Below are 57201 nucleotides of genomic sequence, written 5' to 3'. Positions count from 1 at the left end.
CAGCGCAATGGTGCTGTCGGACAACTGGCGCACGGCACTGATGTTGGCCTCGAAGCTGGCTTGCTGCGTGCGGCACACCTGCGACGACGTCGGCACGCGGACCACGCAATCGCTTTGCGCGCGCATCTGGCAGGTCAGGACAAAACCTTGCGCGGCTTCGTCCTCGCTGAGCGCGTCTTCGATGTACTCCTCGCCCAAATCATAACGGCCGGCCTCGGCGAAACATTTGCAGGTGCCGCAAGCGCCGTCGCGGCAATCCAGTGGAATATTGATGCCTTGGCGGTACGCGGCATCGGCCACGGTTTCGCCGACATTGGCGTCGATGAAACGGGTGACGCCGTCTTCGAAATTGAATGCAATGGAATGGGTCATGACGGCCACCTCACAAGTGATAAACGTCGATGACCTGGCGAACGTAGTCGTTCTTCAGGATGACTTTTTTCGCCGTGATCAGCGGGGTCTCGCCGCGCACATCGAGGGTGTAGAAACTGCTGCCGAAGTAGCTGTCGACGGTCTTGTAGCGAAAGCTCAGGGTGTGCCAGTTGAAGCGCACCTTGCACGCGCCGTCGGCCTGCTCCAGCAGCTCGATGTTGCTCAAATTGTGCGAAGTGCGGGTGTCCGGCACGCTGGCGCTGGAGCGCTCGGTTTTGATCCGGAAGATGCGGTCTTCAAGGCCGGTGCGGTTGCCGTACCAGATCAGCGAGATTTCCCGTTGCGGGTCTTCGGTGAGCTCGTCGTTGTCGTCCCACGATGGCATCCAGAACGTCGCGTTCGGGGCGTACAGTTCCAGCCATTGGTCCCACTGTTTGTCATCGAGGAAGCGCGCTTCGCGGTAGAGAAAATCGCGCACGGCGTCATAGGTAATGGTCATCACACGGCCTCCACGGCAATCAGCTCGGACTGCTCGGCGGCCAGCGCCTTGAGCATGGTCTGTTGCCAGTATTTGTGTTGCAGCACGAACAGACCTTCGTCCTCGGTGCGCACGCCGCTGAGCAGCGGATGCAGATCGATTTCCCGCGCCGCTTCATCGGCGCCCTCGACCCAGTGTTCGGCACCACGGGACATGTCGTTCCACGTCGTGACGCTGCCCTGATAGCTGGTCTGGCATGAACGAAACTCTTCGAGATCGTCCGGCGTCGCCATGCCGCTGACGTTGAAGAAGTCCTCGTACTGACGAATCCGGCTCGACCGCGCGTGGTCGCTTTCACCTTTGGGGGCGATGCAGTAAATGGTGATTTCGGTGCGGTTGACCGAGATCGGCCGGGCGATGCGGATTTGCGAGCTGAACTGGTCCATCAGGTACACGTTGGGGTACAGGCACAGGTTGCGCGAATTCTCGATCATCCAGTCGGCACGGGCTTGGCCGAAGTCGCGGGCCAACTCGTCGCGGCGCTCGTAGAGTGGCCGGTCCTCGGGGTTCGACCAGCGCGTCCAGAGCAGCATGTGGCCTTTGTCGAACGAGTAGAAACCGCCGCCCTGCCTGGCCCAGGTGCCGGCGCTCATGGTCGGGTTGCTGTCACCGGCCTCGCGTTGCTTGCGCTGGTTCTGGGTCGCGGCGTAGTTCCAGTGCACCGAGCTGACGTGGTAACCGTCGGCGCCATTTTCGGCGGTGAGTTTCCAGTTGCCTTCGTAGATGTAGCTGGAGGAGCCGCGCAACACTTCCAGGCCATCGGCGGACTGGTCGACGATCATGTCGATGATTTTTGCCGACTCGCCGAGGTGCTCAACCAGCGGCAGCACATCAGCCTTGAGGCTGCCGAACAGAAAGCCGCGATAGGACTCGAATCGCGCGACTTTGGTCAGGTCGTGGGAGCCGTCGCAATTGAAACTAGGCGGATAACCGGCTGCGGCGGGGTCTTTGACCTTGAGCAGCTTGCCGGAGTTGTTGAACGTCCAGCCGTGGAATGGGCAGGTGTAGGAGCTTTTGTTGCCGGTCTTGTGCCGACAGAGCATGGCGCCGCGATGACTGCAGGCATTGAGGAACGCGTTGAGTTCACCGGCCTTGTTGCGGGCGATGAAGATCGACTGGCGGCCCATGGTGGTGGTGTAGAAGTCGTTGATATTGGGGATCTGGCTTTCGTGGGCCAGGTACAGCCAGTTGCCTTCGAAGATGTGCTGCATCTCCAGGTCGAACAGGCGCGGGTCGGTGAACATCTCGCGTTTGCAGCGATAGATGCCGGTGTCTTTGTCGTCTTCGAGCAGGGAGTGAAGGTATTCGGGTCGCAGGGACATGGCCGCCGCCTCCATTGTTTTTATTCAGGCAGGGCCAATGTAGGACGGGGCTGTGTGGCGGACTATCCGCTGGCTGCAGACCTTTGTCCGTTTAGTGCAGCAGGTTATGCATGCAGCAGCCAGATTTGTAGCAGCCAGGTTTTGTAGCAGCTGCTACGGGGGTTGCTACGGGGCTGCGCAGGTTCAGTGTCGGCGCTTGAGGGTGTCCGACGGCAGTTCGCCGAACTGTTTGCGGTAGCTGTCGGAGAATCGCCCGAGGTGCAGGAAGCCATAATCCATCGCCACTTCGGTGACGTTGCGCACGTTGCAGGTCGGGTCGCTGAGGCAGGCGTAGACCCGTTCCAGGCGTTTGCGCCGGATGTAATGCTGCGGCGAGGCCCCGGCGTGGCGTTCGAACAGACCGTACAGCGAACGCAGGCTCATCCGCGCCTGACGCGCCAGTTCTTCGCTGTCGATGTCGTGCTTGAGGTGGCGCGCGATGTAATCGGCAATCACCTCGAACGTCGCCGCCGGCGCACTGAGGCTGCTGCGGCTGACGTTGGTCTGCATCAAGCCAAGCATCTTGCTGACGATAATCTGCGCGTAATGCTCGTGGACCTTGGGCATCGGCTCGGCGGCTTCCGCCTCCTGGCAAATCATCGCCAACAGGCTGACAAACCCTTCAAGTTGATTGAGCTGATAACGGTTTTGCAAAAACCGCACGCCCTGCCCCGGATAGCGCCAGCGCTGCTCGTCACACACCGACTCAAGCAAGCGGCTGGGGACTTTGAGGATGAATTTTTCGCAATCGTCGGAATATGTCAGGTCCACCGGATCGTCAGGATTGATCAGCAGCAGCTCGCCGGGCTCGAAGTAATGTTCATCGCCGTGCCCGCGCCACAGGCAATGGCCGCGCAGCAGCACTTGCAGGTGATAAACGCTTTCCAGCGCGCCGGAGGTCACGCGCACGCTGGCGCCGTAACTGATGCGGCACAGGTCGAGGCTGGCGAATTTGCGATGGTCGAGACTGGCCAGCGGCCGCCCGGCGCGCGGCATCAGCAGGCAATGATTGCCGACATGCTGATTGACGTAGCCCGACACCGCGTAAGGGTCGGCCTGCTCGAACACTCGGCTGCGCTGACTCAACAGTTGCGCTTGCATGGTCGCGTCACTCTCATTGTTTTTATGGGGTCGCATCATGGCAAAACCCTGACCCACCACAACCCCCTGTAGGAGTGAGCCTGCTCGCGATAGCGGACTGTCAGCCAACGGTGATGTTGAAGCTGAATACGCCATCGCGAGCAGGCTCACTCCTACAGGTTATTTGGGTCAGCCCTTGTGGGAGCGAGCTTGCTCGCGATAGCGGTGTGTCAGTCAGCGGTGATGTTGAAGCTGATTGCGCTATCGCGAGCAGGCTCACTCCTACAGGGTGATGTGGATCAGTCTTCGAGGGCGCGAACGCGCTCGGGGCGCTCTTGCTCTTGCGGTTGTGCGGAGGTTTGCAGGGTGAAATCGAAGTCGATTTCGGCAAACCGGCCGCTGATGCCGTGCGCCGCCGCGCGCTGCTGGTCGTCGCTGAAAGTGATGTGGGCGATCAGTTCGTCGCGAGTCGCGTAGGCGAAATCGTCGTGCAGGTATTGGTCGCCGTCGAGGTTGATCTGCGTGGTCAGGTGCCGATGATCCGCCGCCGAAATGAAGAAGTGAATATGCGCCGGGCGCTGACCGTGACGGCCGAGCTGATCGAGCAGTTGCTGAGTCGGACCGTCCGGCGGGCAACCGTAGCCCGACGGCACAATGCTGCGCAAACGGTAACGGCCAGCGGCATCGGTGACAATGCGCCGACGCAAGTTGAACTCCGATTGCGTGGTATCGAAATACGAATAAGTGCCGCCGGTATTGGCGTGCCAGACGTCCACCACCGCCCCGGCAAGTGGCTCGCCGGCGGTGTTGCGCACCTGGCCCTGCATGAACAGCACCACGCCCGGATCAACGCCATCATCGAGTCGCGCCTCGCCTTCAACCAGCGGCGCGCCCGCCACGTACAGCGGCCCTTCAATGGTCCGCGGCGTGCCGCCAGCCTTGCCGGCCTGCTCGTCTTCGGCGTCCATCAACAGGTCGAGATAATGTTCCAGGCCGATCCCGGCAACCAGCAATCCGGCTTCCTGACGCGCGCCGAGCACGTTCAGATAATTCACCGCTTTCCAGAACTCTTCCGGGGTTACCGCGAGGTCTTCGATGATGTTCACCGAATCACGCAGGATCCGGTAAACCAGCGACTTGACCCGTGGATCACCGGCCTCGTTGAGCAGGCCGCTGGCCTTTTCGAGAAACTTCTGGGCGCTGGCAGTGTGGGAAATTTTCACGTTCATCAGGTTTCCTCCTCTTGTCTTTATTATGGTGGCGAACTGGACAGGCTGGGTTCAGCGGTCATCCTCGCGAATCGAAGCCATAATTCACGCCTGTCGATACCCGTCAGGTTCTTGAGCTTCTGCAACCGATTCTCGTACGGCTTTTTCCGGGCGGCCAATATAGAATTGGTCTGGCTTGATACCTTAAAGGTATCTACCGAATCAGTATCTGGAGGTTTCATGGAACTGCGTCACCTGCGTTATTTTCAGGTAGTGGCCCGCACTCTCAACTTCACCCGTGCCGCTGAACAACTGCACATTGCGCAGCCGCCGCTGAGTCGGCAGATCCAGCAATTGGAAGACGAACTCGGCGTGCAGTTACTGGAACGCGGGCGGCCGCTGAAGTTGACCGAGGCCGGACGGTTTTTTCACGAGCATTCGAGCGCGCTGCTCGAGCAACTGGCCAAGGTCTGCGACAACACCCGCCGCATCGGCCTAGGCGAAAAGACCTGGCTCGGCATCGGTTTTGCGCCGTCGACGCTGTACGGCGTGCTGCCGGAACTGATCCGCCGTTTACGCAATCCCGAATACCTTGAGCTGGAACTGGGCTTGTCGGAAATGACCACGCTGCAACAAGTGCAAGCGTTGAAGGCCGGACGCATTGATATCGGTTTCGGGCGCATTCGCATCGACGACCCGGCGATCATCCAGACAGTTTTGACCGAAGACCGCCTGGTCGCCGCCCTGCCCGCCGGGCATCCGCTGCTGGCCGGGCCGATCAGCCTGCGCGAACTGGCGAAAGAGCCTTTTGTGCTGTACCCCGGCAACCCGCGCCCGAGCTACGCCGACCACGTCATCGCGCTGTTCGAATCCTGCGGCGTGAGCATCCATGTCGCGCAGTGGACCAACGAACTGCAAACCGCGATCGGTCTGGTCGGCCCCGGCATCGGCGTCACCCTGGTGCCAGCCTCGGTGCAACTGCTGCACCGCGACGACATCGGTTTCACCCCGCTGCTGGAAGAAAACGCTACCTCGCCGATCATCCTCAGCCGCCGAGTCGGCGATGTGTCGCCGGGGCTGAGCCATTGTTTGCGGATGATTGAAGAGTTGCTGCCTCACGAGTGATCACGCCGCGACCCTTGCAGGAGTGAGCCTGCTGGCGATTGCGCACTGTCAGCCAACGCTGATATTGGATGCTGAACAACCATCACGAGCAGGCTCGCTTCCACAGGTTTTGTGTTTCAGTCAGTGGGAATCGCCATCCCACAGCCAGTTCCAGATCCCCGGCAATTGCACCGGCTCCGCGCTTTCGCTGACGGTGCGGGCCAGCGCCGCTTCGAGCAATTGCTGCTGATCGTCGTAAAACGGTTTCGGCGCAGTTTTCACGCCGGTCTCGCGGGCGCTGTCGAGGAGGATTTGCAGGTATTCGCGGGTATGCCGAGCGGTGTAGCGATTGAGGTCGTGGAAGGTCACCACCACCGGAATCACGCCGTCGACCGTGGGCAATTCGCCGCGGGCGATGCGTTCGCGGACTTCCGACAATTGCAGCAACATGTTGGCCCGGCGTCGTGGACTGGCGTTGAACCCCCAGATCTTGCCGTCATTGGCGCTGACGTCGGTCAGCAGCACGTGCATGCCGTGGCGTTTATACGCGGCGAAAGTGCGCGCGTCGTAATTCCAGAACGGCGGCCGCAGCAGAGTCGGCGGCGTGCCACTGATCGCGGCGATAGCCGCCGCGCCTTGGCTCAAAGTCTGTTCGAGGTCTTGCGGGCTGAGCCAGCGATGGTTGGTGTGCCAATGGGTGGCGGTGTGAAAACCGAGGATGTGGCCCTCGGCATGCTCGCGCTGCATGACGCGCCGGCCAATGTCGCTGTCGCCGGCACGCGGCGCGCCGGTCTGGACGAAAAATACCGCTTTGATATTCGCTTGCAGCGGATTCTCGGCAAGGCCGTCCAGCACGGTCTCGGTCGGGTTCCAGAAACTTGAGGCACTGGGGCCGTCGTCGAATGTCAGCAGAAACCGAATCGGCGCCTGTGCCTGCAAGCGTTGCTGGGTCTGCGCGGTCATTTCGATCGGCGCCGAGATGCAACCGGTCAGTCCGATAGCCACCGCGAGCAGCGAGAGAATCCTGAACAGCTGTGTCATGTTTTGCCTTGGGCCCGACCATTGCGGTCATCACGTTAATGGCAAAACCCTCGCCCGGTGATCCTCCACTCGGCCCGCATGTCGTTGCGCGCGCAAAGTCGGGCAAGGTTACACAGTGTTGGCGTTGCGCGCTCCCGGATTAGTGTGTCAGCGCCTGTTCAAACGAGTGATCGATGATCGGCGCGGTGGCCAACGCGGCCGGCAGCGCCTTGACCTTGAACAGGAAATCCGCAGTGCTTTGCAGATCGGCGGCGGCTTGCTGATCCACCGGGCCGACGGTCATGTGCGCCTGGCGCAACCAGTGACGCGAAACGTTCTGATCGAGGTTGGCCTTCTTCGCCCAGAGGTCGGCGTATTCATCGGTGTGGTTATCGACCCAGGCCCGGGCCTTCTTCAGGCGCCCGAGAAAATCGGCGATGGCTTCACGTTTGCTGTCGATTGCTGGCGTTGAAGCAGCAATCGCGCTGAGACCAGGCATCAGGTTCTTCGCGGTAAGAATCGGCCGGGCGCCGGAAAAGAGGATTTGTTGCGAGATGTACGGTTCCCACACCGGGAACGCATCGATGCTGCCCTGCGGTAACGCCGCCGCAGCATCAATCGGCATCAACTTGATGAAGTCGACGTAGTTCTCCGGCAACCCGGCCTGCTCCAACGCGCGCAAGGTCAATTGCTGACTCCATGCACCGGGCCAGTAAGCGACTTTTTTACCCTTCAAATCGGCAATGGTTTTCACCGGTGAATCCTTGGGCACCAGCAACGCAATGGTGTCGGGGTTTTGCCGCGACACGCCGATCAGCTTCACCGGCGCCTGCTTGGCGGCGAGGAACAGAAAACCCGAATCGCCGAGAAAACCCAAATCCAGTGCGCCCGTATTCAGCGCTTCGGCCAATGGCGCGGCGGCCTGGAAGTGTTTCCAGTCGACGGTGTAAGGCGCGCCTTCGAGCACGCCCGACGCTTCCACCGAGGCGCGCACGTTGTAGTAATTCTGATCGCCAACGTGCAGGACTACCGATTCAGCCGCGTAGGCGAAGGGTGCAAGCAACGTCGCAGAAAACAAGGCGCAGCTCAGCAGACTGCGCAGGGATCGGGACAGGTTCATCGAAAGCTCCGGGGGTGTTATTTCGATAGACCATAACGCTCTTACTGAGCGGCTTTTAAATTCTTTTTATGCATAAGCTAATGATCGGCTGCGGTCTCTGTTTGCCTGGCAACAGCGGTTCAACAGACTGTTTGTCCGTGTTCACCGCCCTCCGTTCTCCAAAGGCCTGAAGTGTGGAAAACGCTGGATTCAGCGGACATGGCACAGAGCCTGCAATATTCCTTATATGCAGGACGCATCGCTAACAACCATTCATCAGGACATAAGAATTCAATCGCCTCGCCTGGAGCTGTGCCCATGAAATTCCTCTTCCGTTTTCCCAACGCCAGGCACTTGCTCAGCGCCGTCGCCATCGCTTTCAGCCTGCAACCCTTGGCCCATGCCGCCGACACCGCGCCGGCCGAAGTGCATCTGGATTACGCCTATTACTCGCCGGTGAGCCTGGTACTCAAGCATTTCGGCTTCCTCGAAAAAGCCCTGCCGCAGACGAAAGTCGGCTGGGTGTTAAGCCAGGGCAGCAACCGCTCGCTGGAATATCTGAACAGCGGCGGCGTCGATTTTGCCTCCTCCGCCAGCCTCGCCGCGGTGCTGAGCCGCGCCAATGGCAGCCCGATCAAGTCTGTTTACGTCTACAGCCGCGCCGAATGGACCGCGTTGGTCGTGCGCAAGGATTCACCGTACAAAACCGTGGCCGACCTGAAGGGCAAGAAAATCGCCGCGACCAAAGGCACCGATCCGTACCTGTTTACTTTGCGTAGTCTGCAACAGGCCGGCCTGAGCAAGGACGACGTCGAACTGGTGCACTTGCAGCACCCGGACGGCCGCACCGCGCTGGAAAAAGGTGATGTCGATGCCTGGGCCGGACTGGATCCGCACATGGCGGCGAGTCAGGTCCAGGCCGGTCCGCGTTTGCTTTACCGCAACACCGACTTCAATAGTTATGGCGTGGTCAGCGTCACCGACAGCTATGCCAAGGAGCATCCGAAAACCATCGAAACCGTGCTCAACGCCTACGAACAGGCGCGGGAATGGGCGGTGAAGAACCCGGAAGAACTGGCAAAACTGCTCGCCACCGAATCCGGCCTGCCGCTAGAAGTGGCCAAGCTGCAATTGTCGCGCACTGACCTCAGCACCCCGCAATTGAGCGCCAAGGACGTGCTCGCGTCCAAAGCTGCGGCGCCGATCCTGGTGTCCGAAGAACTGGTGCGGCGCGGGGTGAATGTCGATCAGGTGATCGATCAACTGATCGACACCGGCTTTAAACAAACCGTCGCCCGTCAATAACAAACACCACCCCCCCGTAGGAGCGAGGCTTGCCCGCATAGAAGTCAGATCGGTCTTGCTGAAAGACCACGTAATCGTTCTTCGCGGGCAAGCCTCGCTCCTACACAAAAGGGGCATTGATGTGGAGGACTCATGACCAGCAAAAGCAAATCCCTGCCCGCCCACCTCGCACTCTCCGCGCCGAAACGCCTGAGCAATGCCTGGAAATTGCGCCTCAAAGGCCTGGCCCTGCCGCTTGCGATCGTCTTCGTGCTGGAATTTGTCGTACGCATCGGCTGGCTTCCGTCCTACCAGATGCCCGCCCCCAGCGAAGTGGCGCTGACCCTCGGCGAACTGGCCGACGGCGCGCTGTGGAAACACATCAGCGCCAGTCTGTTGCGGGTTTTGCTCGGTTTTGCCATCGGCGCCAGCCTGGCGCTGGTATTCGCCGCGTGGGTCGGTTTGAGCCGCGAAGCCGAAGCCTATCTGGAACCGACATTCGCCGGCCTGCGCTCGATCCCGAGCCTGGCGTGGGTGCCGCTGTTGCTGCTGTGGGTGGGTATCGACGAAACCTCGAAAATCGTCCTGATTGCCATCGGCGCGTTTTTCCCGGTGTACCTCAACGGCGTCGCGGCGATTCGTGACATCGACCGCAAACTGGTGGAAGTCGGGCAAATGTACGGATTCAGCCGAGCGCGGCTGGTCCGCCGCATCCTCCTGCCCGCCGCCCTGCCCGGCCTGTTCACCGGGCTGCGCAGTGGCATGAGCCTAGCGTGGATGTTTCTGGTGGCTGCCGAACTGATCGCCGCCACCAAAGGCCTCGGCTATTTGCTCAGCGACGGCCGCGAGACTTCGCGCCCGGACATCGTGTTGGCGGCGATCATCGTGCTGGCGATTCTCGGCAAATTCAGCGACGGCATTCTCGCCAGCCTGGAAAGACGTTTCCTCGCCTGGCGCGACACTTTCAACGGCCAAAATGCAGGGGAATAAGCATGACCGCACACTTGCTGGACATCCGCGTGGAGCGCAAAAGCTTCGCTAGCGCCACCGACCTCAACAATAGTGCTCTCAACAACACTGCCCTCAACAACGTTGTTCTCAACAACATTCATCTGCAGCTCAAACCCCGCGAAACCGTGAGCCTGCTCCGCCCCAGCGGTTGTGGCAAAAGCACCTTGCTGCGAATTGTCGCCGGGCTGGAAAAGGACTTTCAGGGCGAACTGACTAACCATGCCGGAGAAGTCGCGTTTGTGTTTCAGGAACCGCGCCTGATGCCGTGGCTGACGGTCGAGCAAAACATCGGTTTCAGCGCCGACAAGCAGTACGACAAGGCCTGGGTCGCGCAATTGATCGACGAAGTCGGCCTCGGCGGGTTTGCCCAGGCGCTGCCCAAAGCCTTGTCCGGCGGCATGGCGCAACGGGTGGCGATTGCGCGCGGTTTATATTCGCGGCCGCAGGTGTTGCTGCTCGATGAACCGTTCAGCGCGGTGGACGCCTTCACACGGATGAAACTCCAGGACTTGTTGCTGCAACTGGCCGAGCGCCACGCAATCGCATTACTGCTGGTCACCCACGATGTCGATGAAGCGCTGTACCTCAGTGACCGCGTGCTGGTAATGGACAACCGGCCGAGCAGCATTCGCCAGGAATTGGCGGTGCAACTGGCGCATCCGCGCGATCGCCGCGATCCGTTGCTCGCACAACTCAAGGCTTTGTCGCTGACCGAGTTGCAACGCGCACATGTCATCTAAGCTGAAATCTCCTGTAGGAGATTTCGCCAATGTGTGGACGACTGACGCAGTACCGGGGTATTCACGATTTTGTCGCGGTGTTGAGCATTCCCGACGCGCTGATCAATCACGTTGGCGATCAGCCGTTGGCCCGGTACAACGCCGCGCCGACCACGCAACTGGCGCTGTTTCATCAGCAAAATGACGGCTTGCATGCCGACAACGTGCGTTGGGGCTGGCGACCACACTGGGCCAAGGATCGCGCGGCACCGATCAATGCGCGTGTCGAGAAAGTCGCGCAGGGGGCTTTTTTCCGCTCGATATGGCCGAACCGGGCGATCTGTCCTGTCGATAATTGGTTTGAATGGGTCGACGCCGGCGATTCGACGCGCCAGCCGTGGCTGATTCGGCACCGCGATCACACGCCGATTTATTGCGCGGCGATTGGGCAGTTTCCTGTGGCGGGTGGCGAACCACGGGACGGTGATGGTTTTGTGATCATTACCGCGGACGCTGCCGGAGGCTTGCTTGATGTGCATGATCGGCGGCCGGTGGTGCTGTCGGCGGAGTTGGCCCGCGAATGGCTCGACCCGGCGACGCCCAAGGAGCGCGCCGAGCAAATGGTCTTGTTTGAGGGCGAAAGCAGCGAATCTTTTGAGTGGTACAAAGTAGGCAAAGCTGTAGGAAATGTCCGAAACCAAGGTGCCAGTATTATTCAGCCCTTAGTTTGACGCGCGCGTCCTGATTTAACTATTACTCACACCAACAAGTTGCCTATACAACTTCGCCGCGCAAACGTTACATACAGTGTTTCAAGCGCGAGACACTTATTTTAGTGCGGCTGTTTGCCGCACAACCGCTTGTCTGACATTCCGATCGTCATACATACATTTCGCCCCGCTACAGCTAGCATGCGCGCCGCATTTCCATAAGCATTCCCAGTTGACCGATGAGTCAACAATCAAGGAAATTCCTACAACTTTTACACACCTGCAGAGAACTAAGTTGCGCGACGATTTTGCAAACAATCAAGTCGATGGGCTGGAGTGTGTCTATCTTTCAATGACAGAACACTTGCAACTCAATTGTTTTATCGGCAATTACATAAAAACCCGAAACCTGCACTCAGTCGCGGATATCGAGAATGTTCTGCGGGCCACGCTGAAAAACTATCCGGGCAAGGCGCCAGTGATGGTCAATGAAGTCAACGCGTGGATCGACAAGACCCTCGGCTACCGCACCGCGCACCCGGATTTCCCGCAGATGGAAGATGCCTGAAAGACCTGTTGTGGTGGTCACAACATCCGGGCACGCCCCCGAAACTGTAGGAGCTGAGCTTGCTCGCGAAGGGGCCGGCAGCCGCAACATCTTCAGCGCCTGAACGACCGCTATCGCGAGCAAGCTCGGCTCCCACAGGGGATTGTCGTGGTCACAAAATTCGGACACGACAGTTTTTGGGTGGTCACAAAACCCGGGCACGCCGCGGGAACTGTAGGAGCTGAGCTTGCTCGCGAAGGGGCCAGCAGCCGCGACATCTTCAGCGACTGGACGACCGCTATCGCGAGCAAGCTCGGCTCCCACAGGGGGTTGTGGTGTTCAGGGTTTCAGCGGGATTTCGATGTCGCGGTCGGACAGTTCTTTGCCGTCATCGGGGTGTTTCCAGTCTGGCCTCGAACGGCGCTGGCGCTCGATTTCTTCGTGGCTGGGTTGGTCGGTGTCTTCTTGCAGATCCGGTTGCCCGGGTTCATTGGCCATGCGCACCTCGCTTGTTCAAGGGATCAAATCTCCTCCAAGCGTAGATCACTGGCGCGCTTTCGGCTCACAGCCACCAGCGCAGCAAAAAGAAGAATCCCATGCTCAGCAACATGCTGATCAGCGTACTGCGGGTCCAGATCACTAGGCCCACGGCCACCAGCGAGCTGAGCAAATACGGGTTGTCCCACTGCAAGTTCAGCTGTTTCTCCGGCATAAACACAATCGGCCCGCAAATCGCCGTGAGCATGCCCGGCACCGCGAAGCCGAGAAACTGCCGCGCGTTGCTGCTCAAGCGCAGCGGCAAGCGCGGTTCGAGGAACACGTAGCGATTGAGAAACACCAACACGCCCATGCCGATAATCACCGCCCAGACCATCATGTGCGCTCCAAATACAGTTTGTTGCAGATAAACCCGGCGGTCATCCCGGCCAGCCCCGACAGCACCAGCGCCGAGCCCCATTGCCAATAACTGAACAACACCGAGCAGAACAGCGACACCGCCACGCAGACCACCGTTGGCACGTTGCGCACCACCGGCGTGATCAGCGCGATAAACGTCGCGGCAATCGAGAAATCCAGGCCCAGATGCTCAAGCCCCGGAATGCTGCTGCCGAGGACGATCCCGGCCAGGGTGAAGAGGTTCCAGGCGATATAAAACGTCAGGCCGACGCCCAGCGCATACCAGCGATTGAACTGCTGTTTGTCGTGCTGACTGGTCAACGCAAACAACTCATCAGTGAGCAAAAAGCCCAATCCCACGCGCCAGCGCCCCGGCAGCGGCGAAATCACTGAACGCATGCTCATGCCATAGAGCAAATGCTGCGAGGTCAGCAGCAACGTCGTCAGCAGAATCGAAAAGACCCCGGCGCCGCCCTTGAGCATGCCGATCGCGACCAATTGTGCGGCGCCGGCAAACACGATGCTCGACAAGCCCTGACCTTGCAGCGGCGTGAGGTTGGCCTCGATGGCCATCGAACCGGCGAGCAATCCCCACGGCGCGGTGGCCAGGGACAACGGCATGATCGCCGCCGCGCCACGCAAAAACGCGCTGCGCGGCAAATGTGAGTTGGACATAACACGCTTCACCGATGAATTGACCGCCAACTGTGCCAGCAGTCGGGCTCGAAGGCATGCACAATTTTGCCCATCTGGAGCGCGACGCCGCAGCCGAGTAACATGGCGCCATTCACTTGAAAAGTCAGGGAGCCGACATGCTTTACCGAATCGCCGCCGACGGGCTGGTGCTGTTTCACTTGTTGTTCATTTTGTTCGTGCTATTCGGCGGACTGCTGGTGCTCAAATGGCATCACCTGGTCTGGTGGCACCTGCCCGCTGCGACGTGGGGCGTGATCGTCGAGGTGTTTCACCTGACCTGCCCGCTGACCTATTGGGAAAACCTGATGCGCGAAGCGGCCGGGCAAACCGTGTATGGCGGCGGCTTCATCGAACATTACGTATTGCCGATCATCTACCCGGCCGGGCTGACCCCGACCATTCAACTCGGGCTCGGCAGCATCGTGCTGGCGGTCAACGTGCTGGTCTACGCGCGCCTGATCCGCCTCTGGAAACTCCGTCGCGCCACCTGAAGCGCAAACCACCCACCTACTGTGGCGAGCGAGCTTGCTGGCGCTGGACTGCGCAGCAGTCCGCAGATTTCAGCCGATCAATTGGCAATCACACTCATATTGCGCCCGCTCGCCTTGGCCACGTACATCGCCTTGTCCGCCGCGCCGATCAAGTCATCCGCCTTGGCTTGCGAGGCCGGATCATAAGCGCAAACCCCCACACTGACCGTCACCACGCCCTCAATCCCTTCGCTGTGGACGATGCCGGCCTGCTGCACCGCGCGGCGGATTTTTTCGGCGACCAGAAACGCGCCGACATAGTCGGTGCCGGGCAACACCACGGCAAATTCTTCGCCGCCATAACGCACCGCCAGATCGCCGGGGCGCTGGATGCTCTCGATGATGATCGCGCTGATCCTGCGCAAACATTCGTCGCCCGCCACATGTCCGTAGTGATCGTTGAACAGCTTGAAGTGATCGACGTCGATCATCAGCATCGCCAACATGCTCTGGCTGCGCCGCGCGCGGCCCATCTCGGCAATCATGAACAGATCGAACTGGCGTCGATTGGCCAGCCCGGTCAGCGCATCTTCCAGCGCCAGCAGTTCGAGGCTGTGATTGATCTCGAGAAGTTTTTCCTGGGCTTCGAGCAATTCGTTCTGCACGCGGTTTTGCTGCTTCATCACGCGGATCAGCCGATAACCGAGTGTGCCGAGGACCCCCAGCAGCAGCGCGACGATGGTCGCACTGTTCAACGATTCCTGGCGCCAGGCGGTCAGCACTTCTTGCTTGTTCAGCGCCGCCGAAACGACCAGCGGATAACCCTCGACCCGACGAAAACCGACAACACGTTCAACGCCATCGATCACCGATTTGATCGTCGCCGTGCCGGAACTGGCATACGGCAGCAACTGCGTAAACAACGGCCCATTGGCGACGCTGGTGCCGATATCATTTTCATTGAACGGGCGGCGCACCTGCAGATTGCCGTTGTCGGCGATCAGGCTGATCGCGCCGTTTTTGCCCATGTCGATGCCGTCGTACAGCGCCAGGAAATGGTTCAGGTACACGGTGGCCAGCGCCACGCCGGCGAAACGGCCGTCGGGATGATTGATCCTTCTGGAAACGGTCATGATCCATTCACCGGTCGAGCGACTTTTTATCGACGGGCCGATGTGCGGGCCGCGCTCGGGGTGATCGCGGTGGAAGACAAAATACTCGCGGTCAGAGTTGTTCGATTGCGGAACGGACGCGCCGTTGGAATTGACCAGCCAACGGCCGTTTTCGTCGTAGACAAACAAGCCGTGCAACTGCGGCAGCTCGCTGCGTTGCGCCACGAGCAGTTGCTGCACGCGGCTGAACGGTGCCAGGCCCGCGCCGTCCTTTTCCAGGCGATCGACCAGGGTGAACAGCATCGTATCGGCCTGTTTGATCGTCGATTGCGCCTGCGAGGCCAGCGTCTGCGCGAGGTTGGACATCGCCACTTCTTTGTCATGCAAGTGGTAGTGCCGCGAATTCCACGACTCCCAGACCGCCAGCGCGGTCATCGACAGACACACCGCGATCAGCAACACCACGGCGTAACGCACCTTGAGCCTGGCTTGCAGCTGTTCGGCGAGCAATGACGCCGTCGGCTGAAGGGTTTCGATACGAACTTTAACGGACGGCTGTCCCATGACATTCCCTGATTTTTCTGTAGAGGCGATGCTTCCTGACCGCCACTGGTCTGCTGAGACTAGCTGATGCCTTGCGCCGCAGGCGTTAGCGTGGGGTTTGCTTGACTGCTTCGAGCCAGGCCGGGTTCAAGTGCGTCTGTTCAGTGTCGATGCCCCGTGCTTGCATGCGTTCTTTGTGTTGCTCCATTTCGCGGTTCAATTGCCCGTGATCGCTGGAGTTACCGTCCAGTTCATGCATCTGGCTCAACCCGAGATGATAGAAGCGCAGCAGCTTCATCGCATCGGCATCGCCCGCCTCGACCGCGGCTGTTACCTGGTGCATGACGTTGGTCACGCTCATCAGGCTGCGCTTGAGCCGCCAGCCGTAGACCGCCGGCGCCATCCATGGCTGATGCCAGAACGTGCCGCGCATCAACGCGACCATCAGCAGCACCGCGACAAACACCCCGCCGACGTTGAAGCGCAGGTTGTCGCCGCCGGGTTCACCGAACAACGTCACCGCAGCGGTCGACAGCGCCATGGCCAGCGCGAGGAAAATCAGGGCAATGATCACCGTGCTGCGCCGGGTCTGGCGGCGGAAGGTTTCGGCATTCATCGGCTGGATTTCGAACATGGTGGCGAACGTCCTTGAATCAGTGAGCGAAAAGAGTGCCGGGCATTATCGCCTCTGCGAGGGATTTAGCTATGCTGGGGCTCCTTTTGATTTTTTCATCGTCAAACCGGGACGTGGCGAGAGTCCGCAGTTCGTGCCATCTTCTTTCCTGGATACATATTATTCGGATGCCAATCGCTACTCCTGTCTGAACGGCATCGTTTTAAGGATCATTGAATGTCCCAACGTCAAGTAATCAACGCTTCCGTCAGCCCTAAAGGCAGCCTCGAAACCCTGTCCCAACGTGAAGTGCAGCAACTGAGCGAAGCCGGTTCCGGCAGCACCTATACCCTTTTCCGCCAGTGCGCCCTGGCCATCCTCAACACCGGCGCCCACGTTGATAACGCCAAGACCATCCTCGAAGCCTACAAGGACTTCGAAATCCGCATTCACCAGCAGGACCGCGGCGTGCGCCTCGAACTGCTGAACGCGCCGGCCGACGCCTTTGTCGATGGCGAAATGATCGCCAGCACCCGGGAAATGCTTTTCAGCGCCCTGCGCGACATCGTCTACACCGAAAACGAACTCGACGCCCAGCGCATCGACCTCAGCACCTCGCAAGGCATCAGCGACTACGTGTTCCACCTGCTGCGCAACGCGCGCACCCTGCGCCCCGGCGTCGAGCCGAAGATTGTGGTGTGCTGGGGTGGCCACTCGATCAACACCGAAGAGTACAAATACACCAAGAAAGTCGGGCATGAACTGGGCTTGCGCAGCCTCGACATCTGCACCGGTTGCGGCCCCGGCGTGATGAAAGGCCCGATGAAAGGCGCGACCATCGCTCACGCCAAACAGCGTATTCAGGGCGGGCGTTACCTCGGTCTGACCGAACCTGGGATTATCGCGGCCGAAGCACCGAACCCGATCGTCAATGAGCTGGTGATCCTGCCGGACATCGAAAAGCGTCTCGAAGCGTTTGTCCGCGTCGGCCACGGCATCATCATCTTCCCGGGCGGCGCCGGCACCGCTGAAGAGTTCCTGTACCTGCTCGGCATTTTGATGCACCCGGACAACAAGGGCCTGCCCTTCCCGGTCATCCTCACCGGGCCGAAACACGCGGCGCCGTACCTTGAGCAACTGGATGCGTTTGTCGGCGCAACCCTCGGTGAAGCGGCCAAGCAGCATTATGAAATCATCATCGACGACCCGGCCGAAGTGGCGCGGCAGATGACTGCCGGGCTCAAGGAGGTCAAGCAGTTCCGCCGCGAACGCAACGACGCGTTCCATTTCAACTGGCTGCTGAAGATCGATGAAGGCTTCCAGCGCCCGTTCGACCCGACCCACGAAAACATGGCCAGCCTGCAACTGAGCCGCAGCCTGCCGGCCCACGAACTGGCGGCCAACCTGCGCCGCGCGTTCTCCGGGATCGTCGCCGGCAACGTCAAGGACAAGGGCATTCGCCTGATCGAGGAACATGGCCCGTATCAAATCCGCGGCGACGTGGCGGTGATGCAACCGCTCGATCAACTGCTCAAGGCGTTCGTCGCCCAGCACCGGATGAAATTGCCGGGCGGCGCGGCGTACGTGCCGTGTTATCGCGTGGTTGCCTGACAGTTAATTTGGACGTGGCGCAGATCCTGTAGGAGCTTAGCTTGCTCGCGAAAGCGGTCGGCCAGTTGGTGCATGTGCTGGCAGACAAGACGCCATCGCGAGCAGGCTCGCTCCCACAGGGGAATGGCTGCGGACGCCGGATTTGGGCTTGGCATCGATCCTGTAGGAGCTGAGCTTGCTCGCGAAAGCGGTCGGCCAGATAAAATTTTGGTGACTGATCCACCGCTTTCGCGAGCAAGCTCAGCTCCTACAAAGGTTTATCGTCGTACACAAAACTGCGTCCATCTCCAATCAATTGTAGGAGTGAGCCTGCTCGCGATAGGAGCCTGGCCGTTGGAAATGATGGTGGATGACATAACGCCATCGCGAGCAGGCTCACTCCTACAGCCATCACCGCAGCAATGGATATTTCCACAATCCACCTCACACAAAAAAGGCGCCCGAAGGCGCCTTTTTCACCAGCCCAAAAAACTCAAGCCAGGCTCTTGCTCACCACCTCAAACACATCACTGGACAACTCACCCGAGCCACGAATCCGCTCCAACTCCGCTTTCATCAGAGCCTGACGCGCATCGTCATATTTGCGCCAGCGGGTCAGCGGCGCCAACTGCCGAGAAGCGATCTGCGGATTGAACCCATTCAACTCAATCACCAAATCCGCCAGGAACCGATACCCGGAACCGTCCGCTGCATGGAAATTCACCAGATTCTGCCCGGCAAACGCCCCTACCAACGCGCGCACCTTGTTCGGATTCTTGATATTGAACGCCGGATGCTCCATCAGCGCCTTCACCCGTGCCAACCCACCCGGCAACGTGCTGCCCGCCTGAACACTGAACCACTGATCCATAACCAGCGGATTATCCTTGAAGTGCTCGGCGAAACTCGCCAGCGCCTTGGCCTTCTCATCGTCGAACGGCGAATTCACCAACACCGCCAACGCCGTCAGGCGCTCGGTCATATTGTCACTGGTCTCAAACTGCTCCAGCGTCGCCGCCAACACCTCCGGCTTACCGCTCAGCATCAAGTACGACAGCGCAATATTCTGCAGCGCGCGGCGGGCAAAATGTTCAGCCTCAGCCACATACGGCGTGTTCTTCGACAAATCACGATTGGCCTGGTAACGCAGCCACAACGCCTCGAACAAATTGTCCGCCAACTGCTTGCGCACAAACTCCCGCGCGGTGTGGATGGCATCGACATCAGCCACATCGCTGATCTCGGTCAGATACGCCTCGCCCGGCAACGACAGCATCTCCGCGACCATTGCCTGATCCAGCGTTTCATCGGAAAGCACCGAGCGCAGGGCCGAAATCAGCCGCTGATCCAGCACCAGCGTTTCGCCTTTCTGCTGCTGCGCGATCAACTCCTGCAGCACTTGCACCGACAGCTGCTGCCCGGCATCCCAACGATTAAAACCGTCGCTGTCGTGCTGCATCAGGAACATCAACTGATCGCGGTTGTACGGGAAGCTCAACTTCACCGGCGCCGAGAAACCACGCAACAGCGAAGGCAAAGGCTGTTCGGCGATATCAACGAAGGTGAACGTCTGCTCGGCTTCCGTCACCGAAATCACCCGCGAGGTGCCTTGAGCAGCATCTTCACCCGACAGGCGCAACGCTACAGGCGCGCCTTTGGAATCCAGCAGACCGAGTTCCACAGGAATCACAAACGGAAGTTTCTCAACCTTGTCCGGGGTTGCCGGGCAGCTCTGACGGAACGTCAGGCTGTAGGTTTTCGCCGCCGCATCGTAAGACTCGCTCACCGCCAGACGTGGCGTACCAGCCTGGCTGTACCAGCGTTTGAACTGCGTCAGGTCAACGCCATTCGCGTCTTCCATGGCTTTGATGAAGTCGTCGCAGGTCACGGCTTGACCGTCATGGCGGTCGAAATACAGGTCGCTGCCCTTACGGAAACCCTCAGCGCCGAGCAAGGTGTGGAGCATGCGGACCACTTCCGAACCCTTTTCATACACGGTCAGGGTGTAGAAGTTGGAAATCTCGATGAAGCTGTCCGGGCGCACGGCGTGGGCCATCGGGCCGGCGTCTTCGGCGAACTGGTGGGTGCGCAGATAAGCCACGTCCTGGATGCGCTTGACCGTAGCCGAGTTCATGTCGGCGGAGAAACCGGAATCGCGGAACACCGTGAAGCCTTCCTTGAGCGACAACTGGAACCAGTCGCGGCAGGTCACGCGGTTGCCCGACCAGTTGTGGAAGTATTCGTGGGCGACGATCGCTTCAACGCGCTGGTGCGCGGCGTCGGTGGCGGTTTCGGCGCGGGCCAGCACGGCGCTGGAGTTGAAGATGTTGAGGCCTTTGTTCTCCATCGCGCCCATGTTGAAGTCGTTGACCGCGACAATCATGAAGATGTCCAGATCGTATTCGCGACCGTAGACCTCTTCGTCCCAGCGCATCGACTTCTTCAAGCTGTTCATCGCGTGCTGGCACTTGTCGATGTTTTCCGGCTCGACGTAAATGCGCAGCGCCACCGAGCGCTCGGTCATGGTGGTGAAGGTGTCTTCGACGCACCAAAGGTCACCGGCCACCAGCGCAAACAGATACGCCGGTTTCATGAACGGGTCTTCCCAGGTCGCCCAGTGCCGGCCGTCTTCGCCAGGACCGCTGGCAATCGGGTTGCCGTTGGACAGCAGCACCGGGTAGCTGTGCTGCTCGGCGACGACCGTGGTGGTGAACTTGCTCATCACGTCCGGGCGGTCGAGGTAATAGGTGATCTTGCGAAAGCCTTCGGCCTCGCACTGGGTGCAGAACATGCCGCTGGATTTGTACAAACCTTCCAGCGCGGTGTTGGTTTCCGGGTGAATGCGCACGGTGGTGTCGACCGTGAAACGTTCGCTCTGCGGATGCAATGTCAGGTGGTTTTCAGTCAGCACATAGTCGTCGGCGCCAAGCTCGCGGTCGGCCAGGTTGACCGTCAGCAATTCCAGCTGCTGGCCATCGAGCACCAGCGGAGGCAGGCCCGGACCGCGCTCGGGATTACGGCGCATCACCAGTTGCGCATGGACCAGGCTGTGGTCCTCGAACAACTCGAAGGTCAGGTGCGTCTCGTCGATCAGGTAGTCGGGCGCCTGATAGTCCTTCAGGTAAATCATCTTCGGTTGTTCGGTGCGCATGCTGGAATCCTTAACTATGCACGGCGAGCTGATAGGCCGTGTACTTGCGAATATTGATGACGCCGGTGTCGAAAATCAGGTACTGGCCCTTGATCCCCAACAGCGTGCCTTCGGCAATCGGGTTCTTGTCCAGGTTGAAGCTGACGATCTTGGCCGGGTATTGCTCGACCGGATAGCGGATTTCGAGGACGTCGACATCGGCAATAGTCTGGATTGCCTGTAGGCCGAATCGTTCCTGCAAACCTTGCAAACCTTCGGCGCAGCTCTCGAACAACTGATCGCGAACTTCAGCCAGATCCACCGACAGCGCTTCGCCCTTGAGTAAAGCACGCCAATTGGTCTTGTCCGCCACTTGACTGCGGAACAGGTCTTCGACGAAGCCCGATTGCTGGCGAGTCGAGACGCGCATGATCGGCAACGCCTGGCGCGCGCCCTGATCGATCCAGCGGGTCGGCAACTGGTTGAGCCGGGTAATCCCGACTTTCACCCCCGACGAATTCGACAGGTAAACGATGTGGTCGGTCATGCAAAACGTCTGGCCCCACTCCGGATCACGGCAGGTGCCGGCGTCGAAGTGGCAGCGTTCCGGGCTCATGATGCACAGGTCGCACTGCGCCAATTTGGTCATGCACGGGTAGCAATAACCCTGGCTGAAACTGGTTTTGGTCTTGCGTCCGCAATGGGAACAGAAAATCGCCCCCAGGAATTCGAGGCGGACCGTGCTGCCGATCAATGGATTGACCGGCACCTCGGTGTCGCCCAGTCGAAAAGCGTATTGCACGTCCGGCCCATCAAGGCGCGCCGACATTTTGCTGATTGCACCGCGGCCAATCTCAATCAATGGATGGCATCCGACTTGAACAGGATATTCGGCACTTCAATCGACTTGGAGCTGCATTCCTGCGGGCCCATGTAACCGGTGCGCTGATCTTCGGGCAGATTCTGGATTTCCCAGGCGATCATCGCTTGCAGCGACAGTTCGCGTTGCTCGGCGGTGAGTTTGCCACCGTCCGACCATTTGCCGATTTCCACCGCCAGCTTCAAGCTCTGATAGATATCGGGGGTGATGTTTTTGATCATTTCGTTAAAAGAGGACATCAGGGTCTCCGCGCTCTTTATGCAATAACTGTTTTAGACGGCGAGTTTACGGCGGTTGTACAAACCGCCCAACAAACCGGTGAAGCATCCGATGAGCAGCCCGCTGACGTGCGCGGCGTTGGCGATTTCGCCAAAACCGATCATCGAGATCAGCCCGGACATGCATACCACCAGCCAGATCAGCATCATCACCAGCACGCCACGCGGCAGGCGATAAGCCGGGTTCGGCGACAGCAACTGGAAGATCCAGCAATGCCCGAGCAAGCCGTAGAGCACGCCGGACAAGCCACCAAACAGCGTTGCGCCGCTGTAATAAAACTGCGAATAGTTCGACACCAGGCTGTACAGCAACGTCAGGCCGATCAGGTTGATGCTGCCCTGCCGCGCCTCGATGCGCCGGCCCAGTTCCCAATACCACATGCCGTTCATGGCCAGGTGCAGGAAGCCAAAGTGCAGCAACATCGGCGTGACCAGGCGCCACCACTGCCCCGCCGCCAGGCTGTCGGCCAATGGCGTGAACTGGATGTATTCGCCGACCACGCGGAAATCAAGGAAGGTAAACCAGTGCATGGTCTCAAGGTTTTCCCCGAGCAACGTCACCGCGCCGACGATCAGGCTCAGCAGCAAAACCACCGCGGTCGCTTTGCTGTGGCGCAGTTGCTCGACCAAACCTGGACGTTTGCTGGTCTGTGCCACCGGGATGTCGAGCTGCTGCTCCGGATCACCGGCGGGAAAGCGTTCGTACAGCGAACGCACGTCTTCGCTGATGTTGTCCGGCACCCACAGCACCTGCTCGCCCGCCTCTTCGCTAACCCGATGCGGGACTTGCATGCGTTGCAGCAGTTTGACGAAACCACTCAAATCCACCGCCAGCGGCAGACGCAAAACCGCCACCGTACTCATTGCAAAGCCTCCGGGCGCTCGACATCGACCCAGACAAACTTGTGCGGATCGAGGCGGGTTTCCTGGTCCAGACGATAAGCGACCAATTTGCCGTAGAGCACGGCGCTGTAATCCAGGCAGGCGAGGTTCGGGCGGATCGGCGCCGGTTTGCCGCTGCGCCAGTAATGGCCGACAAACAACAACGGCTCATCGACGCCGTAGCGCAGCAAATTGCTCTTTTCAGAGGACGACAGTGGCGTCAGCGCCACCGGTTCAGGCAAGGCGTCGGGTTGAAACACAATGTCTCCGTAGGTTTGCGGGTCGTCTTCCCAGAATTTGGTGCGGAAGAACGAACGCGTCAGGCCGTCGCCGCTGGTCATGGTCTGGCCATCCGGCAGGCGCATGTCGGTGCCGCGCAACAGGCGATCGAACACCGTGCAGGCGAAACTGCCGGGCACGGCCGAGGCCTGGAGGAAATGCTCATCGACGCAGCCATCGGGGAACAACGCGCGCAACGGCTGGATCAGCCCGGCATCCCAACAGGCGTGGACCACGCGGAAACGCCCGGCATCGACGAACAATGGCAGTTCATAGAACCATTGCTGGAAGTCGTGCCAGTCACCCGGATGATCCTCGAATTGGGTCAGGGTTTCGCCCAGCAGGCGCGCGTGGCGTGGCGTGTGTTCGCGCACGAATTGCTTGCCGCTGCCCGGCGGCGCCGGAGTGCTCCAGCCGAGCGCGTTGAATTCATGGTTGCCCATGATGCACAGCGCCTGACCGGCCTCGACCATGTCGTGAACGATGTGCAGCGCCTCGCGAATCCGCGGGCCGCGGTCGATGATGTCGCCGACAAACACCGCCATGCGCGATGGATGTCGCCAGACGCCAGCGTGTTTGTGATAACCGAGACGGTCGAGCAAGTGCTCAAGGGTCAGAGCGCAACCGTGCACGTCACCGATCAGGTCGTAGCTACGCGCGGGATCGAGCATCAGTCGCCTCCACCACCCAAACGGCTGCCCCAGCCAAGCTTGGTCCGGCACACTTCGTAATAGTTGTGGTCGAGCGGGTGAATCAGCCGCAGCTTCTGCGCTTTTTTGCTGATGGTGATGGTGTCACCCGGCGCGCAGGTGAAGTGGTTCTGCCCATCACAGGAGACTTGCGGGTAAATCTGCATATCCTTGGACACGACGATTTTCAGCTCACTGTTGCCGTCGACCACAATTGGCCGGCCAGACAAGGTATGGGGGTACATCGGCACAATCACAATAGCGTCGAGCTTGGGGTGCATGATCGGGCCACCGGCCGACAAGGCATACGCGGTGGAGCCGGTCGGCGTCGCGACGATCAGGCCGTCAGCCTTCTGGCTGCAGACGAACTGGCCGTCGATGTACAGCTCGAACTCGATCATTCGCGTGGATTTGCCGGGGTGCAGCACCACGTCGTTCAGCGCGTCACCCTGGCCGATGGCTTCGGCGTGGCGGCGCACTTCGGCTTGCAGCAGGAAGCGGTTTTCCACCAGATAGTGGCCGTCGAGCACTTCGGCGACTTTGACTTCCAGCTCATCGGGGCGAATGTCGGTGAGGAACCCCAGGCTGCCACGGTTGATCCCCAGCACCGGAACGTTGTGTCGGGCCAGCGCACGCGCGGCGCCGAGCAGGCTGCCGTCACCGCCGACGACGATGACCATGTCGCAGACTTCGCCGAGCATCTTGCGCGATGAAGTCTGCAGGCCATGGCCCGGCAGGACTTCGGCAATGGTGTCCTCGAGGATCACGTGCAAGTGACGATCGAGCAGAAACCGTTTCAGTCGGCGGACGGTATCCAGCACCTGTGAACTGCCCAGGCGACCGATGATGCCGATATTGCGAAATTGCTCCATGAGGTTCCTGCGCGACGGTGAAAAAACCCGATTATGGGCGAAAGCCGCCCGTAGACAAAATCCTTTCAGCCGCGATCTGACCGGCTATGCTCGCAAGATGATCCTGTTTCCAGATTTGCTCCAGTTGCCCCACCAGTTGCGCCATCCGGAAGTGCGCGACTTGGCGTGGGTCATCCTCGCCCCGCCAATGCTCGGCGAACCGCCGTGGCCGCAGCGTCATCCGCTGACCGGAAGCGATTGGGTGCAGGCGCCGGACGGCCTCGAACGCTGGTTGCGCCAACTGGATCGCGACAGTTACGACTTGTTGCACTGGCTGGCGCAATCACGCACTCGACGGCTGGGCCTGTATTACGAACGCTTGTGGCAATACGCGGTGCGGCATGCGCCGGGCATCGAATTGATCGCCGCCAATCTGCCGATCCGCCGCGAGGGCCACACCCTCGGCGAGCTCGACATGCTGCTGCGCGACCGCGACGGCGTGCATCACCTGGAACTGGCGATCAAGCTTTATTTGGGTCCGCAAAACGGTGACGGCCATGACACCGCGCAGTGGCTCGGCCCCGGTTGCCATGACCGGCTGGACCGGAAACTGGCGCATTTGAGCCAGCATCAATTGCCGATTTCCGCCCGACCGGAAAGCCGCGAAGTGCTCGCTGTGCTGGATATCCAACAATTCAGCGCACATTTGTGGCTTGGCGGTTACCTGTTATATCCGTGGCCGGGGCACGCCGCCGCGCCGGTCGGCGCGCACCCGCAGCACTTGCGCGGGAGCTGGTTGCATCAGAAGGATTGGGCGGACTTTGTCGTGCAACGGCCGTTCGGCCGCTGGCAACCCCTGCCCCGCCACGCCTGGCTGGCGCCGGCGCATTACCCGGCGGAGCAGACGTGGCAGCGGGAGCAGTTGGATAGGTGGATTGCCGCGCTCGAACCGCTGGCACCGGCGCAGTTGATGGTGCGCCTGATCGAGAATGCGCAAGGCGAGTGGGAGGAAGCGGAGCGGCTGTTTCTGGTGGCGGATCTTTGGCCGAATGTGCCGGGTAATGGCTAAGGAGTTGTGGCGTCTGGTCGGGCCTCTTCGCGGGCAAGCCTCGCTCCTACAGGTTTGGGTCGTTTGGGAATGATATGAACGACACAACTCCTGTAGGAGCGAGGCTTGCCCGCGAATGCCCCAACTCGGTCTAGAAGGACAACCGCAGCGCCAACGCCGCCAATGTCACCAACAACACCGGCACCGTCAGCACAATCCCGACTTTGAAGTAATAACCCCAGCCAATCCGAATGCCTTTGCGCTCCAGCACATGCAGCCACAACAACGTCGCCAGACTGCCAATCGGGGTGATTTTCGGCCCGAGATCGCTGCCGATGACGTTGGCGTAAATCATCGCTTCCTTGATCACCCCGCTCGCCTGGCTGGCATCAATCGATAACAGCCCGATCAGCACCGTCGGCAGATTGTTCATGATTGACGACAGCAGCGCCGTCAGCACCCCGGTGCCCATCGCCGCGCCCCAGATGCCGTGGCCGGCGAAATAGTTGAGCCAGCCAGCGAGATAATCGGTGAGCCCGGCGTTGCGCAAACCGTAGACCACCAGGTACATGCCCAGCGAGAAAATCACGATGTGCCACGGCGCTTCTTTCATCACTTTGCGCGTGGAAATCTTGTGCCCGCGCGCCGCGATCGCCAGCAGCAACGCTGCGCACACCGCAGAAATCGCGCTGATCGGAATGCCCAGCGGTTCCAGGGCGAAGCAGCCCACCAGCAGAATCACCAACACGGCCCAACCGGCGTAAAACGTGGCTTTGTCGTGAATCGCCGTGCTCGGGTCTTCCAGTTGTTCGGGGTCGTAGGCCTTGGGAATGTCCTTGCGAAAGAACCACATCAGCATCGCCAACGTGGCGCCGACGCTGACGAAGTTGACCGGGACCATCACCGCCGCGTAGCGGTTGAAGCCGATGTGGAAGAAGTCGGCGGAAACGATGTTCACCAAGTTCGACACCACCAGCGGCAGGCTCGCGGTGTCGGCGATAAACCCGGCGCCCATGACGAATGCCAGGGTCGCGGCCGGCGAGAAACGCAGCGCCAGCAGCATGGAAATCACAATTGGTGTGAGGATCAGCGCTGCGCCGTCATTGGCAAACAATGCCGATACCAATGCGCCGAGCAGCACCATAAAGGCAAACAGCTTGCGCCCACTGCCCTTGCCCCAGCGCGCCACGTGCAACGCCGCCCAGGCAAAAAACCCGGCTTCGTCGAGCAACAGGCTGATGATGATCAGCGCCACAAAGGTGCCGGTGGCGTTCCAGATGATCTGCCACACCAGCGGAATGTCGCTGAGGTGCACCACGCCGAACAGCAGCGCCAGTGCCGCGCCGAGCACCGCGCTCCAGCCAACGCCGAGGCCTTTGGGCTGCCAAATCACCAGGGTTATGGTCAACAGAAAAATCAACGACGCAGTGAGCATGCGCAAGCAGCCTTGAACAGACAATCGGAAGGGAGGACATCCTACAGAGTGAATGGCCGAAGCGATAATTCCGTGGTGGCGAACAAATATCCTCAGCAACCACAAATAGTTGTGGGAGCAAAGCTTGCTCGCGATCGCGCTGTATCAGGCAACTTTGATGTTGGCTGTGCGGACGCTATCGCGAGCAAGCTTTGCTCCTACAGGGGTCTGTCAGACCTTTTTGTGTTGTTCGACCCATTGGCCGTAGGCATTGATGAATTTTTGCAGGAACGGCTTCACCGTTTCCGACAACTTGCCCGCTTCATCGAACGCCGTGCCCGCGCCGCCCAGGTACGCTTCCGGTTGCTGCATCAGCGGCACATCGAGAAACACCATCGACTGGCGCAGATGATGGTTGGCGCCGAAACCACCGATGGCGCCCGGCGACACGCTGATCACCGCGCCCGGCTTGCCGCTCCAGGCACTCTGGCCGTAAGGGCGCGATCCCACGTCAATCGCATTCTTCAATGGCGCCGGCACCGAACGGTTGTATTCCGGCGTGACGAACAGCACTGCGTCGGATGAGCTCACTTGTTGGCGGAAAGTGCTGTAGGCTGCCGGCGGTGAATCGCCATCGATGTCTTCGTTGTAGAGCGGCAAATCGCCTATTTCGACGATGTTCAGCTTCAGATTGGCCGGCGCCAGATCAGCCAGGGCCAGTGCGACCTTGCGATTGATCGACTCTTTTCTCAAGCTGCCGACCACAACGGCGATCGTATAGACGTTGCTCATGGAAGATTCTCGACTGTGCGATGGAAAGGACGTGTAGTTATAAATGACGATTCAAGCAGCGGGCGAGCGAAAAATGCCGCCGCTGACTATTTTTTTCCAGCAGGAAAACTTACCTCGCTTAACAGCGGTCTACAGAACCGCAAATTGAGTGATTTATCTCCAGAGGTTCTAAGCAGATGGCAGCAGTACTGGTCGGTCAGTTTCATGCGAGAGACGCGGAAGGTCGCGTTTATTCCGTGCATGAGTTCCAGGAATCCACCCCGTCGGCAGACGGTGTTGAAGGCTCAGCGCCGGTCACCACCTACAAACTGGCTATCGGCGATCGCATGAAACAGCTCGACGAAAACCGTTTCCAGTTGGTTCAGTCGGACATTACCTTGACGCGTGAACCGGATACCTACATCGGTAAACTGCCGGAACCTACCGTCGCTTCATAACCCAGTGTTATGAGCAGAAGTCATATGCACGCACTTGAGTTAGGATTCAGCCACTGACTCCCTCACCTGCTGAACATGGACTTCACGCATGCGTTTACGTCATATCGAAGTGATTCAGGCGCTGTTGCAGACCGGTCACCTGGGTACCGCCGCCGAATGGTTGCAGTTGCCGGTGGCCGAGGTCGAAAGCGTCTTGCGCGACGCCGAGGGTCAGTTGGGTTTCATGCTGTTTTCCAGTGTGCGCGGCCGATTGCAGGCCACGCGCGAAGCGCGGCAACTGCAGGTCGAAATTGCCCACGTCTACCAGGCGCTGGAGCCGGTGCAACGTCTGGCTGACAGCCTCAAGCAATACCTCGCACCGCCACTGCGCGTCATCGGCACCCCACCGCTGGCCCAACAATTATTGCCCCACAGCATCGCGGCCCTGCGCCGACGTTTCCCCGATGCGCCGTGCACCCTCCTCAGCCAACCCACCCGCGAGATCGTCCGTAGCCTGTTGCTGCGCGAGAGTGATCTGGGCCTGAGCCTGCACGATCCCGAGCACGCCGACGTCGATTGCCAAGTGATTGCCCAAGGCAAACTGCAATTGCTCGCGCCGCATGGCTGGCTGCAACCCAAACAGAAATACGTGTCGGTGCAGGATCTGGCCGGGCAGTCGATGGTCGGCCTCGACGGCCATGATCCGCTGAGCCCGGCGCTGGAAACCAAGTTGCAGGCATTGCGCCCGGCGCTAGTGATCCAGACGCGCGTGCAAACGCATCAAATGATGCGCAGCATGGTCGAGGCTGGCGAAGGCTTGGCCATTGTAGATCCGTTTACCGCACTCGGCGCCAAGTCGTCCGGGCTCGACGTGTGCCCGTTGGCGCCCGCCGTGCCGATCAGCCTCTATGCCTTGACCCTGAAGAACGCCGAGCCCTCGCCCGCCGTTCAGGCGTTGCTGGCGATCATCACGGAACAAGCCGTGGCGATGTTGTCGAGCTGAGCGGGTTTTCCAGCGGGTTATCAAACAAGCGATACCAGAACAACGCCACCTCGGCGGTGTTTGGATCGATGCCGCGATAGCGCAAATGATCGATGCCGCCAATCACGTAGCCACAGCGTTCATAGAGCCGGCAGGCGCCCAGGTTGTTGTTCTGGGTTTCGAGCATGATGCCCGGCAACTTCTTCTTGCGACTCCAGAATTGCGCGACGTCCAGCAACGCCTTGGCCACGCCGTGGCGCCGCGCCGGAGCGTGCACCGCCAATTCATCGATGTGCGCAAAGCCGTTCCAATTGGTGCTGATGACCAAGTGGCCGACCGGCTCGTCATCCAGATACGCCATGAAAATCGCGCTGTCGGCGGCATCGCGGAAACTGCTGAACTCTTCCGGGTCGATGCCGTAACACTTGCGATAAGGCGTGATCGGCGTCACCGGCCACTGCGCCACCGGGGTATCGATGGCGGCGGCACCGTAAGCGGCGACTTCGAAACTGAAATCGCTGCCCCAGATGTAAGGCGCAAAACCCTCGTCGGCAACGCGTACCGACAGCCCTGGATACTTTGGATTCATGACCGGTTGCATGCTGGGAAAGGTCCTCATTCCTTGATGCAATCGACGGTGTAGTGCCGTCCATTGCCCTCGTCTTCGTGTTGCAATCCGTGCACATCGGCGACAAATCCGGGGAAGCTGCTGTCGAAGGTACGGGCGAATGAAAGGTAATCGATGATCGAGCGGGTCGACTCGGTGAAGCGCTCACCGGGCATGATCAACGGAATGCCCGGCGGGTACGGCACCAGCATCACCGCCGCAATGCGCCCGTCCAGCGCATCGATCGACACCGCCTCGACCTCGCCGCGCACCAGTTGATCATAGGCGTCGGCGGGTTTCATGGCGATTTCCGGGAGCACGGTGTACATGCGTTTCAGGTGTTTGGCCGTGGCGTTGCTGCGGTAGCAGGTGTGCAGTTGATCACACAGATCGCGCAGGCCCATGCCTTGATACCGCGATGGGTTCTCATGAGCGACACACGGCAGGCACGCGCCGAGGCTGACGTTGGCGTCGTAGCTGCGCTTGAATTCGAGCAACTCGGTGAGCAGCGTGCTCCATTTGCCTTTGGTGATGCCCATCGAGAACAGCACCAGAAAGGAGTACAGGCCGGTCTTCTCGACCACCAACCCGCGTTCCCAGAGGAATTTGCTGACCACCGCCGCCGGAATCCCGCGCTCGCTGAGGGCACCGCCAGCGGTCAGGCCCGGCATGACCAAGGTGACTTTGATTGGATCAAGCAACACGTAATCATCGGTTACGCCGCCAAAACCATGCCAATCGGCGTCGGGTTGCAGCAGCCAGTCTTCAGTGCTGACGCGATTGATGCCTTCCACCGACGGCGGCTGCCAGATCGAAAACCACCAATCGTCCGCCGCAATGTGCTGGCGCAGATTGGCCAGCGCCCGGCGGAAACTCAGCGCCTCATCGAACATTTCCTGTAACAGCGAACGCCCGGCCGGGCCTTCCATCATCGCCGACGCGACGTCCAGCGAGGCGATGATGCTGTATTGCGGCGAGGTGGAGATGTGCATCATGAACGCTTCGTTGAAGCGATCGCGGTCCAGTTGCCGCGCGCCGCCGTCCTGCACGTGAATCATCGAGGCCTGGCTGAACGCGGCGAGCAATTTGTGCGTGGAATGGGTGGTGAACACCAGCGGGCTGTCTTCGCTGCGCGCGGTGCCCATTCCGTAGCGTCCGGCGAAGAATTCGTGAAACGCCGCGTAGGCATACCAGGCTTCGTCGAAATGCAGGACTTCGACGCTGTTGCCGAGTTGCTGTTTGATCAGCTCGGCGTTGTAGCAGAGGCCGTCGTAGGTCGAGTTGGTTACCACTGCCAGTTTGACTTTGGGCGCGCGGCCCTTGGTCAGCGGGCTGGCGTCGATTTTCGCCTGGATCGATTCGCGGCTGAATTCGCTTAACGGAATCGGGCCGATGATCCCAAGCTCATTGCGCTCGGGGCACAGGTACAGCGGAATGGCGCCGGTCATGATGATCGAGTGCAGCACCGATTTGTGGCAGTTGCGGTCGACCAGGACCAGGTCATCGCGAGCGACCATGGAATGCCAGACAATCTTGTTCGCGGTCGAGGTGCCGTTGATCACGAAGAAGGTGTGATCGGCGCCGAAATTGCGTGCGGCCCGCGCCTCAGCCTCGGCCAGCGGGCCCGTGTGATCAAGCAGCGAACCGAGCTCCGGGACTGACACCGACAGGTCCGAGCGCAGGGTGTTTTCACCGAAAAACTGGTGAAACGCCTGCCCCACCGGGCTCTTGTGATACGCCACGCCACCACCGTGGCCGGGCGTGTGCCAGGAATAATTGGAATCGGCGGTGTGCTGCACCAGCGCCTTGAAGAATGGCGGGAGCAGACCGTCGAGGTATTTGCGCGCGGCGCGGGCGACTTGGCGGGCGAGGAACGGCACGGTGTCTTCGAACAGGTAAAGGATGCCGCGCAGTTGATTAAGCTCAGCCATCGCATCGGCCGGGGCATTTTCCAGTGTGACCTGTTCGCCGAGCGCGAAGATCGGCAAGTCCGGCGCCCGAACACGCGCCAGACCGATCAATTCGGCCATATTGTGTAACAAATGCGAGTTGGAGCTGGCGTCCTCGGCGGCGATCAACATGCACGAGAGGCCGTGATGGGTCGACGCCACAAGGCGCCCTTCGGCGTAATCCACCGCACTCAAAATGCTGAAGCCTTCCTGCTCCAGCTCCCGCGCGATCCCGCGCACGCGGTCGCCGGCAACCGTGTCGGCCTTGATGTCGCGGTGCACGATCAGCACCGGAAATTTCAAATCTTTGTACATGAGGCTCAGTGTCCTGAGGCGGCAGACCGCAGCCTGCCAATTTCATCAGGGTAGAGGGTTGCGGCGAATGTGGCGAGTGCGGATGCCCTGAAGCGGGTCAGCGGATGCACCATCATGTGGCCAGCAGTGTTGGGCAAAAATGCTGAATTGGGATAGTTACATCCCGTGGGCAGCAGCCCTGAACAGAATTCAAATTATGAAGAAGAGTGAAATCCCGTGGCGAGGGGGCTCGCCCCCGTTGGGGCGCGAAGCGGCCCCCTGCATTTCTCCAATCACACTGCATGTGCAGGATTGGCGACTGCTGCGCAGCCGAACGGGGGCAAGCCCCCTCGCCACAGGTTCCCGCTAGCCTCAGAGCTGGCTTTGCCTCGGCGAGTCGCTGCCACGATAGCGATCAGAATCCCAAATTTGAGTAAGGGTGACACCCCGTGGCGAGGGGGCTCGCCCCCGTTGGGGCGCGAAGCGGCCCCCTGCATTTCCACAGCCACACCGCATGTGCAGGATTGGCGACTGCTGCGCAGCCGGACGGGGGCGAGCCCCCTCACCACAGGTTCGCGCTAGCCTCAGACCTGAGCCTTCCCTCGGCGATTTGCTGCCACGATAGCGATCAGAATCCCAAATTTGAGGAGAGTGACATCCCGTGGCGAGGGGGCTTGCCCCCGTTGGGGCGCGAAGCGGCCCCCTGCATTTCCCCAATCACACCGCATGCGCAGGATTGGCGACTGCTGCGCAGCCGAACGGGGGCGAGCCCCCTCGCCACAGGTTCGCGCTAGCCTCAGACCTGGCTCTGCCTCGGCGCGTCGCTGCCACGATAGCAATCAGAATCCCAAATTTGAGGAGGGTGACATCCCGTGGCGAGGGGGCTTGCCCCCGTTGGGGCGCGAAGCGGCCTCCTGCATTCCAACAGTCACACCGCATGTGCAGGATTGGCGACTGCTGCGCAGCCGGACGGGGGCAAGCCCCCTCGCCACAGGTTCGCGTCAGCCTCAGACCTGGGCTTTGCCTCGGCTAGTTGCTGCCACGATAGTGATCAGAATCCCAAATTTGAGGAAGGGTGACCCCCCGTGGCGAGGGGGCTTGCCCCCGTTGGGGCGCGAAGCGCCCCCCCTGCATTTCCCCAATCACACTGCATGTGCAGGATTGGCGACTGCTGCGCAGCCGAACGGGGGCAAGCCCCCTCACCACAGGTTCGCGTCAGGCTCTGACCTGGGCTTTGCCTCGGCTAGTTGCTGCCACGATAGCAATCAGAATCCCAATTTTGAGGAGAGTTACATCCCGTGGCGAGGGGGCTTGCCCCCCTTGGGGCGCGAAGCGGCCCCCTGCATTCCAACAGTCACACCGCATGTGCAGGATTGGCGACTGCTGCTCAGCCGAACGGGGGCAAGCCCCCTCGCCACAGGTTAGCGCTAGCCTCAGAGCTGGGCTTTGCCTCGGCGAGTTGCTGCCACAGCAGTGATCAGAATCCCAAATTTGAGGAGAGTGACATCCTGTGGCGAGGGGGCTTGCCCCCGTTGGGGCGCGAAGCGGCCCCCTGCATTTCCCCAATCACACTGCATGTGCAGGATTGGCGACTGCTGCGCAGCCGAACGGGGGCAAGCCACCTCGCCACAGGTTAGCGCTAGCCTCAGGCCTGGGCTTTTGCTTCGGCGAGTTGCTGCCACAGTGATGGTGCGCCGGCAGACTTGGCGATCGCTTCGAGTCGCGCTACGTGTTGCGCCAGGTCATCTTCGCTGGCCGGAATGATCCGCGTTGGTCGGCGATCCACCGGCAAGCGGCGGATTTCCGTGGCGGAGTTGTCTGCACCGTCGCCCGAGCCGTTGCCGTCCGAAGCATTGCCGGCCAGCGACAGGCTGGTCTGGCCGCCGGTCATGGTCAGGTAAACGTCAGCGAGAATCTCGGAGTCGAGCAAGGCGCCGTGCAACTCACGGCCGGAGTTGTCGACGCCGTAACGTTTGCACAAGGCATCGAGGCTGTTGCGCTGACCCGGGTGACGTTCCCGGGCCATCATCAAGGTGTCGAGGATCGAGCAATGCTGGGTGATGTCAGCACGATCGTGCTGGCCCATCAGCGCGAATTCGTTGTTGATGAAACCAACGTCGAACGCCGCGTTATGGATGATCAGCTGTGCGCCTTTGATGAATTCGAAAAACTCATCGGCGACTTCATTGAAACGCGGCTTGCCGACCAGGAATTCGTTGGTGATGCCGTGAACGCCGATGGCGCCTTCATCACTCTCGCGGTCCGGTTGCAGGTAAACGTGGAAATGCCGGCCAGTGAGGCGCCGACCGATCAACTCGACACAACCGATTTCGATAATCCGGTGGCCGTCGGTCACCGGCATGCCGGTGGTTTCGGTATCGAGTACAACGGATCTGGTGGCCATCAGTGCTCAGCTCTCAACGGGTCAATCGTGCAAAAGCGGCGATCTTAACATGCTCGCAGGCTCGCTCGTGAAGGCCGCGCCATGCTCGTTCCCATGCTCGGCGTGGGAATGCCTCAACGGACGCTCCGCGTTCAGCTCTGGATGGGGACGCGGAGCGTCCCCGGCTGCATTCCCACGCAGAGCGTTGGAACGATCAACGCTGGATCAATCCTGCTTGTAACCGCGTACTTCGTCGACGCCGCGGTTGGCCAGTTGGTCAGCGCGTTCGTTGCCATGGTGGCCGATGTGGCCGCGTACCCATTTCCAGGTCACGGTGTGGCGGTTGACCTGCTCGTCGAGCAACTTCCACAGGTCGGCATTCTTCACCGGCTCTTTCGCCGCCGTCTTCCAGCCGCGTTTTTTCCAGTTGGCCATCCATTCGTTGATGCCCTTCATCACGTACTGCGAATCCGTCACCAGCAGCACGTCGCAGGAACGCTTGAGTTCTTCCAGGCCTTTGATCGCGCCCATCAGCTCCATGCGGTTGTTGGTGGTGTTGGCTTCGCCGCCCCACAATTCCTTTTCGACGCCTTTGCACACCAGCAGAGCGCCCCAGCCGCCGGGGCCGGGGTTGCCTTTGCAGGCGCCATCAGTGAACAGTTCTACGCTATCGCTCATGCCAATCTATCCAGAAAAATGCGGGAAAAATGCGGGAAAAATGCGCTGGCTCACCGATCCGCGATCGACGATGCCCGAGGCCGGGGTCACCCGGCCGGGAAAATAAAGAAGGTTTACGGCTCGATATTGCGACGATTGACCTTGGCCATCGGCAACGGAATCAGCTTGCCCATCGGCTCACGCCGGGCCTGACGCACCGGCCGCAGCCCAACGGCAATCTTGCGCGCGACCAGTAAATAGAAGCCGCCGCCCGACAGTTGCCAGTCACCGGCCTTGCGCTCCCAGCCTGCCAGACGGGCCTGCCATTTGGGCGACGCAAGCGGCGGACGATAGCACCCGAAGCGGCGTTTCTCCAGCGCGAAGCCCAGCAGGTTCAGCCAGTCGCCGACCCGCGATGGCGAAATACAGCGGGCTTTGCGCATCGCGTCATTGGCGAACATATGGCGCAGGCCCCAGGTGCTCCAGGGATTGATGCCGACGATCACCAGATGCCCGCCGGGCCGCACGCTGCTGGCCGCTTCACGCAGCAAACCGTGGGGCGACAGGCAAAAATCCAGCCCATGCTGCAACACCACGACGTCGGCGGCGTGCTCGCTCAGCGGCCACGCCTGCTCTTCGCAGACAATCTCGACGCCGGGCAACGGCGCACCGAGGCGCACATTGCGCTGCACTTGCGGCGCTGCCGGCGGGGTTTCCGCCGATGGGCCGTAGTGCACAAGATAGCCGCCGAAGAACCGGCCCAGCTCTTCGTCGAGCATGCGTCGTTCTTCGTCCAGCAGAAATTGCCCGATCGGGCCGGCCAGCCATTCACGGGCGGCGCTGATCAATGCCAGCCACTCAGGATCGGCCTGAGCGAACGCTTTATCGGTCATTGCATTCTCCAAAGCGCCAGGAAGTTCTAAGATGCGCCAATGTTTTCCGCTTGGCGAATCCGACGATGATACAGATCAGTGCCCTGCCCGCCTTCACCGACAACTACATCTGGTTGTTACAGGACCACCGTACCCAGCGCTGCGCCGTGGTCGATCCGGGCGATGCCGCGCCGGTACAAGCCTGGCTCGCGGCGCATCCGGGCTGGGTGCTCAGCGATATTCTGATCACTCACCATCATCATGACCATGTCGGCGGCGTCCAGCAGCTGAAAAATGCGACCGACGCAAAAGTCTACGGCCCGGCCAGCGAGAATATCCCGGCGCGCGACGTTGCGCTCAAGGACAACGACCGCATCAACGTGCTCGATTGGGAATTCGAGGTGTACGCCGTGCCCGGCCACACCCTCGGCCACATCGCGTTTTATCACCACGGCCTGCTGTTCTGCGGCGACACCCTGTTTGCCGCCGGTTGCGGCCGCCTGTTCGAAGGCACGCCGCAGCAGATGCACACCTCGCTGACGCGTCTGGCGGCGTTGCCCGAAGATACGCTGGTGTATTGCACCCACGAGTACACCTTGAGCAATTTGAAGTTTGCCGTCGCCGTCGAACCGGGCAACCCGGACACCGCCGAACGGCTGGCAAAAGTCAGCGCTCAACGCGAGGCGGGGATCATGACGCTGCCCTCGACTTTGGCCCTGGAAAAGCTCACCAATCCGTTTTTGCGGGTTGAAGAAACATCCGTTAAAGAAAAAGTGGACGAACGGAATGGAACCCTGCACGAGGGTCCCACTGCGGTTTTTGCTGCCTTGCGCGCTTGGAAAGATAAGTTCTAAGCGGGCACCCGGCGGGTCCGATAAATCTGAATGGTTGACCGCAGGGGGTGCGCTTTCTAGAATCGCCCGACATTTTTGCCCGGAACTTACTTCCAGCCAATGTCGTCATCTATTCGTAAAGCCATCAATTCAGACGCATTGACCCGCCTGGCTCAAGCCATCGCGGTGGCTGTGTCCGCCACTCTGGCGGGCTGTTCAAGCCATGTCCCGCAAACCGAAATCACCCATACACCCAACGTTGCCGCTCGCGCCAAACAGAAGCCGATCTGGATCAACGAGAAGCCCACACCACAAATTCCACAGGACGTCTGGGAGCGCATGCGCCAAGGCTTCCAGTTGCAGGACAGCGTCAGCGTCAACCCGCGCATCGAGCAACAGCGCCTGTGGTTCGCCAGCAACCCGTCCTTCCTCGAAAATGCCGGCGAACGCGGCAGCCTCTACATTCACTACATCGTCGAGCGCCTCGAAGAACGCAACATGCCGCTGGAACTGGCGCTGCTGCCAGTGATTGAAAGCGCCTACAACCCGATGGCTTACTCGCGCGCCGACGCAGTGGGCTTGTGGCAGTTCATTCCGTCCACCGGGCGTTATTTCAATCTGCGGCAAACCCGTTTCTATGATGGCCGTCGCGATATCACCGCTTCGACCACGGCGGCGATGGATTACCTGACCCGCCTGCACGACATGTTCAACGGTGACTGGCTGCTGGCCCTCGCCGCGTATAACGCGGGCGAAGGCACGGTCAGCCGCGCCATCGAGCGCAACGAGAAGCTCGGCCTGCCGACCGACTACTGGAACCTGCCACTGCCGGCCGAAACCCAGGCCTATGTGCCGAAGTTGCTGGCGCTGTCGCAAGTGGTGCTGGCGCCGGAAGCCTACGGGGTCAACCTCAACCCGATCGCCAACGAACCGTATTTCCAAGTCGTCGAAATCAACCAGCGCATGGACCTGTCCAAGGTTGCGGCGGTCGCCAACATCGACGAAGACGAGCTGTTCCAGCTCAACCCGGCCTTCAAGCAGCGCACCACCATCGACGGCCCCCAGCATTTGCTGGTGCCGACGTCCAAGGCGCAACTGCTGACGGCCAGCCTGTCGACCATGCGCCCGGACGAGCTGATCAGTCAGCGTTCGCTCAAGCCTGTGTTCGAAGGCGCTGACAGTGCGGAAATCGCCCAGCTCAAACGCGCTTACCGAGTCAAACGTGGCGATAACCTCGGCACCATCGCCAAGGCCAACAAGGTCGATGTGCGGGATTTGCAGCGCTGGAACAAGTTGACCGGGAAAAACCTCAAGGTTGGCCAGACCCTGGTCATGCAGGACAAAACCCCGGCCAAGCGCAGTGGTCGCGTCAACACCGTTATCGCCGCGAACAGCAAAACCAAAGCCTCCTCCAAAACCACCAGCAAATCGCAGCAGACTCAGTACAAGGTCAAGCAAGGCGATTCGCTGTATATGGTTGCCAAACGTTTCAACGTTGAAATGCAACACCTCAAGCGCTGGAATCCGCGCGTTGGCCAGGCGCTGAAGCCAGGCCAGATGCTGACGGTGTCGTCGCCACGCTAATAAAGAGCCCCTGAATTCAGGGGCTTTTTTTTACCCAGAATCCGCATCCCCTGTAGCAGCTGCCGAGCCCCGCGAGGCTGCGATCGGCTGCGCAGCAGTCGTAAAACCTGAGTGCCAGATATTCCTGATACACCGCGTCATCTCAATTCACGACTGCTTCGCAGCCGAACGCAGCCTCGCACGCTCGGCAGCTGCTACAGGCCGTCTATCCCTGCAATTAACCACGCATTAAGCCCCTGTCTTTTTCCTGTCGATACAAGCTGTTACTGTACTGGCCACAAAGCCCCAGCCGCCTGGATCTGATTTGACTTGAAGCGTCCCCTCCTCCTGCTCCTGATCAGCCTGGCATTGAGCCCCTGTGCGCACGCGACGATCAGCGAAAGCCATGGTTATGCGCAGTTCGGCACGCTCAAGTACCCGGCCAGATTTACCCACTTCGACTGGGTCAACCCGCAAGCGCCCAAGGGCGGTACGTTGCGGGTGATGGCGTTTGGCACCTTCGATACGCTCAACCCCTACACCCTCAAGGGCTCCAGCCCGGTTTCCACACCCAACTTCCTCCAGTACGGCATCAACGAGCTCAACGAACCGTTGATGGTCGGCACCGGCCAGTACGCGCCGTCCGGCGATGAGCCGACGTCCAGCTATGGCCTGATCGCGCAATCGGTGGAATACAGCGAGGATCGCAGCTGGGTAATGTTCAACCTGCGGCCCGAAGCGCGCTTCCACGATGGCACGCCGATCACCGCTTATGACGTGGCGTTTTCCTACCGTCTGCTGCTCAAGGAAGGCCATCCGCAGTACCGCACCAACCTTCAGGAAGTGCTGCGAGTCGACATCCTTAATCCACGGCGGATTCGCTTCGTGTTCAAACGCGCAGGCAATCCGCTGCTGATTCTGCGCCTCGGCGAGTTGCCGGTGCTGCCGCAGCACTACTGGAAAAACCGCGACTTCAAAGCCACCACGTTCGAGCCGCCGCTGGGCAGCGGGCCGTATCGCATCACCGCGGTGCAACCGGGGCGGCAAGTGGTGTTCGAGCGGGTCAAGGATTACTGGGGCAAAGACCTGGCGGTCAATCGCGGCAAGTACAACGTCGACCGCATGCAAGTCGAGTTCTACCGCGACAGCGATGTGGCGTTCGAAGCCTTCAAGGCTGGCGAGTTCGACATCTACATCGAGCATCAGGCGAAAAACTGGGCCAACGGCTACAACTTCCCGGCCGTGCGCCGTGGCGATGTGATCAAGGCGCAAATCGCGCATCAGATCCCGACCCAGAGCCAAGGCTTGTTCATGAACACCCGGCGGCCGACGTTCGCCGAGACCAAAGTCCGCGAAGCGCTGGGGCTGATGTTCGACTTTGAATGGACCAACCGCACGCTGTTCAGCGGCGCCTACAAACGGGCGATCAGTTACTACCCCAACAGCGAATTCTCCGCCAGCGGCCTGCCGGTCGGGCACGAATGGCTGATGCTCAAGCCGTACCGCGAGCAATTGCCGGCCAAGCTGTTCACCGAACCCTTCAGCCTGTCGCAGACTGACGGGCGTGGCATTCCGCGAGAAACCATGCGCAAGGCCTTGGCCCTGCTCGGTGAAGCCGGTTGGAAGCTCAACGGCCAGCGCGTGCAGAACGCCGCCGGGCGTCCGTTACGGTTCGAGATTCTGCTGGTCAATCCGAACCTCGAACGCATCCTCCAGCCTTACGTCGAGAACCTGGCGAGCATCGGCATCGACGCGCGGCTGCGCACGGTTGATCGCGCGCAATACAAACAGCGCCTCGACCAGTTCGATTTCGACATGATTCTGCTCACGCTCAACCAGACCCTCAGCCCCGGTCTGGAGCAGTGGCAGTATTTCCATTCCAGTCAGGTCGGGGTCAAGGGCAGCAAAAACTACGCAGGCATCGCCAACCCGGTGGTCGATCACCTGCTCGAACAATTGCTCGCCGCGCAAACTCGCGACGAACAGGTCGCCGCCGGCAAAGCGCTCGACCGCGTACTGCTGTGGCAGCACTACAGCATTCCCAACTGGTACCTCAATTATCATCGCCTGGCCTACCGCAATCGGCTGGCTTTCGTCACTACGCCGCCCTACACCCTGGGCCTGTCCGCGTGGTGGCTGAAATCTTCGGAGAAAGATCAATGAAACCCGTACGCGCCCTGCTCTTGCAGGCCAGCGGTCTGTTGTTCGCCGGGCTGGCCTGTGCCGCCCCGCAATATGCCCTGACTCTGTACAACGAGCCGCCGAAATACCCGGCCAACTTCAAGCACTTCGACTTCGTCAACCCGGACGCGCCCAAGGGCGGGATCTTCCGTCAGGCCGGCCTCGGTGGTTTCGACAGCCTCAACCCGTTCATCAGCAAAGGCGTGCCGGCCAGCGACATCGACCTGATCTACGACACCCTGACCCGCCACAGCCTCGACGAACCGTTCACCGAATACGGGCTGATCGCAGGCAAAATCGAGAAAGACCCGGACAACAGCTGGGTGCGTTTTTACCTGCGCCCCGAAGCGCGGTTCAACGACGGCCATCCGGTGCGCGCCGAAGACGTCGTGTTCAGTTTCCAGACCCTGGTCAAGGACGGCGCGCCGCTCTATCGCGGCTACTACAACGACGTTGCCGACGTGGTCGCCGAAGACCCGTTGACCGTGGTGTTCAAGTTCAAGCACAGCAACAACCGCGAACTGCCGCTGATCCTCGGCCAGATCCCGGTGCTGCCGAAACACTGGTGGGCGACGCGCGACTTCAACAAGGGCAACCTCGAAATGCCGCTCGGCAGCGGCCCGTACAAGGTCAGCGAAGTGAAGGCCGGACGTTCGGTGCGCTACGAGCGGGTCAAGGATTACTGGGGCAAAGACCTGCCGGTCAATCGCGGTTTCTACAACTTTGACGTGATGACCACTGACTATTACCGCGACAACACCGTGGCCCTAGAAGCGCTCAAGGCCGGGCAGTTCGATTACTGGCTGGAGATGACCGCGAAGAATTGGGCCAACGCCTACAACATTCCGGCGGTGACCGAGGGCCGGTTGATCAAGGAACAGATCCCCAACGGCAACCCGACCGGCATGCAGGGCTTTGTCTTCAACCTGCGCCGTGCGGCGTTCCAGGACGTGCGCGTGCGTCAGGCACTGACACTGCTGCTGGATTTCGAGTGGACCAACAAGCAACTGTTCAACGGCGCCTACGCGCGTACACGCAGTTACTTCGAGAATTCCGAAATGGCCGCGACCGGCCTGCCGGATGCCGATCAATTGGCGATCCTCGATCCGTTTCGCGGCAAGATCCCCGAGCAAGTGTTCAGCGAAGCGTTCCAGAACCCGATGACCGACGCCAGCGGAATGATTCGCAACCAGCAACGCAAGGCCTATCAATTGCTGCAAGAAGCTGGCTGGCGCATCGTCGACGACAAAATGGTCGACACCCACGGCAAACCGGTGACCATCGAATTCCTGTTGGCGCAGACCGATTTTGAACGGGTGCTGCTGCCGTTCAAGCGCAACCTCAGCGACCTCGGCATCGACATGGTGATTCGCCGCGTTGACGTTTCGCAGTACATCAACCGCGTGCGCTCGCGCGACTTCGACATGATCGTCGGCAGTTTTCCGCAGTCCAGCTCGCCGGGCAACGAGCAGCGCGAATTCTGGATGTCCGCCGCCGCCGATAAGCCCGGCAGCCGCAATACCATGGGTTTGAAAGACCCGGCGGTTGACCAGTTGGTCGAACAACTGATCAACGCCGATTCACGCAAAAGCCTGGTGGCCCACGCCCGCGCGCTCGACCGTGTGCTGCAATGGGGTTATTACGTGATCCCCAACTGGCACATCAAGACCTGGCGCGTGGCTTACTGGAACCACATCGGTCACCCCACAACCTCGCCCAAGTACGACGTCGGCATCAGCACCTGGTGGATCAAGCCTGACGCGGCGCCGGCGGTAGAAGTCGAATCGAAACTGCAAGCCGACCCTGCGGGCACGGAGTAATCAGATGCTGGCGTATATTTTTCGGCGACTGCTGCTGATCATCCCAACCTTGTTCGGCATCTTGCTGATCAACTTCGTGATCATCCAGGCCGCCCCCGGTGGCCCGGTGGAACAGATGATCGCCAAGCTCGAAGGCTTCGACGGCGCCACCAGCCGCATTGCTGGCGGCGGCGCCGAAGTGTCGGTGGCCGGTTCCTCCTATCGCGGTGGCCAGGGCCTCGACCCGGCGCTGGTCAAGGAAATCGAGCACATGTACGGCTTCGACAAATCGGCGCCGGAACGCTTGTGGATCATGATCAAGAACTACGCGACCCTGGATTTCGGCGACAGCTTCTTCCGCGACGCCAAGGTTATCGACCTGATCAAGGAAAAGATGCCGGTGTCGATCTCGCTCGGGCTCTGGAGCACGCTGATCATGTACCTGGTGTCGATCCCGCTGGGGATCGCCAAAGCCACGCGCCACGGCAGCCATTTCGATGTCTGGACCAGTTCGCTGATCATCGTCGGCTACGCGATCCCGGCGTTCCTCTTCGCGATTCTGCTGATCGTGTTGTTCGCCGGTGGCAGTTATTTCGACTGGTTCCCGTTACGCGGCTTGACCTCGAACAACTTCGCCGAACTGAGCATGGGCGGCAAAGTCCTCGACTACTTCTGGCACCTGGCATTGCCAGTGACCGCGCTGGTGATCGGCAACTTCGCGACCATGACCCTGCTGACGAAAAACAGCTTCCTCGATGAAATCAACAAACAGTACGTGGTCACCGCCAAAGCCAAGGGTCTGACGCATCACAAAGTGCTGTACGGCCACGTGTTCCGCAACGCCATGCTGTTGGTGATTGCCGGTTTTCCTTCGGCGTTTATCGGGATTTTCTTTACCGGTTCGCTGCTGGTCGAAGTGATTTTCTCCCTCGATGGCCTGGGCCTGATGAGTTTTGAAGCGGCGATCAACCGCGATTACCCGGTGGTGTTCGGCACGCTGTTTATCTTCACGTTATTGGGGCTGGTGGTGAAACTGATCGGCGACCTCACCTACACCCTGGTCGATCCACGGATCGACTTCGAACACCGGGAGCATTGAGATGAACCTGTCCCCACTCAATCGCCGACGTTTCGAACTGTTCAAGGCCAACAAGCGCGGCTGGTGGTCGCTGTGGCTGTTTCTGATCCTGTTTGGCGCCAGCCTCGGCGCCGAGTTGATCGCCAACGACAAACCGCTGGTGGTGCATTACGACGACGGCTGGTATTTCCCGGCGCTCAAGCGCTACCCGGAAACCACCTTCGGCGGCGAATTTCCGCTCGAGGCCAATTACAAGAGCCCGTACATCCGCGAACTGCTCAAAGCCAAGGACGCGTGGGTGTTGTGGGCGCCGATTCCCTATAGCTACCAGAGCATCAACTACGACCTGAAAGTCCCGGCCCCGGCGCCGCCCTCGGCAGATAACCTGCTAGGCACCGACGATCAGGGCCGTGACGTGTTGGCGCGGGTGATTTACGGCTTCCGTGTGTCGGTGCTGTTTGCGCTGACGCTGACCATTCTCAGCTCGATCATCGGTGTGATTGCCGGCGCGTTGCAGGGCTTTTACGGCGGTTGGGTCGATCTGGCCGGGCAGCGCTTCCTCGAGATCTGGTCCGGGCTGCCGGTGTTGTATCTGCTGATCATTCTTGCCAGTTTCGTCCAGCCGAACTTCTGGTGGCTGCTGGGGATCATGCTGTTGTTCTCGTGGATGAGCCTGGTGGACGTGGTCCGCGCCGAGTTCCTGCGCGGGCGCAACCTCGAATACGTACGCGCCGCCCGGGCGCTCGGCATGCAGAATGGCGCGATCATGTTCCGCCACATCCTGCCCAACGCGATGGTCTCGACCATGACCTTCATGCCGTTCATCCTCACCGGCGCCATCGGCACGCTGACCGCGCTGGATTTCCTCGGTTTCGGTTTGCCGGCCGGCAGCCCGTCGCTGGGTGAACTGGTGGCCCAGGGCAAATCCAATCTGCAAGCGCCCTGGCTGGGCATGAGCGCGTTTGCGGTGCTCGCGCTGATGTTGAGTTTGCTGGTGTTTATCGGCGAGTCCGCTCGCGATGCCTTCGACCCGAGGAAGTGAAATGAATCAGGACAATCTGATCGAAGTGCGCGACCTCGCCGTCGAATTCGTCGTCGGCGAGCGCGTGCAGCGAGTGGTCGAAGGCGTCAGTTTCGATATCAAACGCGGCGAAACCCTGGCCCTGGTCGGCGAAAGCGGCTCCGGCAAATCGGTGACCGCGCACTCGATCCTGCGCCTGCTGCCCTACCCGCTCGCGCGCCACCCGTCCGGCACCATCGAATACGCCGGGCAGGATTTGCTGAGCCTGAAAGAGAAAACCATCCGGCATATTCGCGGCAACCGCATCGCGATGATTTTCCAGGAGCCGATGACTTCGCTGAATCCGCTGCACTCGATCGAGAAGCAGATCAACGAGGTGCTCGGCATTCACAAGGGTTTGACCGGCAAAGTGGCGACCCGGCGCACGCTGGAACTGCTGGAGATGGTCGGCATTCCCGAGCCACACAAGCGCCTCAAGGCATTGCCGCACGAATTGTCCGGCGGCCAACGGCAGCGGGTGATGATCGCCATGGCCCTGGCCAACGAGCCGGAATTGCTGATTGCCGATGAGCCGACCACCGCGCTGGACGTGACCGTTCAGCTGAAAATCCTCGAATTGCTCAAGGAATTGCAGTCGCGCCTGGGCATGGCGTTGTTACTGATCAGTCACGATTTGAACCTTGTGCGAAGAATTGCGCATCGCGTATGTGTCATGCAGCGCGGTTGCATCGTCGAACAGGCATCGTGCGCAGAGTTGTTCCGCGCGCCGCAGCATCCGTACACTCGGGAACTGCTGGCAGCGGAGCCCAGCGGCAAGCCGGCGACCAATGAAATCGGCCCGCCGTTGCTGCAGGTCGAGGACCTGAAGGTGTGGTTTCCGATCAAGAAAGGCTTCCTGAAAACCACGGTTGATCACATCAAAGCGGTGGACGGGATCAATTTCAGCCTGCCGCAGGGTCAGACGTTGGGGATTGTCGGGGAAAGCGGTTCCGGCAAATCGACGCTCGGTCTGGCGATTTTGCGTTTGATCGGCAGCAAGGGTGGCATCCGTTTTGAGGGCAAGCAGCTAGACTGCCTGACGCAGAACGAGATTCGGCCGTTGCGCCGGGAGATGCAGGTGGTCTTCCAGGACCCGTTCGGCAGCCTGAGCCCGCGCATGTGCGTGAGCCAGATCGTCGGCGAAGGCCTGCGGATTCACAAGATGGGCACCGAGGCGGAGCAGGAACAAGCGATTATTGCGGCATTGAAGGAGGTAGGCCTGGACCCGGAAACCCGGAACCGCTACCCCCACGAATTTTCCGGCGGGCAGCGGCAGAGAATCGCCATTGCCCGGGCATTAGTGCTAAAACCGGCGTTGATCCTGCTCGACGAGCCAACTTCGGCCCTCGACCGCACGGTACAACGCCAAGTGGTGGAGCTTTTGCGTTCACTGCAAACCAAGTACAACCTGACGTATCTGTTTATCAGCCATGACCTGGCTGTCGTCAAGGCGCTGAGCCACCAGCTGATGGTGGTCAAGCATGGCCAAGTGGTCGAACAGGGTGACGCGCAAAGTATCTTTGCCGCCCCCCAACATCCGTATACACAGCAGTTGCTGGAAGCCGCTTTCCTGGCACCAGCCACTGCGCAATAACCTGAAAGAGAGGAGCAACACATGGGTTTTCTCGCCGGTAAGCGCGTACTGATCGTCGGTGTCGCCAGCAAGCTGTCCATCGCATCCGGCATCGCTGCCGCCATGCATCGCGAGGGCGCTGAGCTTGCCTTCACTTATCAGAACGACAAACTGAAAGGTCGTGTTGAAGAATTCGCACAAGGCTGGGGCTCGAGCCCTGAGCTGTGCTTCCCGTGCGACGTGGCCAGCGATGAAGAAATCGCCAAGGTCTTCGAAGAGTTGAGCAAGAAGTGGGATGGCCTGGACGTGATCGTTCACTCCGTCGGCTTCGCCCCGGGCGACCAACTGGACGGCGACTTCACCGAAGCCACCACCCGTGAAGGTTTCCGCATCGCTCACGACATCAGCGCCTACAGCTTCGTGGCCCTGGCCAAGGCTGGCCGCGAAATGATGAAGGGCCGCAACGGCAGCCTGCTGACCCTGTCGTACCTGGGCGCCGAGCGCACCATGCCGAACTACAACGTAATGGGCATGGCCAAGGCTTCGCTGGAAGCTGGCGTACGTTACCTGGCCGGCTCCCTGGGCCCGGACGGCACCCGCGTCAACGCCGTATCGGCTGGCCCGATCCGCACCCTCGCGGCGTCCGGCATCAAGAACTTCCGCAAGATGCTGGCCGCCAACGAAGCGCAAACCCCGCTGCGTCGCAACGTCACCATTGACGAAGTCGGCAACGCCGGCGCCTTCCTGTGCTCGGACCTGGCGTCCGGCATCAGCGGCGAAATCATGTACGTAGACGGCGGCTTCAACACCACCGCCATGGGCAACCTCGAAGAGTAATCTTCGGTTACGCCCGAAAAAACCCGCCGCGATGGCGGGTTTTTTTATGCCCGGGATTTGGGTTGTACACAGATGTTGTGAACACCAGAAACCCCTGTAGGAGCCGAGCTTGCTCGCGATGGCGGTGGGTCAGGTGATGTCATGTGGCCTGACACACCGCGATCGCGAGCAGGCTCACTCCCACAGGGGATTTGCGCGTGGACACAGATCTTCCGAGCGCCAGAAATCCCTGTAGGAGTGAGCCTGCTCGCGATGGCGGTGGGTCAGGTGATGCGATGTGGGCTGATAGGCCGCCATCGCGAGCAGGCTCACTCCCACAGGGGGATTTGCGCGTGGACACAGATCTTCCGAGCGCCAGAAATCCCTGTGGAAGCCGAGCTTGCTCGCGATGGCGGTGGGTCAGGTAATGCGATGTGGCCTGATAGATCGCGATCGCGAGCAAGCTCGCTCCCACAGGGGATGTGCGGGTGGACACAGATTTTCTGAACACCAGAAATCCCTGTGGGAGCCGAGCTTGCTCGCGATGGCGGACGGTCAGGTGATGCGATGTGGGCTGATAGGCCGCAATCGCGAGCAGGCTCGCTCCCACAGGGGATGTGCGCGTGGACACAGATCTTCCGAGCGCCAGAAATCCCTGTGGGAGCCGAGCTTGCTCGCGATGGCGGTGGGTCAGGTGATGTCATGTGGCCTGACACACCGCCATCGCGAGCAAGGGGATTTGCGGGCGGACACAGATTTTCTAAACAGCAGAAATCCCTGTAGGAGTGAGCCTGCTCGCGATGGCGATCCATCGGCCAACCCATTCCAATCGCTTCAAACCCCGCTTTCGAGGCACTGGGCAAACAATCTCTGGATCGGTTGCGTCCTCTGGTTGTACCGCTGCAACAACACAATTTCCCGGTAGAACGTCAATTCCCCCAACGCAATCACCCGCACTCTGGCCCCGTGCTCTACCCATAACCCGGCTTCGGGCAGCAATGAAACACCCAACCCGCACTCAACCATTTTCACAATCGCCTCCAGCTCGTCCAGCTCCAGCGCGACGTGAACGTCAACCTGTTGTTCCCTTAAAAACCGCGTCACCAGCCGCCCACCGAACGAATTTCGGTCATAACGCACATGCGGATGCTCGGCGAGGAGGCTCAGCGGATCGTCACCCGGCAGGTCCTGCGGCACGATCAATACAAACGGCTCTTTGCGAATGACCTGCGCCGACAGTTCCTTGGGCAGCTCGAACGGTGGCTTGATCAGAATCGCCAGATCCACCTCCCCGGTATCCACCTGACTGAGCAAACTCAGCGACACCCCCGGCACCAGTTTCGCCTCCAGCAACGGTGCCTGCTGCCGCAAACGCAGCAAGGCGTGCGGCAGCAACCCGGTTTGCACAGTCGCCACCGCGCCGATTTTCAATTCGCCGCGATACTCGCTGACGTCATCGCTGACCGCCATCCGCGCGAAGGTTTCGAGCATCTCCCGCGCCATCGGCAAAGCACGCTGCCCCGCCGCGTTGAGCAACGCCTGGCGTCCGGTGCGATCAAACAGGCGAATACCCAACGCCTGCTCCAGATTGCGAATCTGCGCACTGACCGCTGATTGCGTCAGGCCGATGTGCATGCCCGCCGCGGCAAACGTGCCGTAGCGCGTTACCGCAATAAAGGTTTTCAGTTCCCGCAGCATGCGCACCTCGCCATCACCGTCGCCCATTGATCGAAATAATTGCAGCTCGGCGCAAAAATTATCGTCTTTCAATCAAAAAGCACAGGACTAAACTCAGCTGCAACTTCTGACCGTTGAGGATTACCCGATGCAGCTCTCCCCTTTTCACTTGGCGATTCCGGTGTACGACCTGGCGGCGGCGCGCAGTTTTTATGGCGAGGTATTCGGTTTGGAGGAAGGCCGCTCCAGTGTGCATTGGGTGGATTTCAATTTCTTCGGCCATCAACTGGTGATTCACCTGGCGCCGAAAAACGCCACACAGGAAGCCGCGCACACCAACGCCGTCGATGGCCATAACGTGCCGGTGCCGCACTTCGGCGTGGTATTGGGGATGCCGGACTGGGAGGCACTGGCCGAACGGTTGCAGGCGCGCGGCACGCCGTTCGTGATTGAACCGGGGATTCGTTTTCAGGGCCTGGTCGGCGAACAAGCGACGATGTTCCTGCTTGATCCGTGCGGCAATGCCTTGGAGTTCAAGGCGTTCAAGGACATCAGCCAGTTGTTCGCCAAATGATCCGCCGCGACGCCACGGCCCTGAGCGAAGCGGTGCGCAGTGGCGAAATCAGTGCCGCGGCGATTGCCGAGTCCTGCCTCGAACGCATCCAGGCCCAGGAGCCAGACGTTCACGCCTTCGTCTCTTTTGATCCGCAACTGGTCCGCGAGCAAGCCGCACAGATCAATCGCCAAGGCCTGCTGGCCGGGGTGCCGGTGGGCGTCAAAGACATCTTCGACAGCGCCGACCATCCGACGCAGTTTTTCTCGCCGATCTATGCCGGTCATCAACCGTCGCGCGACGCCCACGCCGTGACCCTGTTGCGCCAGGCCGGCGCGCTGATCATGGGCAAAACCCACACCACCGAGTTCGCCTATATGCAAACCGGGCCGACGCGCAATCCGCATGACTTGCTGCGCACGCCGGGCAGCTCCAGCGCCGGTTCGACGGCGGGCATGGCGGCGGATTTCTTTGCCGTCGCGCTGGGCACGCAAACCGCCGGTTCGCTGCTGAAACCGGCGGCGTATTGCGGACTGTTCGCCTTCAAGCCATCGCTGGGCCTGGTCTCGCTGGAAGGGGTGAAACCGTTGGCGCCGAGCTTCGACACGGTCGGCTGGTACGGTCGCTCGGTGCGCGATTTGAGCCGGGTGGCGCAGGTATTGATTCCAGGTTTTGCAGTCACCGAAGCTCAGCAGCGGCCGTTGCGCTTGGGGTTCTATCGCACCACACGCTGGGACCGGATCGAGCCGGAAGTCACCACGGCGCTGGAACACGCCATCGAACAGCTTCGCGAAATCGGTCACCAGATCAGCGAAATACAACTACCGGAAGCGTTTGCCAGCGTCTTCGACGATCACCTGTTGATCAACGACTGCGAAGGCGCCCGCTCGCTGGCCAAAGAATTCCAGCAACACCGAGACCTGCTGAGCCCCTCGATTCTGGCGATGTTTGATCGAGCAGCGGCTACCACCTGGGAGCAGGAATCGGCGGCCAAGGCGCGACTGGCGGCGCTCGCGCCGCGCCTGACAGAACTCTGCCAGCCGTTCGACGCCATGCTCGGCCCATGCTGCGCCAGCGTTGCACCACTGGCGTCGGGGAGCGCCGACAACACCGGGCCGTCCGACTACATCAAGTTCTGGGGCGCGTTTGGCTGGCCGCAAGTGAATGTGCCACTGGCACGCGTCGCAGGCTTGTTGCCGATCGGCCTACAGATGATCGGCCGGTTCCGCGACGACGCCGGGCTGTTGCACGCCGCCGAGCGGCTCGCAGCCGACCTGGCGGCTGATCGCTCGCAATAGTCCGCCGACCGTGCGGTGCAGCGCCGGGTGAAATTCAATCTGGCGAATGCTGAAGCGAATGTCATAGGCGCGGTGCACCGTGGCATTGCGCTCGTCGAGCATTTCTTCGAGGCGCGCGCGGATGGCGCGGACGTCCACCGCGCTGGCACCGGTCAGCAGCGCGGCGAATTCATCGCCGCCCATGCGCCCGATCACGTCACTTTCGCGAAACGCGATGCGCAACACGTCAGCAAACGTCTTCAACGCGTCATCACCTTCCGCGCGGCCATACAACTGGTTGATGTGTTGGAAATGATCGAGATCGAAAGACAGCAAAGTCGCCGGTTTGCCCAAGTCCAGACAGGCATCCAGGCCCATTTGCGCCAAGGCCTCGAAGCCATGGCAATTGGGCAAAAGGGTCAATTCGTCGAGGCTGGCGACCTGCACCGCCGTCAGCTCCTGCTCGGCTTTTCGCGCTAGTTCGCGCAGTAATTCACGCTCCTGCAAAGCAGTATCCGGCCCGTGCACGGCATCTGCGAAAGTGCCCGGTTTGATCGGTTTGCCTGGAAGCAGCATGTGTCACTCCTGTGGAGGGTATGTGCGTTAGAGGCACACATACCCGATTTGACTCCTTTTTAGCTCGCCGTTGGTCAGATGCCCGCTACAGGGCACGGTCCTCCAGCGTCCGCCCACAGCTTGAACTGCGTGACAAAAATGTCGTGCGGCACCGGCACTGGCGCCCGATTGCCGCCGGGATTCCAGCCCCAGAGCACCAGTTTGTCGTCGCTGACGTGCTTGATCAGCGCCGCGAAATCGCGGTCACCGTTGCTCGACCGGTCCTTGATCATCGCGCAGAGTTTGTCCGCAGGCAGGCCGATCCAGGCCATTTTGTGCGCGGCGGGCGGCAGGCTCCAGTGCGGCGCACCCGGCGGCGCGTGCGGGCCGTAACTGGCCGGCGGATTGCTCTCTGCGTGGCAGGTCGCACATGGCAAACCGGCGGCGCCCTTGCCGTCCATGCCGCGCACCACGTTCATCGCGTGAGGAATACCGGCGTCGAATTGCAACGGCGAATCGCCGGGGATATGGCAGTTCTGGCAGCGCGGACTCTGGAAGACCTTTTGCACCGTTTCGAAGGCCTTCAATGCCGCCGGGTCTTCAGCAAACAGATCGGAGGCGTAGCCCGCCAGACCGACCATCACCACCGCGCCCAGCATCAAATGTCGTTTCATCTCACACCCCCGACAACTGCAGTGGCAGTTCGCGCAGGCGTTGCCCGGTCAAGGCAAACAACGCGTTGGCCACTGCTGGCGCCATCGGTGGCACGCCGGCCTCGCCAATGCCACCGGGTTTTTCGCTGCTGGGCACGATGTGCACCTCGACCACCGGCATTTCGTTGAGCCGCAGCACCTGATAATCGTGATAGTTGGACTGCACCACCGCGCCATCCTTGAGCGTGAGTTTGCTGTGCAACGCAAAACTGAGGCCGAACGCGACGCAGGATTCCATCTGCGCGGCGATGCTCTGCGGGTTGACCGCGATGCCGCAATCCACCGCACAGACCACGCGATGCACGCGAATTTTCAGGTTGTCCTGCGACACCTCGGCCACATGCGCGACGTAGCTGCCGAACGATTCGTGCACCGCCACGCCCAACGCGTGACCATCCGGCAACGGCGCGTTCCAGTTGGCTTTCTCCACCGCCAGATTCAACACACCGAGGTGGCGCGGATGCTCCTTGAGCAGGGTTCGTCGGTACTCCACCGGGTCCTTGCCGGCGGCTTCGGCCATTTCGTCGATCAGCGATTCCATGACAAAACCGGTATGCGTGTGCCCGACCGAACGCAGCCACAGCACGTTGATGCCGGTTTTCGGTGAATGCAGCTCGACGTGGTGGTTGGCCAGTTTCGCCAGGTAAGGACTGTCGGCCACGCCCTCGACCGAGGTCTTGTCGACGCCGTCCTTGACCATGGTCGCGGCGAACGCCGTGCCGTCCATGATCGACTGCCCGACCAGCACATGTTTCCACGCCAGCGGCAGGCCGTCGGCGTCGAGGCCGATGTTGGCCTGATGCAGAAACATCGAGCGGTAATAGCCGCCGCGAATGTCATCCTCACGCGACCACACGGTCTTAACCGGCATGCCCGCAGCCTTGGCCACTTGCACCGCTTCGGCGACAAAGTCCGAGGTCGGATTGGCCCGCCGACCGAAACCGCCGCCGAGGAATTCGGTGTGAATTTCCACTTGTTCGGGTTTCAGCCCGGTAATCTGCCCGGCAATCATTTGATCCAGCGTCTGAAACTGCGTGCCGGTCCAGATCTCGCATTTGTCGGCGCTGATCTTCACCGTGCAGTTGAGCGGTTCCATCGGCGCATGGGCGAGGTACGGCACGCTGTATTCGACGTCGATGGTTTTCGCTGCCGTCTTCAACGTCGCCACGGCGTCCCCGGCCTGGCTGGCAGACATGCCGGCGGTGGTGGCGAGTTGGCGGAAACTTTCGAGCAGTTTGAGGCTGTCGAGCCCGGCATTCGGCCCCAAGTCCCAATCGATTTTCAGCGCATCGCGGCCCAGTTTCGCCGCCCAATAATGCTCGGCGACCACCGCCACGCCGCTCGGTACTTGCAGCACTTTATGCACGCCCGGTATGGCCAGGGCCTCGGCGCCCTCGAAGGATTTGACGCTGCCGCCGAACACTGGCGAACGCGCGACCATTGCAGTCATCAGGCCTTCGAATTGCACGTCCATGCCGAACTTGGCGCGGCCGGTGATTTTCTCCGGGGTGTCGAGGCGCGGGGTCGGTTTGCCGATGATTTTCCAATCCTTGGCGTCCTTGAATTTGATCGAGGCCGGGTCCGGCACTGGCAACTTGCCGGCGTCATCCGCCAGCTCGCCGTAGGTCGCGCGGTGCTCGCCGGCAATCACCACGCCGGGCTCGGTGCGGATCTGCGACGGCGCAACATTGAAGCGTTTGGCGGCGGCGTCGATCAACATCAAACGCGCAGCGGCGCCGGCCTGGCGGTAGCGGTCGAACTCCATCCAGGTCGAGGTCGAGCCGCCGGTGATCTGCATGCCGCCAAACCCGGCCAAACCGTAATCCTTGGCCGAAGCTGGCGAGTGTTCGACACGAATTTTCGACCAGTCGGCGTCCAGTTCTTCGGCGATCAGCATGGTCAGGCCGGTCCAGATGCCCTGGCCCATTTCCGAGTGGCCGAGCAATATGGTCACGCTGTTGTCGCTGGCGATGCGCAGGAAGGCGTTGGGCGCGAAAACATTGCCCTGATTCTCCGCGCCGATAGCAAAACGGTGGGCGCCGGGGATGACAAACGCCACCACCAGACCGCCGCCGAGCATGGCGCTGCCCTTGAGAAAGTTGCGCCGTGAAACCGGGTTGAGGCTGTTCATGGTCATTGCGATGACTCCCCTCGACGTGGCATCAACCGATGTCGGCTGCGCGTTTGACCGCGGCGCGAATCCTTGGGTAGGTGCCGCAGCGGCAGATATTGCCGGACAACGCCTGATCGATGTCGCTGTCGGTGGGCTTGGGGATTTTCGCCAGCAACGCGGCGGCGGACATGATCTGCCCCGACTGGCAATAACCGCATTGCACCACGTCGAGTTCGGCCCAGGCCTGCTGCACCGGGTGCGAACCGTCGGTGGACAAGCCTTCGATGGTGAGGATTTTTTGCCCGTGGGCGACCGCGGTTGCGGGGGTGATGCACGAGCGCAGCGGCGCGCCATCGACGTGCACGGTGCAGGCGCCGCACTGGGCCATGCCGCAACCGAACTTGGTCCCGGTCAGGTGCGCGACATCGCGCAGAACCCAGAGCAGCGGCATGTCGGCGGGGACATTCAGCTCCTGGTCCTTGCCATTGATATTCAGGGTCAGCATTACGGATATCCTCAGACTCACGGTGTTCTGAAGGGCTCGCTGTGACCGCGTCGTTGCAGGGTCGGCGGGTCCGCGCGCCTCGGGTTTATCCATACAGCTAAGCGCAGATTGACCGCGCAGCCAGCTTCAGCGACCGCCGGTCACCTGCGAACCCGCAAATGCCCATGTAGGAGCGAGGCTTGCCCGCGAAGGCGTTCTGCCAGTTGAAAAAGATATCGACTGACACGACGCCTTCGCGGGCAAGCCTTGCTCCCACAGGGTTGAGGTTGGTTCAGAGTCTGGGTTTGAGCAGGATGGCGCTGTAGTGCCAAAAACCCCAGATCGCCACGGCTAGCAGCGCGAACCCGGCGCCTGCAAGAAAGAATGGCCGAAACCCCAGACTGAACACCGCCGCTGTACCTGCAGGAGCGAGCCTGCTCGCGATTGCGTTCGTCCAGTTTCCATAAATTCTGGATGAAAAACCGCTATCGCGAGCAGTCTCATTCCTACAGGGGGGTTGCGTTGTTGCTTTGAGATTGCGCATCAGGCAGCCACGGCGATCGGGTGAGTGCTCAGCCGATGTTGCGCGAGCAGGCGCATCACGTAGCCGATTTTCAGCAGCGTCGGGCCGACGATGGTCATCGCGTGCAGCGTCACCAACAGCACAATCGGCAGATAACCGCTGTGCAGGTAAGCACCGTAGATGCCGACGAGCAACAGCATCAGGCCAACACCCAGCACTTTGCTGGACAGGTGCAGAACGTTATGAGGATTGCTGAAGAAATCGAACATTTTCCGTACTCCTGATGCGGTTGAGATTTACGTCCAGTAACTCAAAAGCCGTGCCAGGTAGAAAACGATATTAAATCAATGACTTGCTTACTTAGAAGTCAATATGACTCTTGTGCAGAGTAGTCGTTATGACCCTATCTAAAGTCATAACGACTACATGTTGTAAATCCCCATCAGTCACGGGTTTTGTTTGACGAAGACCGAACTGAACTCGTAGATATCGCCGTAAGCCTGGAACTGAATCGCACCATTGAGCAGTTGCAGGCGATAGCTGAAGTCGTCTTTGTCGTCCATGCCGATCACCAGGTTGCCGGCCTGCAACGGCAGTTTTTTGTTGAGCTCCCAGACCCGGTCCTTGCTGATGCGAATGCTCATGCGGATGTCGGCCAATTCGACACCGCTGGCATCGGTGGACGGCAGTATTTTCAGGATCAATTCGCCGGTTCTCGGCTCCTCGGCGTCGTTCACCAGATAGCGCCCTTCGCGCTGACTGGCGACCACCGGCAGCAGCGCCGTGGCCGCGACTTTGAACACCGTCGGCCGGCCAGTGCCGCTGAGGATTTTTTCCGCCGGACCGTGCCAACTGACATCTTGGACGCCATGCAGGTTGGGCTCGCCCTGCACATACCAGTCGCCGGTGGTTTCGCCCGCCTCGTTCAACTCATGCAGCAGCACGGCGCCATCCTCATATGGCCCGCCGATCAGCCGAATCGGCTGGCCGTTGCCGCTTTTCGGGTAGCGCACTTCACCGACGTACGCGGCGCCCTGCACTTGCCACCACAGTTCGAAGGCAATCTTGCCGTTCAACGTGCCGCGCACCATCACCGGCGCCGTCGCCTCGGGACCTTCGAGATGGTTGCGCTCAGTCCACTGACCGTTGACCAAGTCGCGCTGGGTGATGTCGGTGTAACCCCGCGGCATCAGTGGCGTTGCCTCCAATGGTCGCTGCGCAACTTTGATGGTTTCGGCAATCATCAGCGGCTGGTTGTCCTGAATCTGCCACGTCCCGGTTTGGCGCCAGCAGCAGCCGCTTTTCGATTGGGTGATCAGCCGTTTGCTCGCCGCATCCACGCCAAACAGCCCCAGATTCGGTTCGCGGGTCAGCGCCGAAAAAGCCTTGTTCAGTACCAGCGTCGGGCTCTCGGGGTCGGACAGATAAATATCGTAGGAAGGCTCGGCATAACCGCCGTCATTGCCGTTGCGCACAGCCAAGTCTTGCTCGCCGTCGAAATTGAAATCACCGAACAGCAGCAGGTTCTGATCGGCCGCCAGTTCGTTGCTGCCGGGCTTGAACAAGGCAAACGCCTCGGCCGACTCGATGCGTTGCAGCACGGCGCCGCTGGCCTTGTCGCGCAGGGTGATGGTCGCCGGAGCGTCATCGAAGGTTTGCGTTGGCGCCTGCGGGTAGACCACGTCGATTGCGTATTTCTGCGCCGGGTCGGCGAGGTGCAGGGTCAGGGGTTCAGCCGCCGCAACAGCACTGGCGCTGGTGAACAGGCTGGCAAGCAGGCAGCTGACGGCGGATAAACGAGGGGCAACCATGATGCTGAGCGTCCTTGCGGCAAATTCGGGGCGGCAAGTCTAGCGACTAACGGTGCATACCGATATCTCTGCGAGCTTGCCCCTCGCGCCTTTCGCGCTCAGAACCCATACACTGCGCCACTGGCCTGCCGAGGACGCCAACGATGACGCGCACCGTTGCTCAACACGCTGACAAAGCCCCACGCTTCTGGCGCGACGACGCCCTTCCCTTCATC

Annotated in this window: 54 protein-coding genes (1 of these 54 only partly in view); 22 read left to right on the top strand and 32 right to left on the bottom strand. The window is 60.5% G+C overall.

What is annotated here, in order from left to right; all coding sequences use genetic code 11:
* From benC to catA, 5 genes are all read right to left on the bottom strand, one after another.
* Nucleotides 1-372: the beginning of a benzoate 1,2-dioxygenase electron transfer component BenC gene (gene benC / locus BI292_RS11620; RefSeq protein ID WP_101207960.1), read on the bottom strand. 642 nt of this gene lie to the left of the window's left edge; 372 of the gene's 1014 nt are visible here — the first part of the coding sequence; it begins with the start codon at nt 370-372; the stop codon falls past the left edge of the window.
* A 10-nt stretch (nt 373-382) separates the two neighbouring features.
* On the bottom strand, nt 383-871 hold the full coding sequence (benB, locus tag BI292_RS11615; RefSeq protein ID WP_101207959.1) for a benzoate 1,2-dioxygenase small subunit: 489 nt from the start codon (nt 869-871) through the stop codon (nt 383-385).
* Nucleotides 871-2232: a benzoate 1,2-dioxygenase large subunit gene (benA, locus tag BI292_RS11610; protein ID WP_101207958.1), complete on the bottom strand. Its 1362-nt coding sequence runs from the start codon at nt 2230-2232 to the stop codon at nt 871-873. The genes benB and benA overlap by 1 nt, the downstream gene beginning before the upstream one ends.
* Before the next feature lie 183 nt (nt 2233-2415).
* Nucleotides 2416-3372, bottom strand: coding sequence for an AraC family transcriptional regulator (locus BI292_RS11605; protein WP_101207957.1), 957 nt, complete (start codon nt 3370-3372; stop codon nt 2416-2418).
* A gap of 278 nt (nt 3373-3650) precedes the next feature.
* The gene (gene catA / locus BI292_RS11595; RefSeq protein WP_101207956.1) at nt 3651-4580 is read right to left on the bottom strand and encodes a catechol 1,2-dioxygenase; all 930 of its coding nucleotides are present in this window, start codon (nt 4578-4580) and stop codon (nt 3651-3653) included.
* Nucleotides 4581-4799: 219 nt separating this feature from the next.
* Here catA and BI292_RS11585 point away from each other — a divergent pair, with 219 nt between their 5' ends.
* The gene (locus BI292_RS11585) at nt 4800-5684 is read left to right on the top strand and encodes a LysR family transcriptional regulator (RefSeq protein ID WP_101207955.1); all 885 of its coding nucleotides are present in this window, start codon (nt 4800-4802) and stop codon (nt 5682-5684) included.
* Between the two features lie 120 nt (nt 5685-5804).
* Here BI292_RS11585 and BI292_RS11580 read toward each other — a convergent pair whose 3' ends face one another.
* Together BI292_RS11580 and BI292_RS11575 are read right to left on the bottom strand one after the other, a co-directional pair.
* On the bottom strand, nt 5805-6704 hold the full coding sequence (locus BI292_RS11580) for a polysaccharide deacetylase family protein (RefSeq protein ID WP_101207954.1): 900 nt from the start codon (nt 6702-6704) through the stop codon (nt 5805-5807).
* Nucleotides 6705-6843: 139 nt separating this feature from the next.
* The gene (locus BI292_RS11575; RefSeq protein WP_101207953.1) at nt 6844-7803 is read right to left on the bottom strand and encodes an ABC transporter substrate-binding protein; all 960 of its coding nucleotides are present in this window, start codon (nt 7801-7803) and stop codon (nt 6844-6846) included.
* A 297-nt stretch (nt 7804-8100) separates the two neighbouring features.
* Here BI292_RS11575 and BI292_RS11570 point away from each other — a divergent pair, with 297 nt between their 5' ends.
* The 5 genes from BI292_RS11570 (at nt 8101) to BI292_RS11545 (ending at nt 12074) form a co-directional block, all read left to right on the top strand.
* Nucleotides 8101-9087: an aliphatic sulfonate ABC transporter substrate-binding protein gene (locus BI292_RS11570; protein WP_101207952.1), complete on the top strand. Its 987-nt coding sequence runs from the start codon at nt 8101-8103 to the stop codon at nt 9085-9087.
* 132 nt (nt 9088-9219) lie between these two features.
* Nucleotides 9220-10056: an ABC transporter permease gene (locus BI292_RS11560; RefSeq protein WP_101207951.1), complete on the top strand. Its 837-nt coding sequence runs from the start codon at nt 9220-9222 to the stop codon at nt 10054-10056.
* A 2-nt stretch (nt 10057-10058) separates the two neighbouring features.
* Entirely contained in the window at nt 10059-10817 is a 759-nt protein-coding gene (locus BI292_RS11555; protein WP_101207950.1) for an ABC transporter ATP-binding protein, read from the top strand.
* A 29-nt stretch (nt 10818-10846) separates the two neighbouring features.
* Nucleotides 10847-11527: an SOS response-associated peptidase family protein gene (locus BI292_RS11550; protein WP_101207949.1), complete on the top strand. Its 681-nt coding sequence runs from the start codon at nt 10847-10849 to the stop codon at nt 11525-11527.
* A gap of 274 nt (nt 11528-11801) precedes the next feature.
* Nucleotides 11802-12074, top strand: coding sequence for a hypothetical protein (locus BI292_RS11545; RefSeq protein ID WP_092269478.1), 273 nt, complete (start codon nt 11802-11804; stop codon nt 12072-12074).
* Nucleotides 12075-12392: 318 nt separating this feature from the next.
* Here the strand turns inward: BI292_RS11545 and BI292_RS28930 are convergent, their stop codons facing one another.
* The 3 genes from BI292_RS28930 to BI292_RS11535 form a co-directional block, all read right to left on the bottom strand.
* Nucleotides 12393-12551, bottom strand: a complete 159-nt coding sequence (locus tag BI292_RS28930; protein WP_167370413.1) for a hypothetical protein — start codon at nt 12549-12551, stop codon at nt 12393-12395.
* A 64-nt stretch (nt 12552-12615) separates the two neighbouring features.
* The gene (locus tag BI292_RS11540; RefSeq protein ID WP_092269481.1) at nt 12616-12930 is read right to left on the bottom strand and encodes an AzlD domain-containing protein; all 315 of its coding nucleotides are present in this window, start codon (nt 12928-12930) and stop codon (nt 12616-12618) included.
* Nucleotides 12927-13625: an AzlC family ABC transporter permease gene (locus BI292_RS11535; protein WP_092269484.1), complete on the bottom strand. Its 699-nt coding sequence runs from the start codon at nt 13623-13625 to the stop codon at nt 12927-12929. Before BI292_RS11535 ends, BI292_RS11540 begins: the two co-directional genes overlap by 4 nt.
* Before the next feature lie 137 nt (nt 13626-13762).
* On the opposite strand from BI292_RS11535, the gene BI292_RS11530 reads away from it, so the two are divergent.
* On the top strand, nt 13763-14137 hold the full coding sequence (locus BI292_RS11530; RefSeq protein WP_092269488.1) for a DUF2784 domain-containing protein: 375 nt from the start codon (nt 13763-13765) through the stop codon (nt 14135-14137).
* 77 nt (nt 14138-14214) lie between these two features.
* Here the strand turns inward: BI292_RS11530 and BI292_RS11525 are convergent, their stop codons facing one another.
* Nucleotides 14215-15792, bottom strand: coding sequence for a diguanylate cyclase (locus BI292_RS11525; RefSeq protein ID WP_101207948.1), 1578 nt, complete (start codon nt 15790-15792; stop codon nt 14215-14217).
* Between the two features lie 85 nt (nt 15793-15877).
* Nucleotides 15878-16405 (bottom strand): DUF3087 domain-containing protein, encoded by a 528-nt coding sequence (locus BI292_RS11520; RefSeq protein ID WP_101207947.1) that lies wholly within the window; start codon nt 16403-16405, stop codon nt 15878-15880.
* Here BI292_RS11520 and BI292_RS11515 point away from each other — a divergent pair.
* Together BI292_RS11515 and ppnN are read left to right on the top strand one after the other, a co-directional pair.
* The gene (locus BI292_RS11515; RefSeq protein ID WP_101207946.1) at nt 16404-16640 is read left to right on the top strand and encodes a hypothetical protein; all 237 of its coding nucleotides are present in this window, start codon (nt 16404-16406) and stop codon (nt 16638-16640) included. The two genes, BI292_RS11520 and BI292_RS11515, sit on opposite strands and share 2 nt — an antisense overlap.
* Complete coding sequence (gene ppnN, locus BI292_RS11510; protein WP_101207945.1) at nt 16622-17995, top strand: nucleotide 5'-monophosphate nucleosidase PpnN; 1374 nt, start codon at nt 16622-16624, stop codon at nt 17993-17995. Before BI292_RS11515 ends, ppnN begins: the two co-directional genes overlap by 19 nt.
* Before the next feature lie 472 nt (nt 17996-18467).
* Here ppnN and pepN read toward each other — a convergent pair whose 3' ends face one another.
* The 6 genes from pepN to BI292_RS11480 are packed head-to-tail and all read right to left on the bottom strand — an operon-like array spanning nt 18468 to nt 24984.
* Nucleotides 18468-21125 (bottom strand): aminopeptidase N, encoded by a 2658-nt coding sequence (gene pepN, locus BI292_RS11505; RefSeq protein WP_101207944.1) that lies wholly within the window; start codon nt 21123-21125, stop codon nt 18468-18470.
* 10 nt (nt 21126-21135) lie between these two features.
* Complete coding sequence (locus BI292_RS11500) at nt 21136-21966, bottom strand: DUF2797 domain-containing protein (protein ID WP_101207943.1); 831 nt, start codon at nt 21964-21966, stop codon at nt 21136-21138.
* Nucleotides 21963-22223, bottom strand: a complete 261-nt coding sequence (locus BI292_RS11495) for a YeaC family protein (RefSeq protein WP_092269506.1) — start codon at nt 22221-22223, stop codon at nt 21963-21965. Before BI292_RS11495 ends, BI292_RS11500 begins: the two co-directional genes overlap by 4 nt.
* Before the next feature lie 33 nt (nt 22224-22256).
* A complete protein-coding gene (locus tag BI292_RS11490) occupies nt 22257-23126 on the bottom strand; it encodes a rhomboid family intramembrane serine protease (protein WP_092269509.1) in 870 nt (289 codons plus the stop codon).
* Nucleotides 23123-24097, bottom strand: coding sequence for a metallophosphoesterase (locus BI292_RS11485; RefSeq protein ID WP_371918727.1), 975 nt, complete (start codon nt 24095-24097; stop codon nt 23123-23125). Before BI292_RS11485 ends, BI292_RS11490 begins: the two co-directional genes overlap by 4 nt.
* Nucleotides 24094-24984 (bottom strand): NAD(+) kinase, encoded by an 891-nt coding sequence (locus BI292_RS11480; RefSeq protein ID WP_092269515.1) that lies wholly within the window; start codon nt 24982-24984, stop codon nt 24094-24096. Before BI292_RS11480 ends, BI292_RS11485 begins: the two co-directional genes overlap by 4 nt.
* Nucleotides 24985-25081: 97 nt before the next feature.
* Between BI292_RS11480 and BI292_RS11475 the strand changes: the two genes are divergently transcribed.
* Nucleotides 25082-26032 carry a DUF1853 family protein gene (locus BI292_RS11475; RefSeq protein WP_101207969.1) on the top strand — a complete coding sequence of 317 codons (951 nt, stop codon included), beginning with the start codon at nt 25082-25084 and terminating at the stop codon, nt 26030-26032.
* A 130-nt stretch (nt 26033-26162) separates the two neighbouring features.
* Here the strand turns inward: BI292_RS11475 and BI292_RS11470 are convergent, their stop codons facing one another.
* Both BI292_RS11470 and BI292_RS11465 read right to left on the bottom strand, forming a co-directional pair.
* Nucleotides 26163-27446, bottom strand: coding sequence for an arsenic transporter (locus tag BI292_RS11470; RefSeq protein ID WP_101207942.1), 1284 nt, complete (start codon nt 27444-27446; stop codon nt 26163-26165).
* 210 nt (nt 27447-27656) lie between these two features.
* The gene (locus BI292_RS11465) at nt 27657-28217 is read right to left on the bottom strand and encodes an NADPH-dependent FMN reductase (RefSeq protein ID WP_092269522.1); all 561 of its coding nucleotides are present in this window, start codon (nt 28215-28217) and stop codon (nt 27657-27659) included.
* Nucleotides 28218-28393: 176 nt separating this feature from the next.
* Between BI292_RS11465 and BI292_RS11460 the strand changes: the two genes are divergently transcribed.
* Together BI292_RS11460 and BI292_RS11455 are read left to right on the top strand one after the other, a co-directional pair.
* Nucleotides 28394-28654 (top strand): hypothetical protein, encoded by a 261-nt coding sequence (locus BI292_RS11460; RefSeq protein WP_092269525.1) that lies wholly within the window; start codon nt 28394-28396, stop codon nt 28652-28654.
* 88 nt (nt 28655-28742) lie between these two features.
* On the top strand, nt 28743-29636 hold the full coding sequence (locus tag BI292_RS11455; RefSeq protein ID WP_092269528.1) for a LysR substrate-binding domain-containing protein: 894 nt from the start codon (nt 28743-28745) through the stop codon (nt 29634-29636).
* On the opposite strand, the gene BI292_RS11450 is transcribed toward BI292_RS11455, so the two are convergent.
* From BI292_RS11450 to BI292_RS11430, 5 genes are all read right to left on the bottom strand, one after another.
* The gene (locus BI292_RS11450; protein ID WP_101207941.1) at nt 29602-30216 is read right to left on the bottom strand and encodes a GNAT family N-acetyltransferase; all 615 of its coding nucleotides are present in this window, start codon (nt 30214-30216) and stop codon (nt 29602-29604) included. The genes BI292_RS11455 and BI292_RS11450 overlap by 35 nt on opposite strands.
* Before the next feature lie 14 nt (nt 30217-30230).
* Nucleotides 30231-32486, bottom strand: coding sequence for an Orn/Lys/Arg decarboxylase N-terminal domain-containing protein (locus BI292_RS11445; RefSeq protein WP_101207940.1), 2256 nt, complete (start codon nt 32484-32486; stop codon nt 30231-30233).
* Between the two features lie 1624 nt (nt 32487-34110).
* The gene (dnaQ, locus tag BI292_RS11440; protein WP_092269536.1) at nt 34111-34869 is read right to left on the bottom strand and encodes a DNA polymerase III subunit epsilon; all 759 of its coding nucleotides are present in this window, start codon (nt 34867-34869) and stop codon (nt 34111-34113) included.
* Between the two features lie 204 nt (nt 34870-35073).
* Nucleotides 35074-35526, bottom strand: a complete 453-nt coding sequence (gene rnhA, locus BI292_RS11435) for a ribonuclease HI (protein ID WP_054047533.1) — start codon at nt 35524-35526, stop codon at nt 35074-35076.
* A 113-nt stretch (nt 35527-35639) separates the two neighbouring features.
* The gene (locus BI292_RS11430) at nt 35640-36398 is read right to left on the bottom strand and encodes a class I SAM-dependent methyltransferase (RefSeq protein WP_092269539.1); all 759 of its coding nucleotides are present in this window, start codon (nt 36396-36398) and stop codon (nt 35640-35642) included.
* 65 nt (nt 36399-36463) lie between these two features.
* Between BI292_RS11430 and gloB the strand changes: the two genes are divergently transcribed.
* The 8 genes from gloB (at nt 36464) to fabI (ending at nt 47301) form a co-directional block, all read left to right on the top strand.
* On the top strand, nt 36464-37231 hold the full coding sequence (gene gloB / locus BI292_RS11425) for a hydroxyacylglutathione hydrolase (RefSeq protein ID WP_101207968.1): 768 nt from the start codon (nt 36464-36466) through the stop codon (nt 37229-37231).
* A gap of 99 nt (nt 37232-37330) precedes the next feature.
* A complete protein-coding gene (locus BI292_RS11420; protein WP_101207939.1) occupies nt 37331-38794 on the top strand; it encodes a transglycosylase SLT domain-containing protein in 1464 nt (487 codons plus the stop codon).
* Nucleotides 38795-39121: 327 nt separating this feature from the next.
* Entirely contained in the window at nt 39122-40936 is a 1815-nt protein-coding gene (locus BI292_RS11415; protein WP_371918726.1) for an extracellular solute-binding protein, read from the top strand.
* A complete protein-coding gene (locus tag BI292_RS11410) occupies nt 40933-42774 on the top strand; it encodes an extracellular solute-binding protein (RefSeq protein ID WP_101207937.1) in 1842 nt (613 codons plus the stop codon). The genes BI292_RS11415 and BI292_RS11410 overlap by 4 nt, the downstream gene beginning before the upstream one ends.
* 4 nt (nt 42775-42778) lie before the next feature.
* Nucleotides 42779-43852 carry a microcin C ABC transporter permease YejB gene (locus BI292_RS11405; RefSeq protein WP_092269551.1) on the top strand — a complete coding sequence of 358 codons (1074 nt, stop codon included), beginning with the start codon at nt 42779-42781 and terminating at the stop codon, nt 43850-43852.
* A 1-nt stretch (nt 43853) separates the two neighbouring features.
* Nucleotides 43854-44873 carry an ABC transporter permease gene (locus BI292_RS11400; RefSeq protein ID WP_092269554.1) on the top strand — a complete coding sequence of 340 codons (1020 nt, stop codon included), beginning with the start codon at nt 43854-43856 and terminating at the stop codon, nt 44871-44873.
* Between the two features lies 1 nt (nt 44874).
* Nucleotides 44875-46485, top strand: coding sequence for an ABC transporter ATP-binding protein (locus BI292_RS11395; protein ID WP_092269556.1), 1611 nt, complete (start codon nt 44875-44877; stop codon nt 46483-46485).
* 21 nt (nt 46486-46506) lie between these two features.
* On the top strand, nt 46507-47301 hold the full coding sequence (gene fabI / locus BI292_RS11390) for an enoyl-ACP reductase FabI (RefSeq protein ID WP_092269559.1): 795 nt from the start codon (nt 46507-46509) through the stop codon (nt 47299-47301).
* 813 nt (nt 47302-48114) lie between these two features.
* On the opposite strand, the gene BI292_RS11380 is transcribed toward fabI, so the two are convergent.
* Nucleotides 48115-48978 (bottom strand): LysR family transcriptional regulator, encoded by an 864-nt coding sequence (locus BI292_RS11380; RefSeq protein ID WP_101207967.1) that lies wholly within the window; start codon nt 48976-48978, stop codon nt 48115-48117.
* A gap of 127 nt (nt 48979-49105) precedes the next feature.
* Between BI292_RS11380 and BI292_RS11375 the strand changes: the two genes are divergently transcribed.
* Nucleotides 49106-49531 carry a VOC family protein gene (locus tag BI292_RS11375; protein WP_101207936.1) on the top strand — a complete coding sequence of 142 codons (426 nt, stop codon included), beginning with the start codon at nt 49106-49108 and terminating at the stop codon, nt 49529-49531.
* Nucleotides 49528-50808, top strand: coding sequence for an amidase (locus BI292_RS11370; RefSeq protein WP_101207935.1), 1281 nt, complete (start codon nt 49528-49530; stop codon nt 50806-50808). The genes BI292_RS11375 and BI292_RS11370 overlap by 4 nt, the downstream gene beginning before the upstream one ends.
* On the opposite strand, the gene BI292_RS11365 is transcribed toward BI292_RS11370, so the two are convergent.
* The 6 genes from BI292_RS11365 to BI292_RS11335 form a co-directional block, all read right to left on the bottom strand.
* Nucleotides 50716-51363, bottom strand: coding sequence for a GGDEF domain-containing protein (locus BI292_RS11365; protein WP_101207934.1), 648 nt, complete (start codon nt 51361-51363; stop codon nt 50716-50718). The two genes, BI292_RS11370 and BI292_RS11365, sit on opposite strands and share 93 nt — an antisense overlap.
* Nucleotides 51364-51437: 74 nt before the next feature.
* On the bottom strand, nt 51438-52016 hold the full coding sequence (locus BI292_RS11360) for a hypothetical protein (RefSeq protein ID WP_092269572.1): 579 nt from the start codon (nt 52014-52016) through the stop codon (nt 51438-51440).
* Between the two features lies 1 nt (nt 52017).
* The gene (locus BI292_RS11355) at nt 52018-54186 is read right to left on the bottom strand and encodes a xanthine dehydrogenase family protein molybdopterin-binding subunit (RefSeq protein WP_101207966.1); all 2169 of its coding nucleotides are present in this window, start codon (nt 54184-54186) and stop codon (nt 52018-52020) included.
* A gap of 31 nt (nt 54187-54217) precedes the next feature.
* Nucleotides 54218-54673 carry a (2Fe-2S)-binding protein gene (locus BI292_RS11350; protein WP_092269575.1) on the bottom strand — a complete coding sequence of 152 codons (456 nt, stop codon included), beginning with the start codon at nt 54671-54673 and terminating at the stop codon, nt 54218-54220.
* Nucleotides 54674-55195: 522 nt separating this feature from the next.
* Complete coding sequence (locus tag BI292_RS11340) at nt 55196-55444, bottom strand: transmembrane sensor/regulator PpyR (protein WP_101207932.1); 249 nt, start codon at nt 55442-55444, stop codon at nt 55196-55198.
* 177 nt (nt 55445-55621) lie between these two features.
* Entirely contained in the window at nt 55622-56986 is a 1365-nt protein-coding gene (locus BI292_RS11335) for a hypothetical protein (protein WP_101207931.1), read from the bottom strand.
* Nucleotides 56987-57201: the final 215 nt, after the last annotated feature.

The organism is Pseudomonas sp. 43NM1 (assembly GCF_002836905.1).
GTDB classification, from domain to species: Bacteria; Pseudomonadota; Gammaproteobacteria; order Pseudomonadales; family Pseudomonadaceae; genus Aquipseudomonas; species Aquipseudomonas prosekii.
Note: the sequence above shows the minus strand (reverse complement) of the source record. Positions and strands in the feature narration are given on the sequence as shown.

Coding starts and splice junctions, on each gene's coding strand:
- BI292_RS11550 (WP_101207949.1), top strand. CDS start 10,847: ATGTGTGGACGACTGACGCAGTACCGGGGTATTCACGATTTTGTCGCG.
- BI292_RS11350 (WP_092269575.1), bottom strand. CDS start 54,673: ATGCTGACCCTGAATATCAATGGCAAGGACCAGGAGCTGAATGTCCCC.
- BI292_RS11490 (WP_092269509.1), bottom strand. CDS start 23,126: ATGAGTACGGTGGCGGTTTTGCGTCTGCCGCTGGCGGTGGATTTGAGT.
- BI292_RS11360 (WP_092269572.1), bottom strand. CDS start 52,016: ATGAAACGACATTTGATGCTGGGCGCGGTGGTGATGGTCGGTCTGGCG.
- BI292_RS11455 (WP_092269528.1), top strand. CDS start 28,743: ATGCGTTTACGTCATATCGAAGTGATTCAGGCGCTGTTGCAGACCGGT.
- BI292_RS11575 (WP_101207953.1), bottom strand. CDS start 7,803: ATGAACCTGTCCCGATCCCTGCGCAGTCTGCTGAGCTGCGCCTTGTTT.
- BI292_RS11475 (WP_101207969.1), top strand. CDS start 25,082: ATGATCCTGTTTCCAGATTTGCTCCAGTTGCCCCACCAGTTGCGCCAT.
- BI292_RS11380 (WP_101207967.1), bottom strand. CDS start 48,978: ATGCTGCGGGAACTGAAAACCTTTATTGCGGTAACGCGCTACGGCACG.
- benA (WP_101207958.1), bottom strand. CDS start 2,232: ATGTCCCTGCGACCCGAATACCTTCACTCCCTGCTCGAAGACGACAAA.
- BI292_RS11355 (WP_101207966.1), bottom strand. CDS start 54,186: ATGAACAGCCTCAACCCGGTTTCACGGCGCAACTTTCTCAAGGGCAGC.
- BI292_RS11480 (WP_092269515.1), bottom strand. CDS start 24,984: ATGGAGCAATTTCGCAATATCGGCATCATCGGTCGCCTGGGCAGTTCA.
- fabI (WP_092269559.1), top strand. CDS start 46,507: ATGGGTTTTCTCGCCGGTAAGCGCGTACTGATCGTCGGTGTCGCCAGC.
- BI292_RS11410 (WP_101207937.1), top strand. CDS start 40,933: ATGAAACCCGTACGCGCCCTGCTCTTGCAGGCCAGCGGTCTGTTGTTC.
- BI292_RS11560 (WP_101207951.1), top strand. CDS start 9,220: ATGACCAGCAAAAGCAAATCCCTGCCCGCCCACCTCGCACTCTCCGCG.
- ppnN (WP_101207945.1), top strand. CDS start 16,622: ATGTCCCAACGTCAAGTAATCAACGCTTCCGTCAGCCCTAAAGGCAGC.
- BI292_RS11420 (WP_101207939.1), top strand. CDS start 37,331: ATGTCGTCATCTATTCGTAAAGCCATCAATTCAGACGCATTGACCCGC.
- BI292_RS11405 (WP_092269551.1), top strand. CDS start 42,779: ATGCTGGCGTATATTTTTCGGCGACTGCTGCTGATCATCCCAACCTTG.
- BI292_RS11525 (WP_101207948.1), bottom strand. CDS start 15,792: ATGGGACAGCCGTCCGTTAAAGTTCGTATCGAAACCCTTCAGCCGACG.
- BI292_RS11515 (WP_101207946.1), top strand. CDS start 16,404: ATGGTGGCGAACGTCCTTGAATCAGTGAGCGAAAAGAGTGCCGGGCAT.
- BI292_RS28930 (WP_167370413.1), bottom strand. CDS start 12,551: ATGGCCAATGAACCCGGGCAACCGGATCTGCAAGAAGACACCGACCAA.
- BI292_RS11540 (WP_092269481.1), bottom strand. CDS start 12,930: ATGATGGTCTGGGCGGTGATTATCGGCATGGGCGTGTTGGTGTTTCTC.
- BI292_RS11495 (WP_092269506.1), bottom strand. CDS start 22,223: ATGTCCTCTTTTAACGAAATGATCAAAAACATCACCCCCGATATCTAT.
- BI292_RS11430 (WP_092269539.1), bottom strand. CDS start 36,398: ATGACCGATAAAGCGTTCGCTCAGGCCGATCCTGAGTGGCTGGCATTG.
- BI292_RS11570 (WP_101207952.1), top strand. CDS start 8,101: ATGAAATTCCTCTTCCGTTTTCCCAACGCCAGGCACTTGCTCAGCGCC.
- catA (WP_101207956.1), bottom strand. CDS start 4,580: ATGAACGTGAAAATTTCCCACACTGCCAGCGCCCAGAAGTTTCTCGAA.
- BI292_RS11535 (WP_092269484.1), bottom strand. CDS start 13,625: ATGTCCAACTCACATTTGCCGCGCAGCGCGTTTTTGCGTGGCGCGGCG.
- BI292_RS11335 (WP_101207931.1), bottom strand. CDS start 56,986: ATGGTTGCCCCTCGTTTATCCGCCGTCAGCTGCCTGCTTGCCAGCCTG.
- BI292_RS11470 (WP_101207942.1), bottom strand. CDS start 27,446: ATGCTCACTGCGTCGTTGATTTTTCTGTTGACCATAACCCTGGTGATT.
- BI292_RS11400 (WP_092269554.1), top strand. CDS start 43,854: ATGAACCTGTCCCCACTCAATCGCCGACGTTTCGAACTGTTCAAGGCC.
- BI292_RS11465 (WP_092269522.1), bottom strand. CDS start 28,217: ATGAGCAACGTCTATACGATCGCCGTTGTGGTCGGCAGCTTGAGAAAA.
- BI292_RS11555 (WP_101207950.1), top strand. CDS start 10,059: ATGACCGCACACTTGCTGGACATCCGCGTGGAGCGCAAAAGCTTCGCT.
- rnhA (WP_054047533.1), bottom strand. CDS start 35,526: ATGAGCGATAGCGTAGAACTGTTCACTGATGGCGCCTGCAAAGGCAAC.
- BI292_RS11460 (WP_092269525.1), top strand. CDS start 28,394: ATGGCAGCAGTACTGGTCGGTCAGTTTCATGCGAGAGACGCGGAAGGT.
- BI292_RS11605 (WP_101207957.1), bottom strand. CDS start 3,372: ATGCAAGCGCAACTGTTGAGTCAGCGCAGCCGAGTGTTCGAGCAGGCC.
- BI292_RS11365 (WP_101207934.1), bottom strand. CDS start 51,363: ATGCTGCTTCCAGGCAAACCGATCAAACCGGGCACTTTCGCAGATGCC.
- BI292_RS11395 (WP_092269556.1), top strand. CDS start 44,875: ATGAATCAGGACAATCTGATCGAAGTGCGCGACCTCGCCGTCGAATTC.
- dnaQ (WP_092269536.1), bottom strand. CDS start 34,869: ATGGCCACCAGATCCGTTGTACTCGATACCGAAACCACCGGCATGCCG.
- BI292_RS11370 (WP_101207935.1), top strand. CDS start 49,528: ATGATCCGCCGCGACGCCACGGCCCTGAGCGAAGCGGTGCGCAGTGGC.
- BI292_RS11445 (WP_101207940.1), bottom strand. CDS start 32,486: ATGTACAAAGATTTGAAATTTCCGGTGCTGATCGTGCACCGCGACATC.
- BI292_RS11340 (WP_101207932.1), bottom strand. CDS start 55,444: ATGTTCGATTTCTTCAGCAATCCTCATAACGTTCTGCACCTGTCCAGC.
- BI292_RS11375 (WP_101207936.1), top strand. CDS start 49,106: ATGCAGCTCTCCCCTTTTCACTTGGCGATTCCGGTGTACGACCTGGCG.
- benB (WP_101207959.1), bottom strand. CDS start 871: ATGACCATTACCTATGACGCCGTGCGCGATTTTCTCTACCGCGAAGCG.
- BI292_RS11520 (WP_101207947.1), bottom strand. CDS start 16,405: ATGTTCGAAATCCAGCCGATGAATGCCGAAACCTTCCGCCGCCAGACC.
- BI292_RS11580 (WP_101207954.1), bottom strand. CDS start 6,704: ATGACACAGCTGTTCAGGATTCTCTCGCTGCTCGCGGTGGCTATCGGA.
- BI292_RS11530 (WP_092269488.1), top strand. CDS start 13,763: ATGCTTTACCGAATCGCCGCCGACGGGCTGGTGCTGTTTCACTTGTTG.
- pepN (WP_101207944.1), bottom strand. CDS start 21,125: ATGCGCACCGAACAACCGAAGATGATTTACCTGAAGGACTATCAGGCG.
- BI292_RS11450 (WP_101207941.1), bottom strand. CDS start 30,216: ATGCAACCGGTCATGAATCCAAAGTATCCAGGGCTGTCGGTACGCGTT.
- gloB (WP_101207968.1), top strand. CDS start 36,464: ATGATACAGATCAGTGCCCTGCCCGCCTTCACCGACAACTACATCTGG.
- BI292_RS11585 (WP_101207955.1), top strand. CDS start 4,800: ATGGAACTGCGTCACCTGCGTTATTTTCAGGTAGTGGCCCGCACTCTC.